The organism is Serratia sp. 2880STDY5682894, from assembly GCF_001537385.1.
Lineage (GTDB): Bacteria > Pseudomonadota > Gammaproteobacteria > Enterobacterales > Enterobacteriaceae > Serratia > Serratia nevei.
The window spans coordinates 1-56,067 of record NZ_FCJA01000002.1 but is presented as its reverse complement, the minus strand read 5'-3'; the positions used below and the strand labels follow the sequence as shown (position 1 = coordinate 56,067).

Here is a 56,067-nt window from a genome sequence, read left to right as displayed (position 1 = left end):
TTACGCAACGCGTGTCGGCGGTTGCCGACGATTGCTCGGAATTGAAAAAAGAGTGGACGACATTGTATCACCACGCGCTAATTCCTCAACGCCGACACGATATTGCACCGGTCGATTTCGCGCGTTTTGCGGCGAGTTTCGCATAGCGTTGCGCAAAGAATCGGCGCCGTTGGCGATAATTATCGCGCCCTGCCTAAATTTGCGGCGAACGATTGAAATCATTTTAAAAACCGTTGACTCACTTTGAACTATCCCTATAATGCGACTCCAACAAGACGGGGCGATTAGCTCAGTTGGTAGAGCATCTCCTTTACACGGAGGGGGTCGGCGGTTCGAGCCCGTCATCGCCCACCATCTTGTTGAGTAAAAATGAGAACGAATGAGGGTGATTAGCTCAGTTGGTAGAGCATCTCCTTTAAACGGAGGGGGTCGGCGGTTCGAGCCCGTCATCACCCACCATCATTCTCTCGTTTAGCAGTACCTGGAAGTCCTGAAGTGGGTGATTAGCTCAGTTGGTAGAGCATCTCCTTTACACGGAGGGGGTCGGCGGTTCGAGCCCGTCATCACCCACCACTTCTGCGGGTCGTTAGCTCAGTTGGTAGAGCAGTTGACTTTTAATCAATTGGTCGCAGGTTCGAATCCTGCACGACCCACCAATTCAGAGAAAAGCGCCTTTTGGCGCTTTTTTCGTTTCTGCGCCACCCACCTCTGACTTCATCTTCACGCAGGCATAGTTTACCGAGTCGTGCAGGATGAAGAACCGTAGAGGTTCGAGCATCGCGCAGCGATACGACAACGCGCAGCGTTGCCCGCAGGGTGAGGCCACAGGCCGAATCAATCCTGCACGCCCCCACATTCAGGAAAAAGCGCCTTTTGGCGCTTTTTTCGTTTCTGTCGCACTCACTTCCCCTTCTTCTTATTCTCTCTATTCACCACACGCTAAGATACGAATGGTTATCATTTTGGCGGCTTGAATGGTAAATTAGCGGGCATCCACCACGCAGCCAATCCGCCGCCGGATTGATACGCCTTAGTTCAAGGAAAGAAAGAGCCCGCTCATGACCCTATCCTTACGCCAGCTGTTCATTGCATTTATCGCCACTTCCAGCCTGCTGCTCAGCGGCTGCGGCCCGGACGACAAGAGCGACGGGCAGAAACCGTCCGCCCCCGCTGCCGACAGCAGTTGGCCGCGCACCATCGACAGCGCCAAAGGGAAGTTCACGCTGGAAAAACCGCCGCAGCGCATCGTGTCCACCAGCGTCACCATCACCGGCACGCTGCTGGCTATCGACGCCCCGGTGGTCGCCAGCGGCGCCACCAGCCCGAACCCTCTGGTGGCCGATAAACAAGGCTTCTTTACCCAGTGGAGCGAGGTAGCCAAACAGCGCCACGTCGAACGATTGTATCAGGTGGAGCCCAATGCCGAAGCCGTCGCCGCCGCCGCGCCGGATTTGATCGTCGTCGCCGCAACCGGCGGGGATTCGGCGTTGAAACTGTATGATCAGCTGTCCGCCATTGCGCCGACGCTGGTGCTCGATTATGGCGACAAAAGCTGGCAACAGCTGGCCAGCGAGCTCGGCGAGATCACCGGCCATGAAGCCGGCGCCAAACAGGCGGAAGATCGTTTCGAACAGCGCGTGGAGCAAGTGAAGCAGGCGATCGCGCTGCCGCCGCAGCCGACCACCCCGCTGGTGTATGCCGACAACGGCCGCGAGGCCATGCTGTGGACGCCGGGGTCAGCCCAGGGCAAACTGCTGACCCAGCTCGGCTTCCAACTGGCCACCCCACCGGAAAGCGCCAAAGGCAATGCCAGCATGGGTAAACGCCATGACATCATCCAGATCTCCGGCGAAAAAATGGCCGAGGGCCTGAACGGCAAGACGCTGATCCTGTTCGCCACCAACGAGCGTAAAGTGCAAGAGGTGCTGACCAACCCGTTCCTCAAACATCTGGAGCCGGTGGAACAGCGGCACGTCTACGCCGTCGGCAACGACACTTTCCGTCTCGATTACTACAGCGCCACCAACATGCTGAACCAAATCGAACGGCTGTTCAAAAAGCCCTGAACCACGCCGTCGGCAGGCCAACCTCCTGCCGACGTTTGCCATAAACAGGGCAACCGTTCACATTCAATCAATTGAAATATCAATAGTTATTAACATCGTCAACGCACCTGCGCCACCAACCGGCGGGTGCATGCGGGCGTAAACTCGTGCTACTATTAGCGCCCGCATGAACGCAAATAACAATGAGAATAAAAATCATACAGGAGTTACCGGTGTGAACGTACCCACTCCGACTGAGCGGACGCTTTCGTCCGCACCGCACGCAGCTTACGCCAGTGGCTTCAAACGCATCGCCGGGTTCGGTATCGGCTTGGCGCTGTTGCTGCTGTGCATCATTGCCAGCCTGATGCTGGGTTCCAAAGCCATCCCCTTCCATACCGTCTGGCTCAGCCTGCAGGGCGCCGCGAGCGGTTCCGACAGCACCATCATTCTCAACGCCCGGGTACCCCGCACGCTGGCGGGCATCTTGGCCGGCATGGCGCTCGGCGCCGCCGGCGCGCTGATTCAGGCGTTGACGCGCAATCCGCTGGCCGATCCCGGCGTGCTCGGCATCAACGCCGGCGCCAGCTTCGCCGTGGTCATCGGCATCATGTTTTTCGGCGCGGCCACCACCGAAAGCTATATGGCCTACGCCTTCGTCGGCGCCGCCCTCACCACCCTGCTGGTCTACCTGATCGGCACGTTGGCGGGCGGGCGCATCAACCCGGTGCGGCTGACGCTGGCCGGCGTGGCGATCGGCGCGGTGTTGCTCGGCATCACCACCGGGCTGTCGCTGATCGATCCGCAAACCTTCGACCAACTGCGCTTCTGGCAGGCCGGCACGCTGGATATCCGCACGCTGTCCACGCTGCCGGTTACCGCCCCCGCCATTTTGCTCGGCTGCCTGCTGACGCTGCTCATCGCCCGGCCGCTGAATACCATCGGCATGGGGGAAGACCTGGCTATCGCGCTCGGCGCGCGCGTGGTGCTGACTCAGGTCGTCGCGGTGATCGCCATCACGCTGCTGTGCGGTGCGGCGACCGCCACCGTCGGCCCAATCAGTTTCATCGGCCTGATGGTGCCGCATATCGCCCGCTGGTGGGTCGGCCCCGACCAGCGCTGGATCCTGCCCTACTCCATGCTGCTGGCGCCGATTTTACTGCTGTGCGCCGACGTGGTCGGCCGTTTGCTGGCGGCCGGTGAGCTGCGGGTTTCCATCGTGGCGGCCTTCATCGGCGCGCCGGTGCTGATCTGGCTGGTGCGCCGCAAGAAAACGCTGGGGGGTCTGTGATGAGTCTGCCCCACACGTTGCATATCGGCCGCCCAGACGGCGTCATCAACTGGCGCATGCCGCTGCGCCTGCTGTTGGTCAATCTTTCGCTGCTGGCGTTGTGTCTGGCAATGGCCGTTGCCGCGCTGTGCTACGGCACGCTGCAGCTTTCGCTGGAACAGGTCTTTGCCGCGCTCAGCGGCGAGGCGCCGAAAAATCTGGTCACCGTGGTTACCCAATGGCGCTTGCCGCGTATCGCCATGGCGCTGCTGTTAGGCGGCGCACTCGGCATGAGCGGCGCCATCTTCCAGTCGATTATCCGCAACCCGCTCGGCAGCCCGGACGTGATTGGCTTTAACATGGGGGCTTACACCGGCGCGCTGATCGCCATCACCCTGTTCAACGGCGGCTATTACTACATCGCCGGCGGTGCGCTGGCCGGCGGCATTCTCTCCGCGCTGGCCATCTACCTGCTGGCCTGGCGCCAGGGCATCGCCGGCTTCCGGCTGATCATCGTCGGCATCGCCATCAGCGCGGTGCTGGTCTCCACCAATACCTGGCTGATCATCACCGCCTCGCTGGAGCGCGCCATGGACGCCGCCATGTGGCAGGCCGGTTCACTCAACGGCATGACCTGGCAGAAAGCCCAGCCCGCTACGGCGTTCATCGTGTTGGCGGCCGCGGCCGCGCTGCTGATGGGCAAACGGCTGCAGCTGCTGGAAATGGGCGACGACACGGCGCGCGCACTGGGCGTGAACGCCGAAGGCAGCCGGCTGTGGCTGATGCTGTTCGGCGTCACCCTCACCGCCGCCGTCACCGCCACCGCCGGGCCGATTTCCTTTATCGCGCTGGCGGCGCCGCAGATCGCCCGCCGCCTGGCCGGACAATCCTCGGTCACCCTGACGTCCTCGGCGCTGATGGGCGCGACGCTGCTGCTCGGCGCCGACGTGGTGTCCCAACATCTTTTTGCGCCGATCCAACTGCCGGTCGGGGTCGTGACCGTCTGCATCGGCGGCCTGTACCTGATTTGGCTGCTCATCCGTGAGGCCCGCAGATAATGAAAAGTGATAACGCCATGAGCCACCGCCTGCACGCCTCGCACCTGAAGCTGGGCTACGACAATAAAATCATCGCTGACGATCTGAGCGTGGCGATCCCCGACGGTGCCTTCACGGTGATCGTCGGGCCGAACGCCTGCGGCAAATCGACGCTGCTGCGCGCCCTGTGCCGTCTGCTGAAACCCAGCGCCGGCGAGGTGATGCTGGACGGCAAAAACATCAGCAGCTTCGCCACCAAGGCGCTGGCGCGCGAGCTTGGGCTGCTGCCGCAAACTTCGATCGCACCGGACAGCATTACCGTGGCGGACCTGGTATCGCGCGGCCGCTATCCGCACCAGAGCCTGCTGAAACAGTGGACGCAGGCCGACAAACAGGCGGTGGAAGCCGCCATGGCGGCCACCAACGTCAGCCAGTTGGCGGACCGCAGCGTCGACGAGCTGTCCGGCGGGCAGCGCCAGCGCGTTTGGGTGGCGATGGCGTTGGCGCAGCAAACACCGCTGCTGCTGCTGGATGAACCGACCACCTATCTGGACATCGCGCACCAAATCGAGCTGCTGGATCTGTTCCGCCAGCTCAACCGCGAGCACGGCCAAACCCTCATCGCGGTGCTGCACGATCTCAACCACGCCTGTCGCTATGCCGATCACATCATCGCCATGCGCGACGGCAAGATCGTAGCGGAGGGGAACCCGGCGGAAATCATCACCGCCGAGCTGGTGGAACGGGTGTTCGGCATGCCGTGCATGATCATCGACGATCCGCTGTCCCACACCCCGCTGGTGATCCCGCGCGGCCGCTACCACTGCGACGCGCCGCAGGCATGAAAAAGGCCGGGTTACCCCGGCCTTTTCGTTACTTCTCCAACGACACCTGCTTGAAGATGTGTTTGCCGAACGGGTCTATCTCGTAGCCTTTCACTTCCTTGCGCACCGGTTCGAAAATGGTCGAGTGCGCGATCATCAGCGCCGGCATCTGATCGTGCATCATCACCTGCGCCTGCTGGTACATCGCCACCCGCTTGGCGTGATCGTTCTCCTCGCGCGCCTGCAGGATCAGCTGGTCGAACGGTTTGTAGCACCATTTCGCCGAGTTGGAGCCGCCGAGCGAAGCGCAGGTGAACAGCGGGCCGAAGAAGTTGTCCGGATCGCCGTTGGCGGTGGTCCAGCCCATCAGCGCCGTCTGGTGTTCGCCGTTTTTAATCCGCTGCAAATATTCGCCCCACTCGAAGGTGACAATCTTGGCGCGCACGCCGATGTTGGCCCAGTCGGCCTGGATCATCTCCGCCATGCGCTTGGCGTTGGGATTGTAGGGCCGCTGCACCGGCATCGCCCACAGATCGATGTCAAACCCCTGCCCCAGCCCGGCTTCCTGCAACAGCTGCTTCGCCCGCTCCGGCGAATACGGGTAGTCTTCAAGCTGCGCGTTGCTGCCCCACTGGGTCGGCGGCAGCAGGTTCTTGGCCGGCTGGCCGGCGCCGTGGAACACCGCCTCGATGATCGCCGGCTTGTTGACCGCCAGCGCCAACGCCTGGCGTACCTTGACGTTATCCAACGGTTTTTTCTGGGTATTAAACGCCAGGAAGCCGATATTCAAGCCGGATTTTTCCATCACCTGAAGGTTGCCGTCCTGCCGCATGCGCGCCAGATCCGCCGGGTTGGGGAACGGCATCACCTGGCACTCGTTCTTTTGCAGCTTGGCGTAACGCACCGTCGCATCCGGCGTGATCGAAAACACCAGCCGATCGATCTTCGGTTTGCCTTCCCAGTAGCGGTCGAACGCCTTGTACAGGATTTTCGCGTCCTTCTGGTACTGCACCAGCTGGAACGGCCCGGTGCCTATCGGATCGTTGTCCACCCGCTGCGGCGTACCGGCCTTCAGCATCGCGTCGGCATATTCCGCCGAAAAAATAGTGGCGAAGTACATGCCCAGATCGGCGACGAACGGCGCCTCGGCGCGGGAGAGCTCAAAGCGCACGGTGTGATCGTCCACCTTGACGATCCGGTCGATCAGCGTGCCGAACTCCATCGACTCGAAGTTGGTGTAGGCGCCGTTGGAGACCTTGTGATACGGGTTGTTGGCGTCCTTTTGTCGCATAAACGAGAAGATGACGTCATCGGCGTTGAAATCGCGGGTAGGCGTGAAATATTTATTGCTCTGGAATGCCACGCCCTTGCGCAGGTGGAAGGTATAGCGCTTGCCGTCCTCGCTCACTTCCCAGCTTTCCGCCAGGCTGGGTTGCAGCTCGACGGTGCCGGGTTTGAAGTCCACCAGCCGGTTGTAGATCGCCGCCGAACTGGCGTCCACCGTGGTGCCGGAGGTGAACAGCTGCGGGTTGAAGCCTTCCGGCGAGCCTTCGGAACAGTAGACCAGCGTATTGGCCCGCGCGCCGCCGGCAATCGCCAACGCCAGCAGCCCGATCGTTATTGCTTTTCTTTTCATTGCGCTATCCCCAGTGGTGAAAAAACAGCCCAACGGATAGCAATAAATCATGCAGTTAGCGAAGTAAAGGACAAATTCCGCGCATAAAAACGGGCAGGCGCGCAAGCGGCCTGCCCCGGTGAAACCGCCCGATGATGATGAAATTAAATCATCTGGCTGAAGTTCATCTGCGCCATCAGCTTATAGTTGTCGGCGTAGTCGACCGGAATGGCCACCACCACCGGCCCCTGGATCGCCATCGCCTTGCGCAGCATCGGCCGCAGATCGTCCACCGACTGCACGGCGAAACCGACCGCGCCGCAGGATTCCGCGTAGGCCTTGAAATCAATCGGCCCGAACTCCACGCCGGATTTGCGCTGGTATTTGTTCACTTCCTGCATCTCCACCATGTTGTAGGCGTTATCGACCCAGATGACATGCACGATGTTGTTTTTCAGCCGCACCGCGGTCTCCAGCTCCATGCTCGACTGCATGAACCCGCCGTCGCCGGAGATAGACACCACTTTATCGCCGGGGCGAACCAGCGCCGCGCCGATGGCCCACGGCAGCGCCACCCCCATGGTTTGCTGGCCGTTGGAGATCAATAGCTGGCGGGCGCGGAAGCTGTACAGGTAGCGGGCGATCCAGATATGGAAACTGCCCATGTCCACACACAGGGTTACGTCGTCGCTGACGATGTCCTGCAGCTCCTTGACGATGCGCAGCGGGTGGATCGGCATGCCGCCGCGGCGGGCGGCGCGCTCCGCCAGTTCAGTACGTTGGCGGCCGAGATCGGTGAGGATCAGCTCCACCTCCGGCGGCACGCAGACCGCCTCAGTGAACGTTTCGGTCATCATGTTCAGCGTGGCGCTGATGTTGCCCACCAGCTCAACGTCCGGCCGATAGCAGGTATCAATATCCGCCGGCAGCACGTCGATGTGCACCAGTTTCAGCCGCCCGTGGCTGTTCCACATGCAGGGATCGTATTCGATCGGATCATAACCGACGCTCACCACCAGATCGGCCTTCTGCAACAGCTGATCGGCCGGCTGGTTGTTGAACAGGCCGACGCGGCCGGCGAAACGGGCGAAGTGGTTGACGTCGATCACCCCCGCCGCCTGATAGGTGCCGACCACCGGCATATGGGTGCGGTACAGCAGATGGCGCACCGCCTCGCTGTTCTCCGGCCGGCTGGCCTGCAGGCCGAGCAGCAATACCGGGCATTTGGCCTGGCGGATCAGTTTCACCGCCGCCTGAATGTCGTCCGCCGCGGCGGCCCCCATGCGCGGCAAGCGGCAGCCGGCCAGCACCGGCGCGCTGACCGGTTCATTGACGATATCCATCGGCAGGCTGACGAACGATGCCCCCGGCCGGCCGAACTCGGCGCGGCGAAAGGCGTTGGCGATCACCTCGGAAATCGCCGAACCGGCATGCACTTCGGCGCAATACTTGGTCACCGGCCGGAACATGCTGACGGTATCCATACTCTGGTGCGTCTGCTTCAGGCTGTCGGCGCGCTTCACCGCCCCGCCGAAGGCCACCACCGCGTCCCCTTCCGAAGTGGCGGTGGCCAGCCCGGTGATCAGGTTGGAGCTGCCCGGCCCGGAGGTGACCAGCGCCACCCCGGCCTTACCGGTCAAGCGGCCGACCGCCGCCGCCATAAAGGCCGCGTTGGCCTCATGCCGCACCACCACCGTTTCAATCGATGGCGCGTCCTCCAGCGAGTCGAACACCCGGTCGATCTTGGCGCCCGGAATGCCGAAAACGTGTTTGACGCCCTGCGCTTCCAGGTTTTTCACCACCAAATCGGCGCCACATTGCCAGTCATTGCCTGTTTTTTCCTGTGCCATGGTTCCACCTCCTAAGAAAACGATCGCCGGGGTTAGCCCTCGGCGGAACGAATCGCGCGATCCAAATCCTCTGGGCAGAGGTTGGCGCGCAAGAAATCCGCATCATGCGGTAACTGAAGATTGAGACGCGTGATGACGCCGAACTGCAGACGGCCATGATCGAGCTGGTAGTCCAGCACGTGGCCGCCGCCGCTACGGTCGTCGGTAACGAAGTGTTCGTGATAGCCGGCCACGCCGATGCCCTGCATGTAATCCGGCGAACGGAAGCCGACCAGCGTGCCGCGCCGCTGATGGAACGAGAAGGTCGGCTGCTCTTCTATCGCCTCCAGCATCGGGCGGTAGGGCCGCTCCTGGCGCGGCACGGTACGGGTTTCCACGTGGCTGAACTCGCCGTCGACCCGCACCGCGCAAAACAGGTTCGGCGAGGCGACCTGCTCGTCGATGCACTGGTGCAGCTGCGCCTTGGTGATTGGCCGGTCGAATTGCTGGCTGACGCTGGGCTGGAAAAAGGTGACGACGGCGAAGGGGGTTTTCTGCTGCAGGCCGGCCGGCCGGGCGCTGCCGTCGGCGCGCAGCTGGTGTATTTCCTGATCGAAGGCGATCAGTTCGCCGTCCAGGTGATTGAAGGTGCCAAGGCCGAAATCGCCGTGCTTGAGCAGCTCGGCAATGGTGGTCTCCCCCTCGTAAACCCCGTCGATGAGCGCGCTCATCAGCGAGATTTGATAGATTTCGCCCTCCCCGGCGTTGATCGACTGCCTGGCAAAACCCTGCGCCAAATGGCGCGCACAGGAACACCCGTGTTTTTCGTTCATGACTGACTCCTCCACCAGCGCGGGATCGCGGTTCCGCGCGTTCAAAAGGCCCACCGACGGTGAGCCAAGATGTCCCCCAAGGCGTGTTCATCAGTTGGAACGATTCAGCCTAAGGCGACAAAAAAACCGGCACGGCTGGCCGGCCGATAACCAGGTATCAGATCAGAATGAGGTAAAGTAAAGGCTTACTAATCATTGAGACTGAACCGGTTATCAAATTGAACGGTTAATCTGGTGTTGGAGCGACAATCAACTCCGCAGGCGGCTCGCGCAGCCTGGGAAAAACATCTGCTATTTAGTGCTAAGCGCCGCGAAGTTTATACGTTTTCTCTCTATACGGCCGGGATGGGACGGCGTTGAAGCCCGTCGTCAACCCGCAGCCAGAGTAGCCGCCGCACCGTCGGCAGAGAAGCGGGTATTCATAAGAAACGCTTTTGCATATAATGCAAAAATGAATGACGCCCGCTATGTAGAACATCTGCCAATTTTTCTCGACGTGGCCCGCCTGGGCAGCTTTTCCGCCGCCGCGCGCCGGCTGGGCATGGTGCCCTCCTCGCTGGTGCGCCACATCGATGCCCTGGAAAGCGCGCTCGGCGCCGCGCTGTTCGTGCGCTCCACCCGCGGCCTGCTGCTGACCGACGCCGGCGAGCTGCTGCTGACGCGCGCCACCGCGCTGATGACGGACATTACCGGCCTTCGCGCCGAGCTGAGCGCGCTGAACGAAACGCCGCAGGGCACGCTGCGCATCAGCTGCCTGCCGACCTTCGGCAAAACCTATGTGCTGCCGCTGCTGCCGACGCTGGCGGAACGCTACCCGCAGCTGTCGGTCGACCTCGATCTGACCGAACGTCTGACCGATCCGACGCAGGAACGGCTCGACGCCGCCATCCGCATCGGCGAACAGAAGGACAGCGCGCTGTATGCCAGCCGCATCGCCACCCAACGCTGGGTGATGTGCGCCAGCCCCGCCTACGTCGCCCGCTATGGCCTGCCGGCCGATCTGGAGGCGCTGCCGCAGCATCGGCTGATCGCCCGCTACCACAAGCAGCAGCCGGCCTGCTGGGCGCAGATCCTCGACGCGGCGCTGATGAGCCGCTGCACCATGGCGCTGCGCTGCGACGACTTCACCGCGCAGCGCCAGGCCGCGCTGCTCGGGCTCGGCATCGCCTTCCTGCCCAACTGGGTGGTGGGGCCGGACGTGCAGCACGGGCAGCTGGTGCAAATGCTGGAAGATCCGCGCCATGAGCAGCAAGGCATCTATCTGCTGCGCCCGATGGCGAAGGTGTCCGCCCGGCTGGCGGCCTTCACCGCCCTGCTGCAGCAAACCATCGGTCAACCGCCCAACTGGGGGTAAAGCGGCGTCACCCGGCCGTGCAAAGCCGGGTTGTCGCTCTCGTCCTTCAGCTCGATGCCGCTCAGCCGCCGCAGGAACGCCTGCTCCAGCAGCCAGGCCAGGCGGAACGCCGCCTGCGGATAATCCAACCCCTCGGGCCGCACGTTGGAGATACAGTTGCGCTCGGCGTCCGTTCTGCGCGCGTTCGGCCCCCAGGTCAAATAGACGCCCAGGCTGTCCGGCGACGACAGCCCCGGCCGTTCGCCGATCAGAACCGCCACCGCCCGGGCCTGCAGGCATTCGCCGATCTCATCCCCCAGCGCCACCCGCGCCTGATGCGCCAGCACCACCGGCGCCACGGTCAGCCCCAGCGTATCGAGATAGGGGCGCAGCGCCTGCAGCAGCGGCAGCGCCTGGCGGTGCACCGCCTTGGAGGAGAGGCCGTCCGCCACTATCAGCAGCAGATCGACGCGGCGCGATGGCGAACCGAGCAGCAGGCTGCGGCTGTCCGACGCCAACCGCCGCCCCAGATCCGGTCGGCGCAGATAGGCGGCGCGGTCGGCGGCCTGGCTGTGCACCTCCAGCGTGGGCCAACCGGCATCGTGCAGATCCGCCGCCAGCCGTTCGCTGTCGAAAGGCTGATGCACCGCGTCGCGCGCCTGGGCGTGAGCCAGGCCGAAGCGCAGCAGTTCGTCGGTCGGCAGGCTGGCGCCGGTGCGCCCCAGCGCGATGCGCGCATCGGTAAAGGCGCGCAGCGCGTCCCAGCTGTTGGCGTGAACCGATTTGCTCATGTGCGTTCTCCCTGCAGCGCCAGCAACAGCGGATGATTGGCGGCGGCGTCGCGCAGCCGTCCGCGTTCGTCGGTAATGTTCATCGCCGCCAGCCAGGCGGCGAACTCCGGCGCGTGCTTCAGCCCCAGCAGCTCGCGGATATAGAGCGCGTCATGGAACGATGTGCTTTGGTAGTTGAGCATGATGTCGTCCGCGCCCGGCACGCCGATCAGGAACGTTAACCCGGCGGCGGCCAACAGCGTCAGCAGCGAGTCCATGTCGTCCTGATCGGCTTCGGCATGGTTGGTGTAGCAGACGTCGCAGCCCAGCGGCAGGCCGAGCAGCTTGCCGCAGAAGTGGTCCTCCAGCCCGGCGCGGATAATTTGCTTGCCGTCATACAGGTATTCGGGGCCGATAAACCCTACCACGGTGTTGATCAGCAGCGGCGAGAAATGGCGCGCCACCGCATAGGCGCGCGCCTCGCAAGTTTGCTGATCGACGCCGTGATGGGCGTTGGCCGACAGGCAGCTGCCCTGCCCGGTTTCGAAATACATCACGTTGTCGCCCAGTGTGCCGCGCCTGAGGCTCAGCGCCGCCTGCTGCGCTTCCGCCAGCAGCGCCAAACTGATGCCGAAGCCGCGATTGGCCGCTTCGGTACCGGCGATCGACTGAAACACCAGATCCACCGGCGCGCCGCGCTCTATCAGCCGCAGCGTGTTGGTCACGTGGGTCAGCACGCAGGATTGGGTGGGAATGGCGAAGCGCTGGATCACGTCGTCCAGCATGTAGTTGAGCTTTTCCAGCAGCGGCAGGCTGTCGCTGGCCGGATTGATGCCGACCACCGCATCGCCGCTGCCGTACAACAGGCCGTCCAGCATGCTGGCGGCGATGCCCTGCAGGCTGTCGGTCGGGTGATTGGGCTGCAGCCGCACGCTGAGGTGGCCCGGCAGGCCGATCGTATTGCGAAAGCGCGTCACCACCCGGCACTTCTTCGCCACCAAGATCAGATCCTGATTGCGCATGAGCTTGCTCACCGCCGCCGCCATCTCCGGCGTGATGCCGGCCGCCACCTGCGCCAGCATGGCGCTGTCCGCCTGCTCGCTCAGCAACCAATCGCGAAAATCACCGACCGTGAGGTGCGAGATGGGCTCAAAGGCGGCGGCATCGTGGCCGTCGATAATCAGGCGCGTCACCTCGTCCTCTTCGTACGGCACCAGCGCCTGCTGCAGGAACGCCTTGAGCGGCAAGTCCGCCAGCGCAATGCGCGCCGCCATACGCTCTTCGGCGCTTTGCGCCGCCACCTCCGCCAGATAATCGCCGGAACGCGCCGGCGAAGCCTTCGCCATCAGCTGACGCAGATCGCCAAAGCGATAGCCGCGTTGGCCCACCGTTGCCTGATACATAGCCCCCTCCCTTGCCCCGAGTGACGAGATAACAGCCCTGCACCAAGTGTAGTCAGTGGGAAAAGAAAATTATTTTGCACGCGATCGCCGCCGTCGCGCTTTCCCCCATTTCACCCGCCGCCGCTTCGGGTTACAGTAGCCGCGAAAAAAGGAGGGGTGATGGATCCGCAACGGCAAATTATCGACTGGCTGCAACAAGATGACGCTCGCATGGCCGCCCTGCGCACCGCGCGCCGGCTCGGCCTGAATGACTGGTGCCTGGGCGCCGGCTTCGTACGCAATCTGGTGTGGGATCGGCGCCACGGCTACCTGGACGCCACGCCGCTCAACGATATCGACGTGATCCACTTCGATGCGGAGCGTGCGGACGCCGAGCGCGATCGCATGCTGGAGACGCGCCTGCACCAATGGCTGCCGCGGCCTTGGTCGGTCAAGAATCAGGCGCGCATGCACCTGCGCGGCGGGCGGGCGCCTTACCGCGACAGCGAAGAGGCCATCAGCTTTTGGACCGAAGTGGAAACGGCGATCGGCGCGCGCCTGAACGCCGACGACAGCATCACGCTGGTGGCCCCCTTCGGGCTCACGGCGCTGTTCGACGACACCATCACCTTCAACGTGAAAAACGGCGATCGCGCGGCCTATGCCCAGCGCGTGCTCAACAAAGGCTGGCTGCAGCGCTGGCCGCACCTGCGGCAGGTAAAGATTTAATCGCCGCTGCCGATACCCTGAACAGCGATAGCCAGACTCAGGGAGAGCACCCATGTCGACCACCATCACCATGATCGTACCGATCAAAAATACCGTTCCCGGCGTCAGCCACGTCTTCAGCGCGCCGGGCCATCAGGGCGAATTGCTGATGGCCAAACCGGTCAACAACCAGCCGGAAGGCGGCAAGGCGAAGAAAAGCGAAGGCGCCAGCGGCAATGACGAACCGGAAAATCTCAACGAAAGCCGCGCCTCGGCACGCATCAAGGCGCTGAACCGGCAGATTCAGGCTCTGCAGCAAAAGCTGGTGGAGCTGAAGGACTCCAGCGCCGATCCCAAAGAGATCGAGAAGCAAAAGCAGCTGATTGAAGCACAGATCAAGATGTTGCAGGCCGAGATCGCGCGCATCCAGAAAGAAGAAATGGAAAAGCAGCAACAGGAGCAAATGGAAAAAGCCGCGGCGCAATCCGGCGACGGCGTAAACCGCCCGACGCCGCTCAACGCGGTGGACGTCTATATCTGAATCAATATTCGGCGTTTTCCTGCCGGCGCTGGTGCAGCAGCGCCGCCTGCTGACGCGCCACCTGCCAGATGGCCTCCGCCGCTGGCGTCAGCGAGCGGTTCTTGCGCCGCACCAGCATCAACGCGCGATTGATCTCCGGCACCAGCCGCCGTACCCGGAGCCGCCCCCCTTCCGGCAGCGGCAGCGCCAACGCAGGGAAGATACTGATGCCAATCCCTTCCGCCACCATCGGGAACAGCGTAGCCGGATGACCGATTTCCTGCACCACCTGCGCCTCGACGCCCTGCTGCCTCAGCGCGCTGTCGATCAACGGCCGGCTGCCCGACGCGTAATCCTGCAACACCAGGCGGCAGCCGTTTAACGCCGACCAACGCACCTCTTGACGCGCAGCAAACGGGTGATCGTCGCGGCACAGCAGCAGGAACGGTTCATGCAGCACCGCTTCGCACTCCAAATCCACCGCCTGCACCGGATCGACCACGATGCCGAAATCCACCTCGGCATTGCGCACGCTGTGCAGCACCTGCTGCTGCGCCTGATCGCGCAGCATGATGCGGATCTCCGGGTATTGGCGCTCGCCGGCGGCGATGCACTGCGGCATCAGATGGGCGGAAATGGTCTGGCTGGTCGCCACCCGCACCGTGCCGCTGCGCTGTACGCCAAAGCTGCGCGCATCCAGCAACGCGGCCTGCAGTTCGTCCAGCAGCCGTTCGACCCGGTTGGCCAGCCGCAGGCCGGCGTCGGTCAACACCACTTCACGCGTGGTGCGATCCAGCAGGCGCACGCCGACCTCCGCCTCCAACTCTTTCACGCTGTGGCTGACCGCCGATTGCGTCAGGCCGATCGCCTCACCGGCGCGGCTGAAGCTGCCGTGGCGGGCGACAGCGACGAACACCCGCAGCTGTTTGAGTGAGTAATTCATGTGTTTTATTCATAGATGAATTAAATAAATCAATTTAATTATTATATACCCACGCGGGAGAATAGCCCCATCGATTTTCTACCCGAGCGCATCGCCATGAGATTCCTACCCGATCGTTTTACCCTGACGCTGATCGCCACCGTGCTGCTGGCTTCTTTCCTGCCGGCGCGCGGCGAGTTCGTCGGCTGGTTCAACGCCCTGACCATCGCCGCCATCGCCCTGCTGTTCTTTATGCACGGCGCCAAGCTGTCGCGCGAGGCCATCCTGGCCGGCAGCAATAACTGGCGGCTGCATCTGTGGGTGATGTTCAGCACCTTCATCATTTTTCCGGCGCTGGGGATGCTGTTCGCCTGGTGGGCGCCGATCGACGTCAGCCCCGAGCTGTACGCCGGTTTCATCTACCTGTGCATCCTGCCCGCCACCGTGCAGTCGGCCATCGCCTTCACCTCGCTGGCGGGCGGTAACGTGGCGGCGGCGGTGTGCAGCGCCTCCGCCTCCAGCCTGCTGGGGATCTTCGTATCGCCGCTGTTGGTCGGCCTGCTGATGAACGTGCACGGCGATACCGGCAGCCTGCGGCAGGTGGGCTCGATCGTGCTGCAGCTGCTGGTGCCGTTCGTCGCCGGCCACCTGCTGCGGCCGCTGATCGGCGGCTGGATCGAGCGCCATCGCCCGCTGATCGGCAAAACCGACCAGACCTCGATTCTGCTGGTGGTGTACGCCGCCTTCAGCGAGGCGGTCACGCACGGCATCTGGCATCAGGTGGGGATCGGTTCGCTGGCGTTTATCGTCGGCGGCAGCATCGTGCTGCTGGCGATCGTGCTGGTGGTGAACACCTACATGGCGCGCTGGCTCGGGTTCAGCAAGGCGGACGAGATCACCATCGTGTTCTGCGGTTCGAAGAAAAGCCTGGCGAACGGCATTCCGATGGCCAATATCCTGTTCCCGGCGGCGACGGTGGGGATCATGGTGCTGCCGCTGATGGTGTTCCATCAGGTGCAGCTGATGACCTGTGCGGTGCTGGCGAAAAGGTATCAGCGCAAGCAGCGGGCGCAACAGGCGGTGCCCAACGCCAACGCGCAGGCATCGCGCGGGTAAAAAAAGACGGGCCGAGGCCCGTCAGTTCAGCTTTTCTTCAGCGGCTTGACCAGGTGGTCAAGCCCTTCGATTTTAATCGCCAGCGTCATCTCCATCAGCATGCCGAGCTTGCCTTTGGGGAATTCGCCCTTGCGGGCGAACCACAGCAGGTACTCTTCGGGCAGGTCGATCAGCACCCGCCCCTGGTACTTGCCGAACGGCATCACGGTATTGGCGATCTCCAGCAGGTTTTCCTTTTCCATCAGTCACCCAGCAGGCGGATCATTTCCGCTTCGTCGATCACGGCGATACCCAGCTCCTGCGCCTTCGCCAGCTTGGAGCCGGCCGCTTCGCCGGCGATCACCAAATCGGTTTTCTTCGACACGCTGCCGCTGACCTTGGCGCCCAGCGCCGTCAGGCGATCTTTGGCCTCGTCGCGCGACAGCTGGCTCAGCGAGCCGGTCAGTACCACGGTTTTGCCGGCGAACGGGCTGTCTATCTCTTCCGCGACCACCACCACCGGCGCCGGCCAGTGGATGCCGATCTCGGCGCCCACCAGCTCGTCGATCACCTGCTGATTGAGCGCTTCATCGAGGAAATTGCGGGTGTGTTTGGCCACCACTTCGCCGACGTCCGGCACCTCTTTCAGCGCCTCGATATCGGCGGCGAACAGCTTCTCGAGCGATCCGAAATGCGCCGCCAGGTTGGCGGCGGTCGCCTCGCCGACCTCGCGAATGCCCAGCGCATACAGGAAGCGAGCGAAGGTGGTCTGTTTGGATTTCTCCAGCGCATTGACCAGGTTCTGCGCCGATTTCGGCCCCATGCGATCCAGGCCGGTCAGAATGCCGGCGGACAGACGGAACAGATCGGCCGGGTTCTTCACGTACTCTTTGTCCACCAGCTGCTCGATGATCTTGTCGCCCATGCCTTCAACGTCCAGCGCGCGGCGGGAAACGAAGTGCTTCAACGCCTCTTTGCGCTGCGCGCCGCAGATAAGACCGCCGGTGCAGCGCGCTACCGCCTCGCCTTCCACGCGCTCAACGTCGGAGCCGCACACCGGGCAGTGCAGCGGGAACACCACTTCGCGCGCATCCTGTGGCCGACGATCTTCCAGCACCCCCACCACCTGCGGGATGACGTCGCCGGCGCGGCGCACGATCACCGTATCGCCGATGCGCAGCCCCAGACGCTCAATTTCATCGGCGTTGTGCAAGGTGGCGTTGCTGACGGTCACCCCGGCTACCAGCACCGGCTCAAGGCGCGCCACCGGCGTAATCGCGCCGGTGCGGCCAACCTGAAACTCCACTTCGCGCACCACGGTGATCTGCTCCTGCGCCGGGAATTTGAACGCCGTCGCCCAGCGCGGCGCACGCGCCACGAAGCCCAGCGTTTCCTGCAGATCGATATCGTCAATCTTGATCACCACGCCGTCGATGTCGAAACCGAGCTGCGCGCGGTCCTGCTCGACCTGGCGATAAAACGCCAGCACTTCCTCGCTGCCGGTGCGGCGTTGGGCGCGATCGCTGACCGGCAGGCCCCAGGCCTTGAACTGCATCAGGCGCTCAAAGTGGCTGCGCGGCAGCTCGCCGCCTTCCAGCAGGCCGACGCCGTAGCAGAAGAAGGTCAGCGGGCGTTTGGCAGTAATGCGCGGATCGAGCTGGCGCAGCGAACCGGCGGCGGCGTTGCGCGGGTTGGCGAACACCTTGCCGTCTTTGCGGCGGGCTTCTTCGTTCATCTGTTCAAAACCGGCCTGCGGCATGAACACCTCGCCGCGCACTTCCAGGCGGCGCGGGATGTTGTCGCCGGTCAGGCGCAGCGGGATGGCGCGAATGGTGCGCACGTTGGTGGTGATGTTCTCGCCGGTGGTGCCGTCGCCGCGCGTCGCCGCGCGCACCAGCTCACCGTCTTCGTACAGCAGGCTGACCGCCAGGCCGTCCAGCTTCAGCTCGCAGCAGAAGGTCAGCGGATCGCTGCTTTTGAGCCTATCCTGCACGCGCTTGTAAAACGCCAGGAAGCTTTCTTCGTCGAACACGTTGTCCAGCGACAGCATCGGCACTTCGTGACGCACCTGGTCGAACGCCGCCAGCGGCGCGGCGCCCACGCGCTGGGTCGGTGAATCGGCGGTGACCCACTCAGGATGCGCGCTCTCCAGTTCGCGCAGTTCGCGCATCAGGCGGTCATATTCCGCATCCGGCACTTCCGGCGCATCCAGCACATGATACTGGTATTCATGATGGCGCAGTGTGGCTCGTAGTTGATTGATTTGTTGGATTATCGATTCCATGGCTCACCATCAAAGATAAAAAACCCCCGGCTAGCGGGGGCTTTGTTGTTACGGATGTTCAGTGCGCGCGGCAACCCGGTCAGGCGTTGTTTTCCAACACTTCACGGATACGCGCTTTGTAGGTTTCCAGCTTCTGCGGCGTCATCATGCGGCGCTCGTCGTCCAGCACCACGCCGCCCACGTCGTCGGCGATGCGCTGTGCCGACTGCAGCATCAGCTTGAAGTTCTGATTGGCGTCGCCGTAAGACGGCACCATCATGAACATCGACACGCCCGGCGTGGAGAAGTCGGACATCATGTCAGGATCGAACGACCCCGGCTTGACCATGTTCGCCAGGCTGAACAGCACCGGGCCGCTGCCGGCCGGGCTGATATGGCGGTGGAAGATGCCCATCTCGCCAAACTGGAAGCCCGCCTGCAACACGCTCTGCAGCAGCACTTCGCCGCCGATTACGCCGCCCTGATGGGCCGCGACGTGCAGCACCAGCACGGTCTCTTTCAGCTTGGCCTGAATGGGCGCAGCCGCCGGCTGTTGTGGCTGTGGCGCAGGCTCCTGCGCCGGCTTCACTTCCGGCGCCTGCTGCACAGGAGCCGGCTCGGCGTGGAATGCCGGTTCCGCCCCCTGCGGCCCCTCATGTTCATGCGGCAGATCGTCGACGCGCGGCTCACGGCGCGCGGCCGGTTGCGGTTGCTGCGGCTCGGCCTGTTCTTCGTCCGGCGCGTAGTTGTTCAGCAGGATGTCATCATACTCCGGCCGCTGAGACAGCGGAGGCGGCGTCTGATGGGCAGCCGGCTGAACGGCGCGGGACGCAGGCGCAGCCGCCGGAGCGGGCTTCGGCGCGGCCACGGGTTCTTCGCGTGCGGCATCGAAATGGCCAAATGACGGCTCGTCTTGCGGGTGAGCGGCGCGTACGCGCACCTCACCGACGCCTTCTTCGAGATCGTCGATCGGAGTTTGTTCACGTTCCTTTTGGGAACGTTTGGCTGGGCGATCGCGGAAGAGCGCTGACCGTTCTTTGCGACTGGTCCACAGACCGTGCAATAACAGCGCTATTATGGCGATCGCGCCAACAACGATTAATATCAGACGCAAATCCTGCATCATTGCTATCTCTGTTGTTCCAATACATTGCCACCGCGGCAAACATTCACTCTTTAACTCTATTTGCCCGCGCACACAAGTGCAAGTCCGTGCTGAACTTTATGCCAATAAAGATGATTATACTGCCTTTTTCTGCTGGTTTTTCAGCCAACCCTACCCTAGCCAGTGGAAAATCATCCCTATATGATAATGATGCCTGTTCAGACAACGAGATAACTTAAGATATGTCCTATACGCAGCCCCCTGCCCGCTCAACCAGCGGCATTCACTATTTCGCCGAAGGCTGGCGCCTGATTTCGCGCCCGGGGATTAAACGCTATGTGGTCCTGCCGTTGCTGGTCAACGTGCTGCTGATGGGCTCCGCTTTCTGGTGGCTGTTCAGCCGGCTCGGCGACTGGATCCCGGCGATGATGAGCCACGTTCCCGACTGGCTGCAATGGTTGAGCTACCTGCTGTGGCCGCTGGCGGTCATTTCGGTGCTGCTGGTGTTCAGCTATCTGTTCAGCACCATCACCAATCTGATTGCGGCGCCGTTCTGCGGCCTGCTGGCCGAGCAGCTCGAAGGCAGCCTGACCGGCAAACCGCTGCCGGACACCGGCCTGCTCGGCATCGCCAAAGATCTGCCACGCATCATGGCGCGCGAATGGCGCAAGCTGATGTATTACCTGCCGCGCGCGCTGCTGCTGCTGGCGTTGTACTTCGTGCCCGGCATCGGCCAGACGGTGGCGCCGGTGCTATGGTTCCTGTTCAGCGCCTGGATGCTGGCGATCCAGTATTGCGACTATCCGTTTGACAACCACAAGGTGAGCTTTGCCGACATGCGCCGCGCCTTACGCCAGCACAAAACCGACAACCTGCAGTTCGGCGCGCTGGTCAGCCTGTTCACCATGATCCCGATCCTCAACCTGGTGATCCTGCCGGTCGCCGTCTGCGGCGCCACCGCGATGTGGGTCGATCGCTACCGCTCGCAATTCGTCCGATAACCGCCGCTTTTTACCGCCGTTAGCGCGGGAATTTTCGACAGGGCGCGCATTTCGCGCCCTTATCATTGTGCTTAAAACTTATTTCCTAATAACATATAGATATACCAATTCTTTACTTCCCTGCCGGTACTGTTAGCGTATGCTTTCGATGTTCCCCACATTTTCATAGAGTTAAAGGACGGGCTATGAGCAAGATATATGAAGACAACTCATTAACAATCGGCCATACGCCGCTGGTTCGTCTGAACCGTATCGGCAACGGACGCATTCTGGCCAAGGTTGAATCACGCAACCCGAGCTTCAGCGTCAAATGCCGCATCGGTGCCAATATGATTTGGGATGCGGAACAACGTGGTGTGCTGACCGCCGGTAAAGAGCTGGTGGAGCCGACCAGCGGCAACACCGGCATCGCGCTGGCCTTCGTGGCCGCCGCGCGCGGTTACAAGCTGACGCTGACCATGCCGGAAACCATGAGCATCGAGCGCCGCAAGCTGCTCAAGGCGCTCGGCGCCAATCTGGTGCTGACCGAAGGGGCGAAAGGCATGAAAGGCGCTATCGCCAAGGCCGAAGAGATCGTCGCCACCGATCCGAACCGTTACCTGATCCTGCAACAGTTCAGCAACCCGGCCAACCCGGCCATCCATGAAAAAACCACCGGCCCGGAAATCTGGGAAGACACCGACGGTGAAGTCGACGTGTTCATCTCCGGCGTCGGCACCGGCGGCACGCTGACCGGCGTCAGCCGCTACATCAAGAACACTAAAGGCAAGGCCATCACTACCGTGGCGGTCGAGCCGACCGACTCGCCGGTCATCAGCCAGGCGCTGGCCGGTGAAGAGCTGAAACCGGGCCCGCACAAGATCCAGGGCATCGGCGCCGGCTTCATTCCAGGCAACCTCGATCTGGACCTGGTGGATCGCGTCGAGAAGGTCTCCAACGACGAAGCCATCAGCATGGCGCGTCGCCTGATGGACGAAGAAGGCATCCTGGCGGGCATCTCCTCCGGCGCAGCGGTCGTGGCGGCGGTGAAACTGGCCGAAGAACCGGCGTTCGCCGACAAGACCATCGTGGTGATCCTGCCCTCTTCCGGCGAACGTTATCTGAGCACCGCGCTGTTTGCCGATCTGTTCACCGAGCAGGAATTGCAGCAGTAATTCCACCACTGCACAAATCGCTAAAAAAGCACCCTGCGGGGTGCTTTTTTGTGGACTGGATCAAACTTTATAGCAGTCCAAGATTGCTTTTGCCCGTCGGCTTTAGTATTTAACGGTGCATTATTTCGATGCGCAAAATTAATCACCCCCCGAGCCCGGTCAAGGCTGAATCGATTTACTCATCTGTCGCCGACGCGTCGAATCGGGCATAATGGGGAGCGGATTGGAACGACGTCTAAAGCCGAGTTTTTTGATCTGAAGTGCCTAACGCGTCGTTTTCTGTTGCATCAACGTTCGCCCCTGTCCATAGTCAGGCGCTATAACCAGACAAGCTAAAGTCAGGCCCCTGGGCTAAACTTTAGCTCCACAACATTAATCCAATAAGTTGGGGAAACATCAATGTTCCAGCAAGAAGTTACTATTACCGCTCCGAATGGTCTGCATACTCGCCCTGCCGCTCAGTTCGTTAAAGAAGCCAAAGGCTTCACGTCTGACATCACCGTGACCTCCAACGGCAAAAGCGCCAGCGCTAAAAGCCTGTTCAAACTGCAAACTCTGGGGCTGACTCAAGGGACCGTAGTGACCATCTCCGCTGAAGGTGAAGACGAGCAGAAAGCCGTTGAGCACTTGGTAAAACTGATGGCAGAGCTTGAGTAATCGGCCCGTCTTTTTAGTTAACACCAGTCAAGAGTAAGGTAGGGTTATGATTTCAGGCATTTTAGTATCACCGGGCATCGCTTTTGGTAAGGCTCTCTTGCTGAAAGAAGACGACATTGTCATCAACCGGAAAAAAATCTCTGCTGATCAAGTAGAGCAGGAAGTCTCGCGTTTTCTGGCCGGCCGCGCGAAAGCGTCCGAACAGCTGGAAGCGATCAAGACCAAAGCTGGCGAAACCTTCGGCGAAGAGAAGGAAGCTATCTTCGAAGGCCACATCATGTTGCTGGAAGACGAAGAGCTTGAGCAGGAAATCATAGCCCTAATCAAAGACGATCTGGCCTCCGCAGACGCCGCCGCCTACACCGTGATCGAAGGTCAGGCGAAAGCGCTGGAAGAGCTGGACGACGAATACCTCAAAGAGCGCGCCGCCGACGTGCGCGACATCGGTAAGCGCCTGCTGCAGAACATTCTGGGCATGCCGATCGTCGATCTGGGCTCCATTCAGGACGAAGTGATCCTGGTGGCCACCGATCTGACCCCGTCAGAGACCGCGCAGCTGAACCTGGACAAAGTGCTGGGCTTCATTACCGATCTCGGCGGCCGGACTTCCCACACCTCTATCATGGCGCGCTCCCTGGAGCTGCCGGCGATCGTCGGTACCAGCGACGTGACCAAGCAGGTGAAAAACGACGACTACCTGATTCTGGATGCGGTTAACAACAAAATTTACGTTAACCCGACCGCTGACGTTATCGATCAGCTGAAAGCCGCCCAGAACCAATACATCACCGAGAAAAACGATCTGGCCAAGCTGAAGGACCTTCCGGCGATTACGCTGGACGGCCATCAGGTTGAAGTCTGCGCCAACATCGGCACCGTGCGCGACGTCGCGGGTGCAGAGCGCAACGGCGCGGAAGGCGTCGGCCTGTATCGTACCGAGTTCCTGTTCATGGACCGCGACTCGCTGCCGACCGAAGACGAGCAGTTCCAGGCTTATAAAGCCGTGGCGGAAGCCATGGGCTCGCAGGCCGTGATCGTCCGTACCATGGACATCGGCGGCGACAAAGACCTGCCGTACATGAACCTGCCGAAGGAAGAGAACCCGTTCCTCGGCTGGCGCGCCATCCGCATCGCGATGGACCGCCGTGAAATCCTGCACGCCCAGCTGCGCGCTATCCTGCGCGCCTCGGCGTTCGGCAAACTGCGCATCATGTTCCCGATGATCATCTCCGTGGAAGAAGTGCGCGATCTGAAAGGCGAAATCGAGACGCTGAAAGCGCAGCTGCGCGAAGAAGGCAAGGCGTTTGACGAGAGCATCGAAGTGGGCGTGATGGTGGAAACACCGGCTGCGGCGGTCATTGCTCACCACCTGGCGAAAGAAGTCGACTTCTTTAGTATTGGGACAAACGATCTAACCCAGTATACTCTGGCGGTAGATCGCGGCAACGAGCTGATTTCTCATCTCTATAACCCGATGTCCCCATCAGTGCTTAGCCTGATCAAACAGGTTATTGATGCATCTCACGCGGAAGGCAAGTGGACCGGCATGTGCGGCGAACTGGCTGGCGATGAGCGTGCTACACTGTTGTTATTGGGCATGGGGCTGGATGAGTTCAGCATGAGTGCGATTTCAATCCCGCGCATCAAGAAAATTATTCGTAACACGAATTTCGAAGATGTGAAGGCGTTGGCAGCGCAGGCCTTGGCACAGCCAACGGCACAAGACCTGATGAATTGCGTCAATAAATTCATCGAAGAAAAAACGCTCTGCTAAACTTCCACGACACTGGAACGCCGCCCAATTTAATGCTTAGGAGAAGATCATGGGTTTGTTCGATAAACTGAAATCTCTGGTTTCTGATGACAAGAAAGACACGGGCACTATCGAGATCGTCGCTCCCCTTTCTGGCGAAATCGTCAATATCGAAGATGTGCCGGACGTAGTGTTCGCTGAAAAAATCGTTGGCGACGGTATCGCCATCAAACCGGCCGGCAACAAAATGGTTGCTCCGGTTGACGGCACCATCGGTAAGATTTTCGAAACCAACCATGCATTCTCTATCGAATCCGACAGCGGCATTGAGCTGTTCGTCCACTTCGGCATCGATACCGTAGAACTGAAAGGCGAAGGCTTCAAACGCATCGCCGAAGAAGGCCAGCGCGTCAAGAAAGGTGACGTGGTTATCGAGTTCAACCTGCCTCTGCTGGAAGAGAAAGCCAAGTCTACCCTGACGCCGGTCGTTATCTCCAACATGGACGAGATCAAAGAGCTGATCAAACTGTCCGGCAGCGTGACCGTTGGCGAAACCCCGATCATCCGCATCAAGAAGTAATCGCGAATGAGCAAGAAAAACGGCGCCCTCGGCGCCGTTTTTTTTATCTCCTTCGTCGTATCCCAATTTCGCTACGTTATGACGGCCAGCGCGGGATACGCAGGGTAATGACCAGCCCCTCTTTATCGCCGTTGCGCGCCTCAACCTGGCCGCCGTGCGCCAGCACCACCTTGCGGGTGATCGCCAGCCCCAGGCCGTATCCCTTGCCCGACAGCGCCGACTTCACGCGCACGAACGGATCGAAAATGCTCGACAGCTTCGCCTCCTCGACTCCCGGCCCCTGATCGCTGACCGCGATCTGGAACTGGTTATCGACGCGCGTCAGCGCCACCGTCACCCGCTGGCCGTGGCTGGAAAAGCGCAGCGCATTACGCACGATGTTATCCACCGCTCGCCGCATCAGTTCCGCATTGCCCTTGACGGTGTACTCCACGTCCGACTCGGCCTGCAGCACGATATCCACGCCGGGCACCTGCGCCTCGTAGCGCGCATCGCTCACCACCGCATCCACCAGGCCGTACAGATCGAAATACTCCTCGTCCGGCAGGCTGCTGTGTTCGGCGCGCGACAGCGCCAGCAGCTCGCCGATCATTTTGTCCAGCCGCCCCGACTCGTGTTCGATGCGCTTGAGCGAAGTTTCGACATTGCCGGCATTCTGCCGCGCCAGGCCGATCGCCAGCTGCAGGCGCGCCAGCGGCGAACGCAGCTCGTGCGAAACGTCATGAAGTAACTGCTCGCGGGCGCTGACCAGCAGCTCCAGCCGCTCAGCCATGGTGTCGAAATCGCGCGCCACGTCGGACAGCTCGTCATGACGGCGGCGCATTTTCGGGAACAGCCGCACCGACAGATCGCCCTGCGCTACCCGATCCAGACCGCCGCGCAGCTGACGCATCGGCCGGGTCAGGTTCCAGGCCAGCACGGCGCTGAACAGCAAACCGCCCAGCCCGCCGACCCACAGCATCGGCGCAGGAATGTTGAAGAAATGGGAACGCCGCTCCGGCCGATACTCTTCCCGCAGCCCGCGCACGTTATAGCTCAGCCAGTATCCCTGCCCTTCCCCGGTCTGCACCCAGGCAGAGATTTCCTTCGGCATCCGCCGCCCTTCAAATACCGGTTCTTCCGGCGCGGGCGGCGGCGGTTGGGTCATCGGCGTCACCGACAGCAAACGCCTGTCGTCCTCGGGCCAATCGCGCATCAGGGCTTCCAGCGCCGGCATGCCGCCGCTGCGCAACTGGGTAGCCGCCGAGGTCAGCTGCAGGCCGATGACCCGCCGCGCCATGGCGTTTTCCGGCGGCACATAGCGATCGCCATACAAAGAAAACGCCACCCACAGGGCCTGCGTCATGATGAGGAAGGTCAGCCAAAAGCCGAGCAAAATTTTCCAGAACAGTCTTCCGCGCATGTCAGGTTACCGAATGCGATAGCCGATGCTGCGCACCGTCTCGATGCTCAGCGTATTGCCGGCCAGCGCGCTCAGCTTCTGGCGGATATTGCTGATATGCACGTCCACGCTGCGATCATAGGCCTCGCGCGGGCGCCCCAGCCCCTTCTCGGACAATTCATCCTTCGACACCACGCGATCCGGCGCGCGCAGCAACAGCTCCAGCAGATTGAATTCCGAAGCGGTCAGATCAAACGCCTTACCGCGCCATTCGCTGCTGCGGGTTGAAGGGTTCAGCGTCAGCTCGCCGAAGCTGATGGCGGCTTCGTCGTCCGCCTCCTGCGGCCGCTCTTCGAAACGCCGCAGCACCGCGCGCAGACGCGCCACCAATTCGCGCGGGTAGCAAGGTTTGGGCATGTAATCGTCGGCGCCCATCTCCAGGCCAATCACCCGATCGATGTTGTCGCCTTTGGCGGTCAGCATGATGATCGGCAGCCGGCTCTTTTTACGCACGTCGCGCAGCACGTCGATGCCGCTCATGTCCGGCAGCATGATATCGAGGATCATCGCGGTATAGTCGCCCGACAGCGCGCCCTCTACCCCCGCCTTGCCGGTCAGCACCAGCGTGGCGTCGAAGCCTTCGCCCGTCAGGTATTCGCTCAGCATGGTGCCAAGCTCCAGGTCATCGTCGACCAGTAAAATTTTCATGCCTTGCTCCTTCACCGATTTTCGTTATTTTCCCGCCAATTCCGCCGGCCCGCAGCCGGTTTTACTCAATCCTTACACATCGCGGTTCGCGTCTCGCCACCGTTATTGTGGCTGCTGTCGCGCGATTTCTCTACTTCTGTCAGGGTATTGGCGTACAGACAGGCTCCGGCCACCGCCCAGGCGGGCCGGCTATGCCGTCGGTCAAAAGGAAAGTGAGAAGGGTTTTCCCGGCGGAACACACCGCCGGGAGGGCACATTCAGTCGAACACGCCGGTGGAGAGGTAACGGTCACCGCGATCGCAGACGATCGCCACCACGACGCTGCCGGGGTGGGCCGCCGCGACGCGCAGGGCGCCGGCTACCGCGCCGCCGGAGCTGACGCCGCAGAAGATGCCTTCACGCTGCGCCAGCTGGCGCATGATCTGCTCGGCATCGCGCTGCTCGATATCCAGCACCTGATCCACCAGCTCCGGGCGGAAAATGCCCGGCAGGTAAGCAGGCGCCCAACGGCGAATGCCGGGGATGCTGCTGCCTTCGGCCGGCTGCAGGCCGATGATCTGCACCTGCGGATTCTGGCTCTTCAGGTAACCGCCCACGCCGGTAATGGTACCAGTGGTGCCCATGCTGGAAACGAAGTGCGTGATGCGTCCTTCGGTCTGGCGCCAAATCTCCGGGCCGGTGGTGGTGAAGTGGGCGTAGGGATTGTCGAGATTGTTGAACTGATCCAGCACCTTTCCCTGCCCCTGGCGCTGCATCTCCAGCGCCAGATCGCGCGCCCCTTCCATCCCCTGCTCACGGCTGACCAGGATCAGCTCGGCGCCGTACGCGCGCATCGCCGCCTGCCGCTCCAGGCTCATGTTCTCCGGCATCAACAGCTTCAGCGTATAGCCTTTGAGCGCGGCGATCATCGCCAGCGCAATGCCGGTATTGCCGCTGGTGGCCTCGATCAGCACGTCGCCGGGCTTGATCTCGCCGCGCAGCTCCGCCTGCTGGATCATCGCCAACGCAGCGCGATCCTTCACCGATCCCGCCGGGTTATTGCCTTCCAGTTTGACCCATACCTCGCTGCCCGCCTGGGCAGCCAGCCGTTGCAGTTGTACCAGCGGGGTGTTCCCGATGCATTGTTCGAGCGTTGTCACGATCTTTGCCTGTGTTGATGTGCGTAAAGTAAAAAGGCAACCCGGGGGTTGCCTTGAAGAAAAGGGCAGCTAAAACCTATCAGGCGCTTTTGGCTAACGCAACAGGTTGCAGCAGTTGATCGCCGGCATACAGCCGCGCATTGAGGCTGCCGACGTAATAACGGCCGCCGCGCACCGGGGTTGGATTGCCCTCCGGCAACACCACGCCGATCGGCTCCTGATGCCAGCCGATCGGCTGCACCGTCAACTGCCAGAAGTGGCCACGCGGGCTGGCTTCCAGCACCTGCACCGGCAGCGGGCAACGCTCGCTGCTTTCGGTCGCCACTTCCATTTCCCACGGACGCAGGAACAGATCGACGCTGCCCTGGTGCATCGGCTGGAACGACAGCGGCCACTGGTGCGCGCCGACGAACAGCTGGGAGCCGCGAATTTCGCCGTTCAGGCGGTTCACTTCCCCCATGAACTCCAGCACGAAGCGGCTGGCCGGTTCGCGCATAATCTCTTCCGGCGAGCCGACCTGTTCGATATTGCCCTGGCTCATCACCACGATGCGGTCGGCCACTTCCATCGCCTCTTCCTGATCGTGGGTGACGAACACGCTGGTGAACTTCAGCTCTTCGTGCAGCTGACGCAGCCAGCGGCGCAGCTCTTTGCGCACCTGCGCATCCAGCGCGCCGAACGGTTCGTCCAGCAGCAGAATTTGCGGTTCCACCGCCAGCGCGCGCGCCAACGCCACGCGCTGTTTCTGGCCGCCGGACAGCTGAGACGGATAGCGGTTGGCCAGGTGGCCCAGCTGCACCATTTCCAGCAGCTGGGTGACTTTCTGTTTGATCGCCGCGGCGTTCGGCCGCTCGCGGCGCGGCAGCACGGTCAGGCCGAAGGCGATGTTGTCGAACACCGTCATGTGGCGGAACAGCGCATAGTGCTGAAACACGAAGCCCACGCGCCTGTCTCGCGCATGCATGTGGCTGACGTCGGTGCCGTGGAAGCCCAGCTTGCCGCCGCTCTGGCTTTCCAGCCCGGCGATGATCCGCAGCAGCGTGGTCTTGCCGGAACCGGACGGCCCGAGCAGCGCCACCATCTCGCCGGAAGCAATATCGAGCGAGATATCGTTCAATACCTTGGTGCGACCGAAGTACTTGTTGATGCCGTTAATCTCAATGCTCATGATTTTCCTCCCGCTCGAGACGCGCGTTTTGACGTTCCAGACGCCACTGCAGCGCACTCTTCAAAAATAGGGTAACGATCGCCATCAGGGTCAACAGGGCGGCGGCGGTAAAGGAGCCGACGGTGTTGTAATCCTGCTGCAACAGCTCGACCTGCAGCGGCAGGCTGTAGGTTTCGCCGCGAATCGAACCGGACACCACCGACACTGCGCCGAACTCGCCGATGGCGCGCGCGTTGGTCAGCACCACGCCGTACAGCAGCGCCCAGCGAATGTTGGGCAGCGTCACGCGGCGGAACATTTGCCAGCCGGACGCCCCCAGCAGAATCGCGGCCTCGTCTTCCTGGCTGCCCTGGCTGAGCATCATCGGCACCAGCTCGCGCACCACGAAGGGGCAGGTAACGAAAATGGTCACCAACACCATGCCCGGCCAGGAGAACATGATCTGGATGTTATGCGCATCCAGCCAGCCGCCCAGCAGGCCGTTGCTGCCGTAAAACAGCAGGTAAATCAGCCCCGCCACCACCGGTGAAACGGCGAACGGGATATCGATCAGCGTCAGCAGCAGCTGGCGGCCGGGGAAGGTGAAGCGCGTCACCAGCCACGCCAGCAACGTGCCGAACACCAGGTTGAACGGCACGGTGATCAGCGCGATCAAGACCGTCAGCCAAATGGCGTGCAGCATGTCCGGATCGAGCAAGTTGCTCCACATCGCGCCGAACCCTTTGGAAAAGGCCTCGGCGAAAATCGACATCATCGGCACCACCAGCAGCAGCACCGAGAACAGCGTGCCGATGGCGATCAGCGTCCACTTGCCCCAGTTGACGCGCGGGCGCTCGGCGCCGTTGAAGGCGGAAACATCGGCCATCAGTGCCCTCCTCCCAAACGTCTGCCGAAGCGGCTTTGCAATACGTTAATGCTGAACAGCAGCAGCAGCGACGCCGCCAGGATCACCGAGGCGATGGCGCTGGCCGCCGGGTAATCGAACTCCTGCAAACGCACGAAAATCATCAGCGAGGTCACTTCCGTCTTCCAGGCGATGTTGCCGGCGATGAAAATCACCGCGCCGAACTCGCCCAGGCTGCGGGTAAAGGAGATGGCGGTGCCGGCCAGCAATGCCGGTGCCACCTCGGGCAACACCACGCGGCGGAAACTCTGCCAGCGCGTAGCGCCCAGCGTCTCGGCCGCCTCTTCGTATTCCGGCCCCAGCTCTTCCAGCACCGGCTGCACGGTGCGCACCACAAACGGCAGGCTGGTGAACGCCATCGCTACCGCGATCCCAAGCCAGGTAAAGGTGACCTTGATGTCGAAGTGCGCCAGCCACTGACCGTACCAGCCAGTGGTGGAAAACAGCCCCGCCAGCGTCAGGCCGGCCACTGCGGTCGGCAGTGCGAACGGCAGATCGATCAGGCCGTCCAGCAGCGAACGGCCGGGAAAACGGTAGCGCGTCAGGATCCAGGCCATCAGCATGCCGAACACCGCGTTAAACAGGCTGGCGACGCCGGCCGCCAGCAGCGTCACTTTATACGCCGCCACCACCTGCGGGTTGGAAATCACTTCCCAGTATTGCGCCAGGCTCATCTGTGCCAGCTGCATCACCAGCGCGGTGAGCGGCAACAGCAGGATCAAACAGGTATAAAACAGGCTGCTGCCGAGGCTGAGGCCAAATCCGGGCAGCACCCGCTTACTGGACGACAACGCCAACATTTACTTGCGCCCTGCCGCTAACAGCTGATCCAGCTCGCCGCCGGTGGCGAAGTGGGTTTTCATCACCTGCGGCCAGCCGCCGAACTGGTCTTCCACGCGGAACAGTTGGGTGTCCGGGAATTGCCCCTTCGCCGCCGCCATCGCTTTCTGGTCATACACGCGGTAGTAGAAGCTGGTGATCACCTGCTGCGCCGCCGGGCTGTAGAGATAGTTCAGATAGGCTTTGGCCGCCTGTTCGGTACCGTTGCGCTCGACGTTTTTGTCGACCCAGGCCACCGGGAACTCCGCCAGAATATCGACCGGCGGCACGATCACTTCGTACTTGTCCTCACCGTACTGCTTGCGGATGTTGTTCACTTCGGACTCGAAGCTGATCAGCACGTCGCCCAAGCCGCGCTCGACGAAGGTGGTGGTCGCGCCGCGGCCGCCGGTATCAAACACCAGCACGTTCTTCAGGAAGCGGGTCATGAAGGCGCGGGTCTTGGCCGGATCGTTGCCGTCGGCCTGATTGGCAGCGCCCCAGGCGGCCAGATAGGTGTAACGGCCGTTACCGGAGGTTTTCGGGTTCGGGAACACCAGCTTCACGTCGTCGCGCACCAGATCGTTCCAGGTGTGGATCCCCTTCGGGTTGTCCTTGCGCACCAGAAACGCCATGGTGGAGTAGAACGGCGAACTGTTGTTCGGCAGGCGCGCCTGCCAGTCCGCCGGGATCAGCTGCCCGCGATCGTGCAGGATCTGCACGTCGGTCACCTGGTTGTACGTCACCACGTCGGCGCGCAGGCCCTGCAGGATCGCCAGCGCCTGCTTGGAGGAACCGGCGTGCGATTGTTTGATGGTCAGCTTGTCGTTCGGATGCTGTTGATTCCACTGCTGTTCAAAGCCGGGATTCAGCGCGACGAACAATTCACGGGAAACGTCATAAGAGCTGTTCAGCAATTCCGCCGCCGACGCGGCGCCGCTCGCCAACAGCGCAGCCGCCAGCCAACCTTTCAGCACGAGATTTTTAACCCGGTTTTGTTTCATTCTGCACCTTATCACTGAGTCATTCCTTCAGGCTTTCGCCTTATTGACGACCAGTGTATTTATAACTCGGTGCGGAGCTGTAACGCTTTTATATACCGTTTAGTGATTTACAAGCATCAAACGCTATAAGGCAGGGAATGCGAGGCGTTTTCGGGGCGGGAAAACGGGCCGAAGCCGGGCGCGCCGGCTTCGGCAACGGCGTCAAAGTGACAGCAGGCGCGTCAGCGATGGCGCAAAGTAGTAGCTGCCGGTAACCGCACGGCTGAAACGCAGCATCGCGTCGCGTTTGCCGTCCAGATCGCCGAACATGCTCAGCAGCTGCTGCTCGATATTGTGCAGGCGTGCGCAATAGGCGATGAAGAACAGGCCATGCTTGCCGCTGGCGGTGCCATAAGGCAGGCTCTGGCGCAGAATTTTCAGGCCCTTGCCGTTCTCTTTCAGATCGACGCGGCTGACGTGCGAGGTATCCGGGCGCTGATCGGCCGGCAGCTCTTCGCTGTCTTGCTTGGTGCGACCGATGATCTGCTCCTGCTGCTCGGTGGTAAAACGCTGCCACTGGCGCAGGTTGTGCTCGTAACGTTGCACCAGCACGTAGCTGCCACCTGCGTCCTCTTCGCCTTCGGCAATCGTCGCCACTGCCGGGCGCTGCTCGCCCTGCGGGTTTTCGGTACCGTCGATGAAACCGCTCAGATCGCGCTCTTCCACCCAGCGGAAACCGTGGGTTTCTTCTTCAATCTTGATGGCGTTGCCGAACGCCGCCAGTGCCGCCTGCGCCAGCGTGAAGTTGACGTCGTGACGCAGCGACTGAATGTGGATCAGCATATCGCGCTGGGTGGCCGGTGCCAGCCCTTTGCCGAGCGGCGTGAACGGCTTCAGCTCTTTCGCGCCCTGGCCGTTGGAAAGATCGTGCCAAACGTCATAGCCGAAGGCGATCACCGCGCCGAGGCGCGCATCGGGAAACTGCTGCTGCAGCTCGCTCAGCGTCTGACAAAACTGTTTGCAGCCCTGGCGCAAGTCGGCGAATTCGCCCTGTACGGTGGCTTCCATAAAAATGGCGAAACGGCAGTGCTCCAGCAGAATGCCGCTCTGAACCTGTGTCATGTTGTTATCCTCAATACCAGAATCCGGCAACAGGTAAGGTATGGCGGTTGACGCGCGGGTTCCCTGTTACAAACGCGCGCTATCATACCGCAAGCACGGGCGATTGCCTTGCAGCAGCGCAAAGAAAATAGGGGTAATGGCTTGAAAAGGCAGGCACCGTGAACCGGCGCCCGTTGAACATATTACTGCTGCGGCTTGGCGTGCCAGATGATTTTGCTGACCGTCCAGCTTTTCAGGGTGTCGTCCGGCGGGATGATGTCCTGCGCCCCGGCCCACTTGCCGCTGAAGATATAGGTAACGTACTTGCTCTGCTCCGCCACGCACTCCACTTTGCCGGCGTCTTCGCCGCTGCCCGGTTTACAGGAGCCGAACGCCTTGCTGTACATATCGCCGAACGGCGTGCCGAGCTTGTTGCCCCACTCCGTCGCCACTTTCTGATCCATTACGTCTACCCGCTGCACGTGCCCTTTCGGCTCGCCGGTGATCACCAGCTTCACTTCGTCGCCGGACAGCGCCTGGTAATAAGAGACGATCTGACCGTTGCTGGTCGCCATGCCGCCGCGCAGGCGGTAGTTGCCGTCCAACCCGTCGTTGATGGCGCTTTCCGACATCGGCGTGCCGGCGTTGAGCTTGCCGACGCCCTTGGCGCCGACCTCCAAGCTGCTGCCGAACCAGTTGAACGGCGACAGGCTAGACCAGGAGAAATTGGACATGCTCGAACAGCCGGTCAGTAACAGCGGAAGCCCTAACAACAGGGGGCGAATATTCATCTCTAGCTCCTTAAACATCAATGGCACGGGGCGGTGACCCGCCCCTGCCGCACTCGGCGTTTTGCTGCGTGCCAGCCTCTCACAACGGCCCGCACTACGCCAACGGTTGCCAGCTTGGAGTGCGGAAAATGCGAAAAGTGCCGCACTTCTCGGCAATTAGTCGGCGTGCTCCACCGGCGCAAAACAGGCTTTCAGGCGCGCATTCAACAGCAGATAGCTCAGCGCCAGCGCATCGAGCAGCGCCAACGCCAGCTCCAGCCCCGGCGCATCGCCGTCCTGGCGCCACAGGCTGAACAGCGAGCCGCCGAGCGACGCCAGCACGGAGATAATCAGCCCCCAACGCCAGCCGCGCCACAGCCGCGGCCATTGGTGGCGGCGGCCGCTCAGCAAAAACGCCAGCGCCGCCGGCAGGCCGAGCAGCATGCCGTACCAAAAGCGTTGGGTATCCGGATAAAACAGCGCCAGCAAGCTTTCACCCTGCTCACGCGAAGCGCCGGCCATCACGAACAGCAGCCAGGTGCGCGCCTGCAAAATCAGCACGGCCCAAAATCCCAGCGGCAGCCGCAGCGCGCCATGCTGGTCGTAATCGTCCGGGGAAAACCGGGGTGAGAATGGCTTCAACGATCGTTCCTTGCCAACAGAATAAAGACTATGGCTACAGATGGGCGCCGGCGATGGGAATTTCAATGCGTCGGCTTAAGAAGCTCTTAAGATCGGCGTGTTTTAATCCTTATCACTGAACAAGCAACCCGATATCAGCGGGATGTGATTTTCGATAACGATAAGGAAGCGCAACATGAAAAAACTGACTCTGGCCGCTCTGATCGCGCTGTGCAGCGCACCGGTACTGGCGCAACAAGGCGGGTTCCTCGATCCGGCCGCGCCGCAGGCCCAAACGCAAACCACCGCACAAGGCGGTTTCTCCGGCCCCAGCGCGGCGCTGACCACCGTGGACAAGGTGAAATCGATGAGCGACGACACCTGGGTGATGCTGCAGGGCAACATCGAGCAGCGCATCGGCGACGAAACCTATACCTTCCGCGACGCCACCGGCACCCTGACGGTCGATATCGACCGCAAACGCTGGAACGGCCAAACCGTTACGCCGAAAGACAAGGTGCAGTTGGAAGGCAAAGTGGATAAAGACTGGAGCAGCGTCGAAGTGGACGTGAAAACCGTCAAAAAGCTGCCGTAATGCACTGTGGCGGGCGGTGCAACGCCGCCGCCCGCCGCTCGATCAATATTCCTGATCTTCGATCAGCCGCTTGCCCAGGCTGGTGATACCCTGGATCTCGTAGCCGAGCTTCTCGTACATCTCGACCACCGTGTCGTTGTCTTCGCGCACCATAATCTGGATCTTCGGGCAGCCGCGGGCGATCAACTTCTTCTCCAGACGATTGATCAACGCATTGGCGATGCCGCGCCCGCGATAGTCGGGATGCACCCCGAGGTAATACGCCGAGCCGCGGTGGCCGTCATAACCGCCCATCACCGAACCGACCACTTCGCCGCCGACTTCCGCCACCAGGAACAGCTCCGGATCGTGGTTCAGCTTGCGTTCGATGTCCATTTCCGGATCGTTCCAGGGCCGCAACAAATCGCAGCGCTCCCACAGGGTAATGACCTCTTCAAAGTCGTCTTGTCGAAATACGCGAATTTCCATCGATGTTGGCCGCTGTTAATTAAGGTGTTTATCTGATTATCGCGTGATTATTCACTTACGCAATATCAAACTGCGATTTACCGCGCTATTTGCCCAGAAATCGCCGGTAACAGGCGTAATAAATGGAAATAGTTATCGGGTCGATTAATGATTATCAATACGATATAACGTCGCAAAATAGAAACGTCGATGGAGCGTTGCGTAATGAAAAAGCAGGGTAAACAATTCCTCAATTTTAAGCCGCTTGCCGTTTCCCCGACGCGACGCCAACTTTTGCTTTCCGGCCTGGCGGTAGCGCTGTTCGGCGTGAAAAACCGCAGCGCCAGGGCGGAAGGCTTACTGCGCAATCAGCACAGCAAACCGGCGGCGAAACCGGCCGGCGGCAAAAAACTGGTGATGATCGATCCCGGCCACGGCGGCATCGACTCCGGCGCGGTCGGCCATGAAGGCTCACAGGAAAAACACATCGTGCTGGAAATCGCCAACCACGTGCGCCGTTTTCTGCATGAGCATGACCACGTCGAGGCGCGCCTGACGCGCGAAGAAGACGAATTCATTCCGCTGTTCCAGCGGGTGGAGATCGCCCACCAGCACCAGGCCGACCTGTTCATTTCGATTCACGCCGACGGCTTTACCAGCCCATCGGCCTCCGGCGCTTCGGTGTTCGCCCTCTCCAACCGCGGCGCCAGCAGCGCCATGGCGCGCTACCTGTCCAACCGCGAAAACGCCGCCGACGACGTGGCGGGCGGCAAGTACAAGGATCAGGACAACTACCTGCAACAGGTGCTGTTCGATCTGGTGCAAACCGACACCATCAACAACAGCCTGACGCTCGGCCGCCACGTGCTCGGCCAGATCCGCCCGGTACACCACCTGCACAGCGACAGCACCGAACAGGCGGCGTTCGCGGTGTTAAAATCCCCGTCCATTCCCTCGGTGCTGGTGGAAACCTCGTTCATCACCAACCCGAACGAAGAGCGGCTGCTGGGCACCACCGCGTTTCGCGAGAAAATAGCCCGCGCCATCGCGGACGGCATCGTCAACTTCTTCGACTACTTCGACGCCCACCAGCGCAAACCCCGCTGATGCCGCGGGCGGCGAATAAGAGTATACTCAGCGCCTTGTTCAGCCAGACGCTATAAAGACCCCGCATGAGTTTACCTAACATCGCTGAAGTAAAATCCTTCCTGCTGGCGCTGCAGGATCATATCTGCGCGCAGCTCGCCCAGGCCGACGGCGGCGCCGTGTTCACCGAAGACCAATGGACGCGTGAAGAAGGCGGCGGTGGCCGCAGCCGCGTGCTGACCAACGGCGCGGTGTTCGAACAGGCGGGGGTCAACTTCTCGCACGTCTCCGGCGCCACCCTGCCGGCCTCGGCCACCGCGCACCGTCCGGAACTGGCCGGGCGCAGCTTCCAGGCGATGGGCGTCTCGTTGGTTATCCATCCGCTCAGCCCTTATGTGCCCACCAGCCACGCCAACGTGCGTTTCTTCATCGCCGAAAAGCCGGGCGAAGCGCCGGTGTGGTGGTTCGGCGGCGGCTTTGATCTGACGCCGTTCTACGGCTTCGAAGAGGATGCCGTGCACTGGCACCGCACCGCGGCCGAACTGTGTGCGCCGTTCGGCGACGAGGTCTACCCGAAATACAAGCAATGGTGCGACGATTACTTCTTCATCAAGCATCGCAACGAAGCACGCGGCATCGGCGGCCTGTTCTACGACGATCTGAACACCCCGGACTTCGACCACTGCTTCGCCTTCACCCGCGCGGTGGGCCAGGGCTTCCTCGACGCCTATCTGCCGATCGTCGAAAAACGCAAGGCCTTGAGCTGGGGCGAGCGCGAGCGCCAGTTCCAGCTGTACCGTCGCGGCCGCTACGTGGAGTTCAACCTGGTGTGGGATCGCGGCACGCTGTTCGGGCTGCAAACCGGCGGGCGCACCGAGTCCATTCTGATGTCGATGCCGCCGCTGGTGCGTTGGGAATATAACTACCAGCCGGAAGGCGACAGCCCGGAAGCGGCGCTGGCGCGCGATTTCCTGCCGGTGCGCGACTGGCTGCAGGAGCCGAAATGATGCAGATTTGGGTCGATGCGGACGCCTGTCCGAACGTGATCAAAGAGGTGCTGTTCCGCGCCGCCGATCGTACCGCCATCACCGTGACGCTGGTGGCGAACCAGCCATTGCGCACACCGCCGTCGAAGTACATTCGTTCACTGCAGGTGGCGGCCGGCTTCGACGTGGCCGACAACGAGATCGTGCGCCGCTGCGAAGCGGGCGATCTGGTGATCACCGCCGATATCCCGCTGGCGGCGGAGGTGATAGAGAAAGGCGCGGTGGCGCTGAACCCGCGCGGCGAACGCTATACGCCGGACACCATCCGCGAGCGCCTCAACATGCGCGATTTTATGGATACCCTGCGCGCCAGCGGCATTCAGACCGGCGGCCCGAACGCCCTGAACCAGCGCGACCGCCAACAGTTCGCCAACGAGCTGGACAAATGGCTGCTGCAGGCGAAACGGGCGCAGTGACTGCGCCCTGCTCCGCTGCGGTTTAGAAGCGCACCTCCCCGCCGAAGATATAGGTACGTCCACGGGCAGTGTTGGTCGGCGTCTCATACTGCGACTGCGACGGCAGCGAGTTCATCTTGTTCAGCGCGTCCGAGTAGTCTTTGTCCATCAGGTTTTGCACGCTGAGCTTCAGCAGCAGATTGCGATTCACCTGATAGGTGCCGTACAGATCGATAATGGTCGGAATATGCGGCGCCGGCTCTTTCAGCAACTGCTCATTCTCATCGTAATCAGAGTCCGGCGACAGGCGCACCGATTTGCCGGTGTATTTCACTACCCCGCCCAGCGTCAGTTTCTCGTCCAGCAAGCGTACCCCGCTGTCCAGCGTGAAGTAGAATTCCGGCAGTTCGCTGACATCGCCCGCGCCGAACACGTTGCTAGCCTGGTTGGTCGGCTGGGAGGTATGCTCCTTGCTTAACGACAGCTTGGTGAAGGCGAAACCGGCGTCGTACAGCGCTTCGAGCTCCACCCCGCGCATTTTGACCGGTTCGGGGGCGTTACTGTACATGGTCATGCTTACGTTGACGTCCGCGTTATCCCACTCTTCCTGCGTCGCCTGCGAGCGGTTGCACTTCTGGCGGTTTTTACACACCAGGTAGGTTTGGCTGGATATGTAGTTTTTGATTCTGGTTTCGAAATAGACCGCTTTCAGCTGGAAACTGTCCTGCTTGAACAACAGATCGTGGGCATTGGCATTGAAACCGCCCTGCCAGGTCTCCGCTTTTTCGCCCTTCAGGAACGGGTTCATCGACTGGCCGCCGCTGTTGGCGAAGAACACCTCCTGGATATTCGGCCCGCGCATCGACTTGCTGTAGCTGACGAACGGTTGCAGCCACGGCGTTACCTGCGCCGACAGCATGACCGACGGGTTGAAGCCGTGTTCGTTGCGGTTGATATTGCCGGCGCCCTGCGGGAAGCACTCCACGCGCTCGTCACATGCCGGCTTATAGCCGGAGAGGCGATAGGCGGTGTAGTTCAGATCGAAATTCCCCTGCCAGATGCCGTAGTTGGCCTGCAACCCGCTATACAGGCTGGAAATATCTTGCTTGCCCGACATTCCCACCGGCATGCTTTCCGCCTGATTGTCATCCGTCACCAAGCCGGAGGCCTTTTTCTTATACTCGTTGCGCACCAGCTTGCCGCCGTAGCTGAAGGCGAAATCGACGTCCTGCAGGCTGAAACGGCTGGTGTTGTTGATATCCAGCGCATCAGAGATGTTTTTCGCCGTGCTGTCGCTAAAGCCCGCCATGTTGTTGGACATGAATTTCTGCTCACCCCGGCTGGTGCTGGCGGTCAGGTTGAAATCGATCAGTTCCGAGAACGGCGCGTAGTGATACTTAAGGTAAAAATCGTCGCTGTCGATGTGGCGGCGGGTGATTTTATTCTGGTAGCTGCGCGCCGACAGTTCGATGCTGTTAAAGGCATCCGGCTTGATGTCCACCTTAAACAGCTGGGATTTCGGGTTCTGGCGGTAGGTTTTATCAACGTTGAACACCTCGCTGTCGAAACCGGCGCCGTTTTTGTAGTTGGAGGTGATGGAACTGCCGCTGATCGCTGCCATCGCTCCCAGGCTGCCGCCGTCGGCAAAGGCGGCGGTTTTGGCACCCACGGCGATCATGCCGCTGCGGCCGATGCCGTTATTGCCCACCGAGAATTTGGTGCGCACGCCGAACGGGTTATCGGAAAACACCACGTCGTCCACGCCGATAGTGCGGAAGTTGGCGCTGCCCGCCAGGGCGTTCACCCCAGCGGAGCCGGTGGCATTGCCGCGCGCCACGTCGACGCCGACGATAAAGTTAGGATCGATCAGCGCCCCGAACTGGCTGGTGGGCAATCCCCCGTGCGCTGCGTCGCTCGGCGAGTTGCCGTAGTAGTTTTGCGTGATGCCGTCGACCATGGTGTTGACCCGGCCAAAGCCGCTCAGGCCGCGAATATTGACGCTGACCGATCCCTGGCCGGGATCGATCTGGGTATAGGTGCCCGGCATGCTGCGCAGAATGCTGTCCACCGACTCCAGATTCTTGTTTTCATCGCGCGAGCTGAACGCGCCCGGCCTCGCCAACGCGTCTTTTTCGCTGCTTTTGCCGCTGTCGGCGGCCGAGACGTTGAGCGGGCTGAACGCCACGCTGCCTTTATTATTTTCCGCCTGTTCCTGCGCGGCCGCAGCCGGCCCGTACAGCGCCAGTCCCGCGCCGATCAGGCTCGCTATCATTTTGATTTTCATATATCCCCAGAAATAGCCAATAAGGTTTGATGGCCGACAATGCCCAGCAAAAAGCCCGCCGAAAGCGCGGTAAAAGTTGTTATTGTTTTATTGCGCCGCAGCGTGCCGCGGCGCTGAAGGTTATTTCTGCGCCTGCCGATCCGCCGCCAGAATAAAGGCGTACTCCAGCGCGCCGTTTTCCAGCCGCGCCAGGCGGCCCGACTTGCCGCCGTGGCCGGCGGTCATGTCGGTGGAGAGCAGCAGCAGCGAATCGCCCTGCTTGAAGCGCCGCAGCTTCGCCACCCATTTGGCCGGCTCCCAATACTGCACCTGGGAGTCGTACAAGCCGCTGGTAACCAGCAGGTTCGGGTAACGCTGCTTGCGCACGTTGTCGTACGGGCTGTAGGACTTCATCAGCGCATAGGCGGCCGGCTGGTGCGGGTTGCCCCACTCCTCGTATTCCCCGGTGGTCAGCGGAATGCTGTCGTCCAGCATGGTGGTCACCACGTCGACGAACGGCACCTGCGCCACCACCGCGTTGTACAGCTGCGGCGCCTGATTGATCACCGCCCCCATCAGCAAGCCGCCGGCGCTGCCGCCCATGGCGTAGATGCGCCCCGGCTGGCCGTAGCCGTCTTTGATCAGCGCCTGGGTGGCATCGATGAAGTCGTTGAAGCTGTTCGGTTTATGCGTCAGCTTGCCCTGTTTGTACCAGCTCTGCCCCAGCTCGCCGCCGCCGCGCACGTGGATCAGCGCATAGACGAAGCCGCGATCCAGCAGGCTGATGCGGTTGGCGCTGAACGCCGGATCCATGCTCATGCCATAAGCGCCGTAGCCGTACACCAGCAGCGGGTTATGCCCGTTTTTGAACAGCGATGTGCGGTACACCAGCGAGACCGGCACCTTCACGCCGTCGCGCGCCGTGACCCAGATGCGCTCGCTGTGATACAGGCTCGGATCGACGCCTTTCACCTCCTGCTGCTTCAGCAGGGTGCGCTCGCCCTTGTTCAGATCCCACTCATAGGTGCGGGTCGGCGTGGTCATCGCCGAATAGCCGTAGCGCAACCGATCGCTGTCCGGCTCCGGGTTATAGCCCAGCCAGGCCATGTAGCTGGCGTCATCGAACGGGATGGCGCGCTCGGTTTTGCCGTCCCAGCTGATTTGCCGCAGCTGCACCAGCCCGTTGGCGCGCTCCTGCACCACCAGCCAGTCGCGGAACAGGCTGAAGTTCTCCACCTCGTGCTGCGCCTGCGGCGCGATCAGCGTCTGCCAGGGTTTGCCCGCCGCCGCCGTGCGGTACAGGCCAAAGTTCGGATCCTGATGGTTGGAACGCAGGTAGAACTCGCCGCGGTAGTGATCGAGGTAATACTCGCGGCCGTTCTGCCGGGCGGCGAACAGCTGCGGCTCGCGCTGCGGCTGGTTGGCGTCGATCAGGCGCACCTCGGAAGTGGTGTTACCGCTGATGGTCAGAATCAGGTAATCGCGCGAGGACGAGCGGCCGAGGCTGAGGTAGAACGCCGGATCGTTTTCCTGGTACACCAGCTTATCTTCCGCCGTCGGCGTACCGTACTGATGGCGATAAACCTGGTATGGCAACAGCGTTTGCGGGTGGTTGCGCACGTAGAACAGGGTTTGGTTGTCGTTGGCCCACACCATGTTGCCGGAGGTGTTTTCCAGCGTTTCCGGCGACCAGCGTTCGCTGCCTATCTCACGCAGGGAGATGCGGTATTGGCGGCGGCCCTGCAGATCTTCGGCCACCGCCAGCCGGCGGTTGTCCTGGCTGACGTCCATCGCCCCCAGGCGATAGTAGGCGTGGCCGGCCGCGCGCTGATTGGCGTCCAGCAAGGTTTGCCACGGCGCGTCGGCGGTGAGCGCCTGGCGCTGATACAGCGCGAAATCTTTACCGGCGGCGTAGCTTTCCTGATAGCGATAGCCGTTGAGCTGATACGGCACCGAACGATCGTCAGGGTTCATGCGGCCCAGCATCTCCTGATACAGCGTGGCGCGCAGCTTCTGGTACGGCGCCATCATCTGCTCGGTGTAGCGGTTCTCCGCCTTCAGGTAGTCCAGCACCTTCGGCTCTTTTCGGCTGTCGTCGCGCAGCCAGTAGTAATCGTCGATGCGCGTCTCGCCGTGCGCCGTCAGCGCTTTCGGCGCGCGTTCCGCTAACGGCGGCTGCGGTTGCGCCAGCGCGGCGCCGGCGATGCCTAAAGAAAGCCAGAGCGCGGCCGCGATGCGACGGCGCGGGGTGAATAACAGCGGATTCATAATCCCTCACGAAGTTTGAAGAGGCGCACGACGGCGATGCGGCGCCTGCGGGCATTAACGGCGGGCATTCAGCTCCGCCAGATTGAAATCGATCGGCATCGTCACCTTGACGGCTCCCTGCTGCAGCATCTCCGGCGGCGGCGGCGGCAACGGCTGGGCGCGTGACACCACCGCCACCGCTTCCCGATCCAGCGACGCGGTGCCGGAACGCACCTGCAGCATGACGTTCGAGACCCGCCCCTGCGCGTCGACGTTGAAGCTGACCTGCGGCATGCCGCTGCGCCGGCGGCTGCGGGCATCCAAAGGATAATCCTTGATGCGGTTCAGTTTGCCTTTCACCAGGCTCTCCCACGACAGTTTGGCCTGCGCGTTGCTGTTGGCGTCGCTGTTGATCGGTGCGGCGGTCTGATGGGAAAGCGTCTGCGCCTGCGGCGCGGCGGCGCTGGACGCGGCGGCATTGCGCGTCTCTTTGGCCTGTTCCTGCGGCTTCGGCTGCGATTTTTGCGGGGGGCGGTGTTCGGCGCGCTTCTTCTGCGCCGTCACGATTTTCGCATTCTCGGCGCGCGCCAGCTTGGGCAGATCCGGCTGTTGCTGCTGCTCCGCAGGCTGCGCCGCGGCGGATTCCGCCTGCTGCACGCCCAGCGGCAGCGGCTTGCTTTCCGGCGCTTCAATCTGCGCCGCCCAGCTCATCATCACCGCCGGCGGTGGCAGTACCACCGGCTCCAGCGCCGTCTGCGGCCAGTAAAACAGCAGCACCAACGCCGCGTGCGCCGCCAGGGCGAGCAGCAGGCCGCGCGCCCAGCGCGGCTGCGGCAGTTCAAAGGCCGGGAGGGAGTAAGACTGACTTAACATAGGGGCATTAGCTTGCTTAATTGCGAATGATTGCAGATCACATTTACTAATGATAATCATTTGCAAATATAATTAACACCCCTTTTCACTGTCTTAACGTATTCATTTCACTGATGGTGTGATCCACAGGTAGTCTGCGGTGTTCGCATCGACCTGTACGCCCAGCTCCGCCAACATCAGCACCGTCGGCGCCGCCGCCGGTTGCAAATCCCGCACGTGCAGCGGCACCCCCACCGATTTGGCGGCGTGATAGCCACCGGCGATCAGCAGCGCGGGCGTCGGCGCCGCCAGCAGACGTTCCGCCATGCGCCGGTCGCGCTGCTGCTGGATCGCCAACATCGCCTGCAGCTGGTCGGCCTCAATCTTGCCGCCGTGCGAAGTGCGGATGGTCTCTTCCAGCGCCTTGCGCACCGCCGGCTGCGCCGATAGCTGCCCCGCCGGGAACTGTGGCTGCTGATAGAACGCCGTAATCTCGCTGCGATCCAGATTGGCCGACCACAGCGGGTAAGGCGCGCGCATCGCCGCCATCGTCACCCCGCCATACAGCTCCCACTTCCAGCCCGGCTGCCAGGCGATCAGCTCCGCTACGCGGCCATCACGCACCGTGGGATCGCTCTGCAACCACTGCTTGACCTTGTCGACCTGCGCCTGTTGGTTCGGGTTGATCATCTCCATCAGCACGCTGCCCTGCGGCCGCCGCAGCGGCAGCTGCTGCACCAGCCATTGCTCAATCTGATGGTGGTAAGGATTATCATGCTTCTCCCCCAGGATCACCCGCGGCTGCTGCGCCAGCCGCGTCAACAGCTGCTCAGGCGTCAGGGTCGCGCCGCTGTGCAGATCGGTGATGCTCCCCAAACTCGCGACGTCGTTGGCCGGCGCCTTCACCGGCGCCTGGCTGCAGGCGCCGAGCGCCAACGCCGCCAATAAAATCAGGTATCTCATCATGTTGCCCCATTATCGAAAATGGCGACATTATAGATAATAATTATCATTTGCATATAGATCCGACTTAACGATTTTTTTACGCGCCGATCGCCGGCTGCGCATTGCGTTGAAAAAGCATTGCGGGTATAACCAATAGCCATTCAGATATTTAGACGTCTATACGGATAGATTATTATGCAACCATCGGCACCCGCCGCAGGACAGTTCAAACGCAGCATGAAGGCCCGGCACCTGGTGATGCTGTCGCTGGGCGGCGTGATCGGCACCGGGCTGTTTTTCAACACCGGCTACATCATCTCCACCACCGGGGCGCTCGGCACGCTGCTGGCCTACCTGATCGGCGCGTTGGTGGTGTATCTGGTGATGCTGTGCCTGGGCGAGCTGTCGGTGGCGATGCCGGAAACCGGCGCTTTTCACGTCTATGCTTCGCGCTATCTGGGGCCGGCCACCGGCTATGCCGTCGCCTGGCTGTATTGGCTCACCTGGACGGTGGCGCTCGGCTCCAGCCTGACCGCCGCCGGATTCTGCATGCAGTACTGGTTCCCGCAGTCGCCGGTGTGGCTGTGGTGCCTGATCTTCTGCGCGGCCATTTTCCTGCTCAACGTGGTGACCACCCGCTTTTTCGCCGAAAGCGAATTCTGGTTTTCGCTGATCAAAGTGGTGACCATTCTGGCGTTTATCATTCTGGGCGGCGCCGCCATGTTCGGCCTGCTGCCGATGAAAGACGGCACGCCGGCGCCGTTCCTGCATAACCTGACCGCTTCCGGCTGGCTGCCGCACGGCACGCTGCCGATCCTGATGACCATGGTGGCGGTGAACTTCGCCTTCTCCGGTACGGAGCTGATCGGCATCGCCGCCGGTGAAACCGAGAACCCGGAAAAAGTCGTGCCGCTGGCGATCCGCACTACGGTGATCCGCCTGATGCTGTTCTTTATCGGTACGGTCTTCGTGCTGGCAGCGTTGATCCCGATGGATCAGGCGGGGATCGTCAAAAGCCCGTTCGTGCTGGTGTTTGAACGCATCGGCGTGCCTTACGCCGCCGATATCTTCAACTTCGTGATCCTGACCGCCATCCTGTCGGCGGCCAACTCCGGCCTGTACGCCTCGGGGCGCATGCTGTGGTCGCTGGCCCACCAGCGCACCCTGCCGGCCTACTTTGCGCGCGTCAATGCGCGCGGCATTCCGATCAACGCCCTGACCTTCAGCATGCTCGGTGGCGTGCTGGCGCTGCTGACCAGCGTGATCGCGCCGGACACGGTGTTCGTCGCCCTGTCGGCGATCTCCGGTTTTGCGGTAGTAGCGGTGTGGCTGAGCATCTGCGCGGCCCACTTTGCTTTCCGCCGCGCCTACCTGCGCAGCGGCCAGCCGATAAGCGGCCTGAAATACCGCGCGCCCGGCTACCCGCTGACGCCGATCCTCGGCTTTGCGCTGTGCCTGCTGGCCTGCATCGGGCTGGCGTTCGATCCGGAGCAGCGCATTGCGCTCTACTGCGGGCTGCCGTTCGTCGCCTTGTGCTACCTCACCTATTTCCTGACCCGGCGCGCCGGGCAAAAAACCGCTTTGGGAGAACAACATGTCGGTTAATAACCCCGTCGCCCGCCTGCTGGCCGAACACCCCACGCTGATCCTGGACGGCGCGCTGGCCACCGAGCTGGAAGCGCGCGGCTGCGATCTGACCGATCCGCTGTGGTCGGCCAAGGTGCTGATTGAAAATCCCGAGCTTATCTATCAGGTGCATCTCGATTATTTCAACGCCGGCGCCCACTGCGCCATCACCGCCAGCTATCAGGCCACGCCGCAGGGCTTCTTGCGCCGCGGCCTGGATCAGGAGCAATCGCTGGGGCTGATCGCCAAAAGCGTGCAGCTGGCGCAACGCGCGCGCCGCGATTATCTGGCCGCGCACCCGCAGGCCGCGCCGCTGCTGATCGCCGGTTCGGTGGGCCCGTACGGCGCCTATCTGGCCGACGGCTCGGAATACCGCGGCGACTACCGGCTGGCGCAGGATGACATGATCGCCTTCCACCGCCCGCGCCTCGCCGCGCTGGCCGCCGCCGGCGTCGATCTGCTGGCCTGCGAAACGCTGCCGTCGTTCGCCGAACTGCAGGCGCTGCTGACGCTGCTGCAGGAATTCCCGACGCTCGGCGCCTGGTTCGCCTTCACCCTGCGCGACAGCCAACACCTCAGCGACGGCACGCCGCTGACGGAGGTCCTGTCCGCGCTGCGCGGCAACCCGCAGGTGCTGGCCATCGGCATCAACTGCATCGCGCTGGACAAGGTCGCCCCGGCGCTGCGCCAACTGGGCGCGCTGGCCGACAAACCGCTGCTGGTCTACCCCAACTCCGGCGAGCACTACGATGCGGTGAGCAAAACCTGGCACGCCTGCGGCGGCGAGCACGGCAGCCTGGCCGATCAGGCGACGGAGTGGCGCACGCTCGGCGCGCAATTGATCGGCGGCTGTTGCCGCACCACCCCGCAGGATATCCGCGCCATCGCCGCACGCTGCAAGGCATAAAAAAAAGGCCCCCGGCGCCAACGGCGCAGGGGGCCAGTCACTCAACCCGGACTTACAGCGGTTCGGTCTGGGCTTCTACCACCGCCAGCGCCACCATGTTGACGATGCGGCGCACCGAGGCGATCGGCGTCAGGATGTGCACCGGCTTGGCGACCCCCATCAGCACCGGCCCGACGGTCACCCCTTCCGAGCAGGAGACGCGCAGCAGGTTGTAGCTGATGCGCGCCGCTTCCATGTTCGGCATGATCAGCAGGTTGGCCGAGCCTTTCAGCGGGCTGTCCGGCATCAGATCGTGACGGATGCTTTCCACCAATGCGGCGTCACCGTGCATTTCGCCGTCGATCTCCAGCTCCGGCGCCAGCTCGTTCACCAGCTCCAGCGTTTTGCGCATCTTGCGCGCCGCCGGGCAGTCGGAAGAGCCGAAGCTGGAGTGAGACAGCAGCGCCACCTTCGGCTCGATGCCGAAGCGGCGCACGGTTTCCGCCGCCATCAGGGTGATCTCCGCCAGCTGCTCCGGCGTCGGATCGTCGTTGACGTAGGTGTCGGCGATAAAGGTGTTGCCGCTCGGCAGCAGCAGCGCGTTCATCGCGCCGGCGACGTGCGCGCCTTCACGGAAGCCGAACACGTTCTTCACCACGTCGTAATGCTCGTGATAGCTGCCGATGGTGCCGCAGATCATCGCATCCGCTTCGCCGCGGTGCAGCATGATGGCGGCGATCAGCGTCGGGTTACCGATCACCGCACGGCGCGCCTGTTCCTGCGAGACGCCGCGACGCTTCATAATCTGGTAGTACTCGCCCCAGTATTCGTTAAAGCGCGGATCTGACTCGTTGTTCACCACTTCGAAATCTTTGCCCGGCGTCAGCTGCAGGCCCAATTTTTTCAGGCGCATCTCGATCACGCTCGGGCGGCCGACCAGGATCGGGAAGGCCAGCCCCTGCGACACCAGCTCCTGCGTGGCGTGCAGCACGCGCTCTTCCTCGCCTTCCGCCAGCACCACCCGCTTAACCTCTTTGCGCGCCTGCGAGAAAATCGGCTTCATAAACAGGTTGGTTTTGTAGACGAACTCCGCCAGCTTCTCGACGTAGGCATCGAAGTCTTCGATCGGGCGCGTCGCCACGCCGGACTCCATCGCCGCCTTGGCTACCGCCGGCGCAATCTTGACGATCAGGCGCGGATCGAACGGTTTCGGAATGATGTATTCCGGCCCGAAGGAGAGATCCTGGTCGTCATAGGCGGAAGCCACCACGTCGCTCTGCTCCGCCAGCGCCAGATCGGCGATGGCATGCACGCAGGCCAGCTTCATCTCTTCGTTGATGGTGGTGGCGCCCACGTCCAGCGCGCCGCGGAAAATGAACGGGAAGCACAGGACGTTGTTCACCTGGTTCGGGTAATCGGAGCGGCCGGTGCAGATGATGGCGTCCGGGCGCACCGCTTTGGCCAGCGGCGGTAAAATTTCCGGTTCCGGGTTGGCCAGCGCCATGATCAGCGGATCGCGCGCCATGGTTTTCACCATATCCTGCGTCAGAACGCCCGGGCCGGAGCAGCCGAGGAAGATGTCGGCATTCGGGATGGCGTCGCCCAGCGTGCGCTGGCCGTTATCCTCGATGGCGTAGGCGGCTTTGGTCTGCTCCATATTGGCGTCGCGGCCTTTATAGATGACGCCCTTGGAGTCACAAACGGTGATGTTCTGTTGCCGCAGCCCCAGCGCCACCAGCAGGTTCAGGCAGGCGATGGAGGCCGCGCCGGCGCCGGACACCACCAGGCGTACGTCGGAGATATTCTTCTTCACCACGCGCAGGCCGTTGAGCACCGCCGCAGTGGTGATGATCGCCGTGCCGTGCTGGTCGTCGTGGAACACCGGGATCTTCATGCGCTCGCGCAGTTTCTGTTCGATGTAGAAACACTCCGGCGCCTTGATGTCTTCCAGGTTGATGCCGCCGAAGGTCGGTTCCAGCGCGGCGATAATGTCGATTAACTTGTCAGGGTTATGCTCATCCACTTCGATATCAAACACGTCGATACCGGAAAACTTCTTGAACAAAACGCCCTTGCCTTCCATCACCGGCTTACCGGCCAACGCGCCGATATTGCCCAGACCCAGTACCGCCGTGCCGTTGGAAATCACCGCCACCAGGTTGCCGCGCGCGGTGTATTTGTAGGCCGCCAGCGGATCTTCGGCGATCTCGAGGCAAGGCGCGGCGACGCCCGGCGAATAGGCCAGCGCCAGATCGCGCTGGGTCGCCAACGGTTTGGTGGGGGAAACCTGGATCTTCCCTGGGACAGGAAACTGATGGAAATCAAGGGCACTCTGTTTGAGCTGTTCGTCCATTATGGATTCCTTTGTTTTTTGCTTTTATGTTGAGGTAAGGCTTTGAGGCTGCGCCCTGCCGTGGGCCGTGGCGCCCAAGTACAATGACAGGGCGCAGCCTTGAAGTATAGTGAGAGAAACATCACAAACTTTGAAGCGGGCCATAACCTTGGCCGAAAGACCGTTTTAAAAGTAAAAAAAGAAGGTCTGCGGGACGCGCACAGAAACGCCGCCGTCAGCGTGGCGGCAGCGTGGTGCGCCAGGCGTTGAGCGTCTCCACCTGGCCGGCGCAAATGTGTAACGAGGTTTGTAACGCCAGGGTATAGCTTACCGCGTCGCCCCAGGTCTCCCCTTGCAGCTGCGGTTGCTCACAGGGCGCGAATACCGACTCAGGGGGCAACAGCGGCACGGCCTGCGGCGCCGGCGGCCGGGCGCAGGAGCTCAAGCACAGCGCCAGGCAGAGGCTGAGCGGCACAGGGATCGTTTTTAATCGCTTCACGGTATTTCCTCTGATAAGCCTCGTGTTGTTGGCGCAGCTGCCGTTCCTGCCGCTGCTGCGCCGCCATCAGCGCACGGTTTTGCGCATCCTGAGTCTGCAGGGTGGCGATTAGCCCGGCCTGCTGCGCCAGGCTTTTCTGCAGCTCTGCCGCCTGTTGCCGCGCAGACGCCAACTGGTGCGACAGCAGCGAGCTGTAGCCACCCAGGCAGATAGCCGCCAGCAACAGCAGCAGCAAGCCGCCCTGCATCAGTTTTTGCAGCCAACCGCTCATGCCGGATAGTCCCGGAAAGGCAGTTGGAAGTGCGGGCCATCCTTGAGGGTTTTCCACTCGCCGCCCCATTCAACGTTGATGCCGCATTCACGCGCCGCGCGCCGCACCGCCACCGCAATCTGCGCGTAGTAATCCCACTCCCAGGAGACCACGCCCGCCGGCATCGCCACCACGTCCACCGCGTGGCCGGTCAGATGGCGGCTGCGTAATGTCTGGCTGCTGCCGGCGCGCACCATTTCCCGCTGGCGCGCCATGCTGCGCAGCCCCTCACTGACGGAGAACGGCACCAGCGAATAACGCAGCGCCAAACGAATAACGCGCACCAGATCCGGGTGTACGCCGCGCAGGTTCTCTTCGCTGCGGGCGGTAAAACGAATATCTTCGATGTCATTTAACATTTTTAAACCCCGTTTTTTTGCCAATGAATTTCTTAATTAAGGCATTGATGTAATCCGCCCCCATAAAGCCAATCAGCACGCTGGCTAAATTCGCCCACTTTAATTCCAGGCCCATCAGCGCCAGCGCATCGCGCACCGTCCAGGCCAATAACGCGCACATCGCCGCATTCAATAAACGCCGCCGAATACCCACGTTGCGATAGGCGCCGTGCAATAACGCCATTACGCCGGCCAAAATGGCGTTTAATACCGGCTGAAGATATTCACATACTCGCTGGACTATTAAGCCAACAGCGTCAGGCTCTATGCTGGACATAGCTCATCTCCTTTTTTATTTTTAATTAAATGCCAATCACGGCCGGTGGGACATCGGATAATCAGAATCTAGTTAAGGATGCTATGACAAAGCAAATGAATAAATACAGACCCTATGGTCGAATTCATTCATGCTGAGCGCTGGCACAACGCATAACCGCCAATGTGTACGGCAGTGAATAAAAATTCATTGTTATCGTGATTTATTTCGACTTTTGTTTTCACCAAAAATAAACATTAATGGCTACGGGAAATAGTTCCCCATCATAAAAACATCCGCTCAGGAGAAATACCATGTCCACACGCAAAGCCGTTATTGGGTATTATTTTATTCCAACCAGCCAAATCAATAATTACACCGAGTCCGATACGTCCGTCGTGCCGTTCCCGGTTTCCAACATCACGCCGGCCAAAGCCAAACAGCTGACGCACATCAACTTCTCGTTCCTGGATATCAACAGCAATCTGGAATGCGCCTGGGATCCGGCCACCAACGACGCCAAGGCGCGTGATGTGGTCAATCGCCTGACCGCGCTCAAGGCGCACAACCCCAGCCTGCGCATCATGTTCTCCATCGGCGGCTGGTACTACTCCAACGATCTGGGCGTGTCGCACGCCAACTACGTCAACGCGGTGAAAACCCCGGCGTCGCGCACCAAGTTTGCCCAATCCTGCGTGCGCATCATGAAGGATTACGGTTTCGACGGCGTGGACATCGACTGGGAGTACCCGCAGGCCTCAGAAGTGGAGGGTTTCATCGCCGCGCTGCAAGAGATCCGCACCCTGCTGAATCAGCAAACCGTCGCCGACGGCCGCCAGGCGCTGCCGTACCAGTTGACCATCGCCGGCGCCGGCGGCGCCTTCTTCCTGTCGCGCTATTACAGCAAGCTGGCGCAGATCGTCGCGCCGCTCGATTACATCAACCTGATGACCTACGATCTGGCCGGCCCCTGGGAGAAGATCACCAACCACCAGGCGGCGCTGTTCGGCGACGCGGCCGGGCCGACCTTCTACAACGCGCTGCGCGAAGCCAATCTGGGCTGGAGCTGGGAAGAGCTGACCCGCGCCTTCCCCAGCCCGTTCAGCCTGACGGTCGACGCCGCGGTGCAGCAACACCTGATGATGGAAGGCGTGCCGAGCGCCAAGATCGTGATGGGCGTCCCCTTCTACGGCCGCGCCTTCAAAGGCGTCAGCGGCAGCAACGGCGGCCAGTACAGCAGCCACAGCACGCCGGGCGAAGATCCGTATCCGAGCACCGACTACTGGCTGGTGGGCTGCGAAGAGTGCGTGCGCGACAAAGATCCGCGCATCGCCTCCTATCGCCAGCTGGAGCAGATGCTGCAGGGCAACTACGGCTATCAGCGGTTGTGGAACGACAAGACCAAAACCCCTTACCTGTATCATGCGCAGAACGGGCTGTTCGTCACCTATGACGATGCCGAAAGCTTCAAATACAAAGCGAAGTACATCAAGCAGCAGCAGCTGGGCGGCGTGATGTTCTGGCATCTGGGGCAGGACAACCGCAACGGCGATCTGCTGGCCGCGCTGGATCGCTATTTCAACGCCGCGGACTACGACGACAGCCAGCTGGATATGGGCACCGGTCTGCGCTACACCGGCGTCGGCCCCGGCAACCTGCCGATCATGACGGCACCGGCCTACGTGCCGGGTACCATTTACGCGCAGGGCGCGCTGGTGTCCTATCAGGGTTACGTCTGGCAGACCAAGTGGGGCTATATCACCTCGGCGCCCGGCTCCGACAGCGCCTGGCTGAAGGTAGGCCGCGTGGCGTAAGCCATAAAAAAACCCCGTAGCCGAACGCTGCGGGGTTTTCATTGAGTTAACCGTTTGATTTTCGCGTCCCTTCGTCTCTATTCCTTCAGTTGTGGCACCAAGGATAGCCGCCATCCCGCACCACTTCCCGGCCCATCAGGCTGTAAACATCGCTTTTGCGTGTCAGCCGCTCATGCCACCAGCTAAACCCGGCGCCCTTGCTGGCCGGATGCCACGCCAGCCAAATCATTTCGTCGCCCTTTTGCATCTCCACCGGCACCGTCACCAGTTCGCCGCTGGCCAATTCCTTTTCGATCAGCGCAGGCGGCAGAAAAGCGTGGCCGATGCCGCGTTTGAGCAGCGCCAGGTTGCTTTCCACGTCGCACACCACCAGCTGGCGCTGCAGAGGCAGCGTGCCGTGATTGCGTTTTGGCAGCTCATGGCTGCTGTCGGCGATCACCACCACGATGTCGTTCAAGCGCTGCTTCTTGCACACCGGCTTTCTCTGCGCCGCGAACGGGTGCGAAGGCGACACACACAGCACGAAGTTGAGCTTGCCGAGCATCAGGGTTTTGGCCTGTACGCTGTCGGGAATTTGGCCGATGGCAATGATCAGGTCCGCCCGGTTGTTCTTCAGCGCATCCCAGGTGCCGTTCAGCGCTTCCCGCTGCACCGAGATATTGGCGTTCGGGCAATGCTGAATATAGTCGCGGATATCCTGCGTCAGGGTCTCCAGCGGGAAGAAGGTGTCCACCGCCAGGCGGATATTATTGTCCAGCTTGGGGATGTTTCTTACCCGACTTTCCAAATCCTGCACCGCATTTAATATCCAGCTGCCCTCCTGCAGGAGAAATTCCCCTTCATCCGTCAGGGTAATCATGGGGCCATTGCGATGAAAAAGTTTCACGCAGAGTTTGCTTTCAATATTGGAAACCCGATAAGAGATCGCCGAAGGCGTTTTATGCAGCGCCTCCGCCGCCATAGAGAAAGAGCCGGTGCTCTTGATGGTGCTGATTATTTTAATCGCGTCCAGGGATAATCTAGTCATACAAATTCCTCTTTAAAATAAAATAAGAAAAATGACACTAAATTCCCGAGGTGGTGGCGCACAAAAATCGATCAAGTCGAACAAGGGTACTCAAGGCAACAAGCAATATACTTCATAAATGAGAGCGCTATCTTAAATACTATTCATCACTACATGATATAAATTTCATCATAGCGCCGTGCTTTTACACTGTGACAGTTAAATAAATTCAGCCTAACGATCAAAGATCGTCATCATAATAATTTTCGTTAATAGCCGCTAAAACATTCCGCTCTGCTGCACAACCAGAATGATAAAAATAAAACAAGCCGACAAACAGGGTTATTTCTAATTGCGTTATTAGCCTCTCATTTTGTCGGTGAAATACGCTCAACTTACAACATAATTTCAGTCAGGAGTGACTTATGAACAAAACTTCCCGTACCCTGCTTTCTCTGGGCCTGCTGAGCGCGGCCATGTTCGGCGTTTCGCAACAGGCGAATGCCCACGGTTACGTCGAATCGCCGGCCAGCCGTGCCTATCAGTGCAAACTGCAGCTCAACACCCAGTGCGGCAGCGTGCAGTATGAACCGCAGAGCGTCGAAGGCCTGAAAGGCTTCCCGCAGGCCGGCCCGGCTGACGGCCATATCGCCAGCGCCGACAAGTCCACCTTCTTCGAACTGGATCAGCAAACGCCGACGCGCTGGAACAAGCTCAACCTGAAAACCGGCCCAAACTCCTTTACCTGGAAGCTGACCGCGCGTCACAGCACCACCAGCTGGCGCTATTTCATCACCAAACCGAACTGGGACGCTTCCCAGCCGCTGACCCGCGCCTCCTTTGACCTGACGCCGTTCTGCCAGTTCAACGACGGCGGCGCCATCCCAGCCGCACAGGTGACCCACCAGTGCAATATACCGGCAGACCGCAGCGGCTCGCACGTGATCCTTGCCGTGTGGGATATAGCCGACACCGCCAACGCCTTCTACCAGGCGATCGATGTCAACCTGAGCAAATAATCGGCCAAATGAGACGATCTTTGAGGGTTCAGCCTGGCGCTGAACCCTTCTTTTTTTGGCTCTTGCGCTACCGCCCCCTTCGCCTGCCACCGCCGCAAGCCGCGCCCCGCCTGGGTTTATTCGGCATTCATTGTTATTATCCATCGCAACAATCAGAAAAAGCGCATTTTCATTCCCGACCCGATGATGCAGTGTGTTCCCCCTATGATGAAAAAGGTTCTCATTTCCCTACGTTGAGCTTGGTCAAGGAGCTTATTAATGAATCAATTAGACGCACTCAAGCAGCTGACCACGGTGGTCGCCGACAGCGGCGATATCGAATCCATCCGCCAGTTCGAACCCCAGGACGCCACCACCAACCCTTCGCTGATCCTGAAAGCCGCCGCGCTGCCGCAGTACAAGGCGCTGATCGCCGAAGCGCTGGATTACGCCCGTCGTCAGGGCGGCAGCAAGGAAACCCAGCTGATCAACGCCAGCGATAAGCTGGCGGTCAATATCGGCGTCGAGATCCTCAAAAGCGTGCCGGGCCGCATCTCCACCGAAGTGGACGCCCGCCTGTCGTTCGATCGCGGCATGTGCGTCGCCAAAGCGCGCAAGCTGATCGCCATGTATCAGGAACAGGGCATCGACAAATCGCGCATCCTGATCAAACTGGCTTCCACCTGGGAAGGCATCAAAGCCGCCGAAGAGCTGGAAAAAGAAGGCATCAACACCAACCTGACGCTGCTGTTCTCCTTCGCCCAGGCCCGCGCCTGCGCCGAAGCCGGCGTGTATCTGATCTCGCCGTTCGTCGGCCGCATCTATGACTGGTACCAGGCCAAACAGCCTGCCGCCGACTACGATGCCGATCAGGATCCGGGCGTGAAGTCGGTGCGTACCATCTATGAATACTACAAGCGTCATCGTTACCAGACGGTGATCATGGGCGCCAGCTTCCGTAAGGTTGAGCAGATTTTGGCGCTGGCCGGCTGCGATCGCCTGACCATCGCACCAAACCTTTTGGAACAGCTGAAAAACAGCGACCAGCCGGTCGAGCGCAAGCTGACCCCGTCTACCGAGGGCTTCCATCAACCTGCCCCGCTGGCTGAAGCGGAGTTCCGCTGGCTGCACAACCAGGACGCCATGGCGGTGGAAAAACTCGCCGAAGGCATTCGCCTGTTCGCCGTCGACCAGCAGAAGCTGGAAGACATGTTGGTCGCTCAACTGTAACCGTACTGGAGTTTCGTTATGTCTTCTCGTAAAGAGCTTGCCAACGCCATCCGCGCACTCAGCATGGACGCCGTACAAAAAGCAAATTCCGGCCACCCGGGTGCCCCTATGGGCATGGCGGACATCGCCGAAGTCCTGTGGCGTGACTACCTCAACCACAACCCGACTAACCCGCACTGGGCTGACCGCGACCGTTTCGTGCTCTCCAACGGCCACGGCTCCATGTTGATTTACAGCCTCCTGCACCTCACCGGCTATGACCTGCCGATGCACGAGCTGGAAAACTTCCGTCAGCTGCACTCCAAAACCCCAGGGCACCCGGAGTACGGCTACACCCCAGGCGTTGAAACCACCACCGGCCCGCTGGGCCAGGGTATCGCCAACGCCGTCGGCTTCGCCATCGCCGAACGCACCCTGGCGGCGCAGTTCAACCGCCCGGGTCACGACATCGTTGACCACCACACCTACGCCTTCATGGGCGACGGCTGCATGATGGAAGGCATCTCGCACGAAGTCTGCTCTCTGGCCGGTACCCTCAAGCTCGGC

At 61.3% G+C, this 56,067-nt stretch carries 52 protein-coding genes, 4 tRNA genes, 1 other RNA gene and 1 pseudogene; 28 read left to right on the top strand and 30 right to left on the bottom strand.

Annotated features, from left to right (window positions below):
• Window positions 1–278 precede the first annotated feature (278 nt).
• The 9 genes from AWX27_RS05055 (at window position 279) to AWX27_RS05015 (ending at window position 5,197) form a co-directional block, all read left to right on the top strand.
• Window positions 279–354 (top strand) — tRNA-Val (locus tag AWX27_RS05055).
• Window positions 355–383: 29 nt separating this feature from the next.
• Window positions 384–459: transfer RNA gene (locus AWX27_RS05050), tRNA-Leu, on the top strand.
• 38 nt (window positions 460–497) lie between these two features.
• Window positions 498–573: transfer RNA gene (locus AWX27_RS05045), tRNA-Val, on the top strand.
• Window positions 574–580: 7 nt separating this feature from the next.
• Window positions 581–656 (top strand) — tRNA-Lys (locus tag AWX27_RS05040).
• Between the two features lie 75 nt (window positions 657–731).
• A non-coding RNA gene (locus AWX27_RS05035) (RtT sRNA) lies at window positions 732–855 on the top strand.
• Between the two features lie 203 nt (window positions 856–1,058).
• Entirely contained in the window at window positions 1,059–2,066 is a 1,008-nt protein-coding gene (gene fepB / locus AWX27_RS05030; protein ID WP_060419877.1) for a Fe2+-enterobactin ABC transporter substrate-binding protein, read from the top strand.
• Window positions 2,067–2,280: 214 nt separating this feature from the next.
• Window positions 2,281–3,336, top strand: coding sequence for a Fe(3+)-siderophore ABC transporter permease (gene fepD / locus AWX27_RS05025; RefSeq protein ID WP_060419872.1), 1,056 nt, complete (start codon window positions 2,281–2,283; stop codon window positions 3,334–3,336).
• Window positions 3,336–4,373, top strand: a complete 1,038-nt coding sequence (gene fepG, locus AWX27_RS05020) for an iron-enterobactin ABC transporter permease (protein WP_060419869.1) — start codon at window positions 3,336–3,338, stop codon at window positions 4,371–4,373. The genes fepD and fepG overlap by 1 nt, the downstream gene beginning before the upstream one ends.
• Before the next feature lie 17 nt (window positions 4,374–4,390).
• Complete coding sequence (locus tag AWX27_RS05015) at window positions 4,391–5,197, top strand: ABC transporter ATP-binding protein (protein ID WP_049272132.1); 807 nt, start codon at window positions 4,391–4,393, stop codon at window positions 5,195–5,197.
• A gap of 28 nt (window positions 5,198–5,225) precedes the next feature.
• On the opposite strand, the gene AWX27_RS05010 is transcribed toward AWX27_RS05015, so the two are convergent.
• The 3 genes from AWX27_RS05010 to budA form a co-directional block, all read right to left on the bottom strand.
• Window positions 5,226–6,812 carry an ABC transporter substrate-binding protein gene (locus AWX27_RS05010; protein ID WP_060419867.1) on the bottom strand — a complete coding sequence of 529 codons (1,587 nt, stop codon included), beginning with the start codon at window positions 6,810–6,812 and terminating at the stop codon, window positions 5,226–5,228.
• Between the two features lie 143 nt (window positions 6,813–6,955).
• Window positions 6,956–8,641 (bottom strand): acetolactate synthase AlsS, encoded by a 1,686-nt coding sequence (gene alsS / locus AWX27_RS05005; RefSeq protein ID WP_033635442.1) that lies wholly within the window; start codon window positions 8,639–8,641, stop codon window positions 6,956–6,958.
• 32 nt (window positions 8,642–8,673) lie between these two features.
• Window positions 8,674–9,453: an acetolactate decarboxylase gene (budA, locus tag AWX27_RS05000; protein ID WP_033643951.1), complete on the bottom strand. Its 780-nt coding sequence runs from the start codon at window positions 9,451–9,453 to the stop codon at window positions 8,674–8,676.
• 451 nt (window positions 9,454–9,904) lie between these two features.
• Between budA and AWX27_RS04995 the strand changes: the two genes are divergently transcribed.
• On the top strand, window positions 9,905–10,807 hold the full coding sequence (locus tag AWX27_RS04995; protein WP_060419863.1) for a LysR family transcriptional regulator: 903 nt from the start codon (window positions 9,905–9,907) through the stop codon (window positions 10,805–10,807).
• Here the strand turns inward: AWX27_RS04995 and eutC are convergent.
• Both eutC and AWX27_RS04985 read right to left on the bottom strand, forming a co-directional pair.
• Entirely contained in the window at window positions 10,786–11,577 is a 792-nt protein-coding gene (eutC, locus tag AWX27_RS04990) for an ethanolamine ammonia-lyase subunit EutC (RefSeq protein ID WP_060419860.1), read from the bottom strand. The genes AWX27_RS04995 and eutC overlap by 22 nt on opposite strands.
• Window positions 11,574–12,959: an ethanolamine ammonia-lyase subunit EutB gene (locus AWX27_RS04985; protein WP_060419857.1), complete on the bottom strand. Its 1,386-nt coding sequence runs from the start codon at window positions 12,957–12,959 to the stop codon at window positions 11,574–11,576. The genes eutC and AWX27_RS04985 overlap by 4 nt, the downstream gene beginning before the upstream one ends.
• 159 nt (window positions 12,960–13,118) lie before the next feature.
• Here AWX27_RS04985 and AWX27_RS04980 point away from each other — a divergent pair, with 159 nt between their 5' ends.
• Window positions 13,119–13,667, top strand: a complete 549-nt coding sequence (locus AWX27_RS04980) for a nucleotidyltransferase family protein (RefSeq protein ID WP_060419854.1) — start codon at window positions 13,119–13,121, stop codon at window positions 13,665–13,667.
• A 52-nt stretch (window positions 13,668–13,719) separates the two neighbouring features.
• Entirely contained in the window at window positions 13,720–14,187 is a 468-nt protein-coding gene (locus AWX27_RS04975; protein ID WP_060419851.1) for a FlxA-like family protein, read from the top strand.
• A 1-nt stretch (window position 14,188) separates the two neighbouring features.
• On the opposite strand, the gene AWX27_RS04970 is transcribed toward AWX27_RS04975, so the two are convergent.
• The gene (locus AWX27_RS04970) at window positions 14,189–15,109 is read right to left on the bottom strand and encodes a LysR family transcriptional regulator (RefSeq protein WP_060419848.1); all 921 of its coding nucleotides are present in this window, start codon (window positions 15,107–15,109) and stop codon (window positions 14,189–14,191) included.
• 96 nt (window positions 15,110–15,205) lie between these two features.
• Between AWX27_RS04970 and AWX27_RS04965 the strand changes: the two genes are divergently transcribed.
• Entirely contained in the window at window positions 15,206–16,204 is a 999-nt protein-coding gene (locus AWX27_RS04965; protein ID WP_060419845.1) for a bile acid:sodium symporter family protein, read from the top strand.
• A 26-nt stretch (window positions 16,205–16,230) separates the two neighbouring features.
• On the opposite strand, the gene AWX27_RS04960 is transcribed toward AWX27_RS04965, so the two are convergent.
• The 3 genes from AWX27_RS04960 to zipA form a co-directional block, all read right to left on the bottom strand.
• Window positions 16,231–16,446: a DUF3820 family protein gene (locus AWX27_RS04960; protein ID WP_004936441.1), complete on the bottom strand. Its 216-nt coding sequence runs from the start codon at window positions 16,444–16,446 to the stop codon at window positions 16,231–16,233.
• Window positions 16,446–18,467 (bottom strand): NAD-dependent DNA ligase LigA, encoded by a 2,022-nt coding sequence (ligA, locus tag AWX27_RS04955; protein WP_060419842.1) that lies wholly within the window; start codon window positions 18,465–18,467, stop codon window positions 16,446–16,448. Before ligA ends, AWX27_RS04960 begins: the two co-directional genes overlap by 1 nt.
• Window positions 18,468–18,546: 79 nt before the next feature.
• On the bottom strand, window positions 18,547–19,572 hold the full coding sequence (zipA, locus tag AWX27_RS04950) for a cell division protein ZipA (RefSeq protein WP_060419838.1): 1,026 nt from the start codon (window positions 19,570–19,572) through the stop codon (window positions 18,547–18,549).
• Window positions 19,573–19,793: 221 nt separating this feature from the next.
• Between zipA and cysZ the strand changes: the two genes are divergently transcribed.
• The 5 genes from cysZ (at window position 19,794) to crr (ending at window position 24,696) form a co-directional block, all read left to right on the top strand.
• Window positions 19,794–20,552: a sulfate transporter CysZ gene (gene cysZ / locus AWX27_RS04945; protein ID WP_049198406.1), complete on the top strand. Its 759-nt coding sequence runs from the start codon at window positions 19,794–19,796 to the stop codon at window positions 20,550–20,552.
• 185 nt (window positions 20,553–20,737) lie between these two features.
• Complete coding sequence (gene cysK / locus AWX27_RS04940) at window positions 20,738–21,706, top strand: cysteine synthase A (RefSeq protein ID WP_038881303.1); 969 nt, start codon at window positions 20,738–20,740, stop codon at window positions 21,704–21,706.
• A 399-nt stretch (window positions 21,707–22,105) separates the two neighbouring features.
• On the top strand, window positions 22,106–22,363 hold the full coding sequence (ptsH, locus tag AWX27_RS04935) for a phosphocarrier protein Hpr (protein ID WP_004936458.1): 258 nt from the start codon (window positions 22,106–22,108) through the stop codon (window positions 22,361–22,363).
• 46 nt (window positions 22,364–22,409) lie between these two features.
• Window positions 22,410–24,137, top strand: coding sequence for a phosphoenolpyruvate-protein phosphotransferase PtsI (gene ptsI / locus AWX27_RS04930; protein WP_025303782.1), 1,728 nt, complete (start codon window positions 22,410–22,412; stop codon window positions 24,135–24,137).
• A 49-nt stretch (window positions 24,138–24,186) separates the two neighbouring features.
• Complete coding sequence (gene crr / locus AWX27_RS04925; RefSeq protein ID WP_004936467.1) at window positions 24,187–24,696, top strand: PTS glucose transporter subunit IIA; 510 nt, start codon at window positions 24,187–24,189, stop codon at window positions 24,694–24,696.
• A 76-nt stretch (window positions 24,697–24,772) separates the two neighbouring features.
• Here crr and AWX27_RS04920 read toward each other — a convergent pair whose 3' ends face one another.
• The 10 genes from AWX27_RS04920 to AWX27_RS04875 all read right to left on the bottom strand — a co-directional run bounded on the left by AWX27_RS04920 (window position 24,773) and on the right by AWX27_RS04875 (window position 34,311).
• Entirely contained in the window at window positions 24,773–26,098 is a 1,326-nt protein-coding gene (locus AWX27_RS04920; RefSeq protein ID WP_060419835.1) for an ATP-binding protein, read from the bottom strand.
• A gap of 6 nt (window positions 26,099–26,104) precedes the next feature.
• A complete protein-coding gene (locus AWX27_RS04915; protein ID WP_038881296.1) occupies window positions 26,105–26,785 on the bottom strand; it encodes a response regulator transcription factor in 681 nt (226 codons plus the stop codon).
• Between the two features lie 257 nt (window positions 26,786–27,042).
• Window positions 27,043–27,924, bottom strand: a complete 882-nt coding sequence (cysM, locus tag AWX27_RS04910) for a cysteine synthase CysM (RefSeq protein ID WP_060419832.1) — start codon at window positions 27,922–27,924, stop codon at window positions 27,043–27,045.
• Between the two features lie 79 nt (window positions 27,925–28,003).
• A complete protein-coding gene (cysA, locus tag AWX27_RS04905) occupies window positions 28,004–29,092 on the bottom strand; it encodes a sulfate/thiosulfate ABC transporter ATP-binding protein CysA (protein ID WP_060419829.1) in 1,089 nt (362 codons plus the stop codon).
• Window positions 29,082–29,957, bottom strand: a complete 876-nt coding sequence (gene cysW, locus AWX27_RS04900; RefSeq protein ID WP_025303787.1) for a sulfate/thiosulfate ABC transporter permease CysW — start codon at window positions 29,955–29,957, stop codon at window positions 29,082–29,084. The genes cysA and cysW overlap by 11 nt, the downstream gene beginning before the upstream one ends.
• The gene (gene cysT / locus AWX27_RS04895) at window positions 29,957–30,796 is read right to left on the bottom strand and encodes a sulfate/thiosulfate ABC transporter permease CysT (RefSeq protein WP_019453852.1); all 840 of its coding nucleotides are present in this window, start codon (window positions 30,794–30,796) and stop codon (window positions 29,957–29,959) included. Before cysT ends, cysW begins: the two co-directional genes overlap by 1 nt.
• Window positions 30,797–31,819 carry a sulfate ABC transporter substrate-binding protein gene (locus tag AWX27_RS04890; protein ID WP_047730138.1) on the bottom strand — a complete coding sequence of 341 codons (1,023 nt, stop codon included), beginning with the start codon at window positions 31,817–31,819 and terminating at the stop codon, window positions 30,797–30,799. It lies immediately after the preceding gene.
• 201 nt (window positions 31,820–32,020) lie between these two features.
• On the bottom strand, window positions 32,021–32,920 hold the full coding sequence (locus AWX27_RS04885; protein WP_060419825.1) for a Dyp-type peroxidase: 900 nt from the start codon (window positions 32,918–32,920) through the stop codon (window positions 32,021–32,023).
• A 182-nt stretch (window positions 32,921–33,102) separates the two neighbouring features.
• On the bottom strand, window positions 33,103–33,690 hold the full coding sequence (locus AWX27_RS04880) for an RpoE-regulated lipoprotein (RefSeq protein WP_038881279.1): 588 nt from the start codon (window positions 33,688–33,690) through the stop codon (window positions 33,103–33,105).
• Window positions 33,691–33,846: 156 nt separating this feature from the next.
• Window positions 33,847–34,311 carry a DUF2919 domain-containing protein gene (locus AWX27_RS04875; RefSeq protein WP_060419823.1) on the bottom strand — a complete coding sequence of 155 codons (465 nt, stop codon included), beginning with the start codon at window positions 34,309–34,311 and terminating at the stop codon, window positions 33,847–33,849.
• A 175-nt stretch (window positions 34,312–34,486) separates the two neighbouring features.
• Between AWX27_RS04875 and AWX27_RS04870 the strand changes: the two genes are divergently transcribed.
• Window positions 34,487–34,885: a YgiW/YdeI family stress tolerance OB fold protein gene (locus tag AWX27_RS04870; RefSeq protein WP_049198414.1), complete on the top strand. Its 399-nt coding sequence runs from the start codon at window positions 34,487–34,489 to the stop codon at window positions 34,883–34,885.
• Between the two features lie 42 nt (window positions 34,886–34,927).
• Here AWX27_RS04870 and AWX27_RS04865 read toward each other — a convergent pair whose 3' ends face one another.
• Window positions 34,928–35,353, bottom strand: a complete 426-nt coding sequence (locus AWX27_RS04865; protein ID WP_004936504.1) for a GNAT family acetyltransferase — start codon at window positions 35,351–35,353, stop codon at window positions 34,928–34,930.
• A gap of 204 nt (window positions 35,354–35,557) precedes the next feature.
• Between AWX27_RS04865 and amiA the strand changes: the two genes are divergently transcribed.
• The 3 genes from amiA to AWX27_RS04850 all read left to right on the top strand — a co-directional run bounded on the left by amiA (window position 35,558) and on the right by AWX27_RS04850 (window position 37,880).
• Window positions 35,558–36,439 carry an N-acetylmuramoyl-L-alanine amidase AmiA gene (amiA, locus tag AWX27_RS04860; RefSeq protein WP_047730137.1) on the top strand — a complete coding sequence of 294 codons (882 nt, stop codon included), beginning with the start codon at window positions 35,558–35,560 and terminating at the stop codon, window positions 36,437–36,439.
• Window positions 36,440–36,504: 65 nt separating this feature from the next.
• Entirely contained in the window at window positions 36,505–37,425 is a 921-nt protein-coding gene (gene hemF, locus AWX27_RS04855) for an oxygen-dependent coproporphyrinogen oxidase (RefSeq protein WP_060419818.1), read from the top strand.
• Window positions 37,425–37,880, top strand: a complete 456-nt coding sequence (locus tag AWX27_RS04850; protein WP_004936514.1) for a YaiI/YqxD family protein — start codon at window positions 37,425–37,427, stop codon at window positions 37,878–37,880. The genes hemF and AWX27_RS04850 overlap by 1 nt, the downstream gene beginning before the upstream one ends.
• 22 nt (window positions 37,881–37,902) lie before the next feature.
• Here AWX27_RS04850 and AWX27_RS04845 read toward each other — a convergent pair whose 3' ends face one another.
• The 4 genes from AWX27_RS04845 to AWX27_RS04830 form a co-directional block, all read right to left on the bottom strand.
• The gene (locus tag AWX27_RS04845) at window positions 37,903–40,143 is read right to left on the bottom strand and encodes a TonB-dependent receptor domain-containing protein (RefSeq protein ID WP_060419815.1); all 2,241 of its coding nucleotides are present in this window, start codon (window positions 40,141–40,143) and stop codon (window positions 37,903–37,905) included.
• Window positions 40,144–40,263: 120 nt separating this feature from the next.
• Window positions 40,264–42,390, bottom strand: a complete 2,127-nt coding sequence (locus tag AWX27_RS04840) for a S9 family peptidase (protein WP_080432916.1) — start codon at window positions 42,388–42,390, stop codon at window positions 40,264–40,266.
• A gap of 54 nt (window positions 42,391–42,444) precedes the next feature.
• Window positions 42,445–43,242 (bottom strand): energy transducer TonB family protein, encoded by a 798-nt coding sequence (locus AWX27_RS04835; protein WP_060419812.1) that lies wholly within the window; start codon window positions 43,240–43,242, stop codon window positions 42,445–42,447.
• Window positions 43,243–43,344: 102 nt separating this feature from the next.
• The gene (locus AWX27_RS04830; protein WP_060419810.1) at window positions 43,345–44,184 is read right to left on the bottom strand and encodes a ChaN family lipoprotein; all 840 of its coding nucleotides are present in this window, start codon (window positions 44,182–44,184) and stop codon (window positions 43,345–43,347) included.
• 177 nt (window positions 44,185–44,361) lie between these two features.
• Here AWX27_RS04830 and mmuP point away from each other — a divergent pair, with 177 nt between their 5' ends.
• Both mmuP and mmuM read left to right on the top strand, forming a co-directional pair.
• Entirely contained in the window at window positions 44,362–45,771 is a 1,410-nt protein-coding gene (mmuP, locus tag AWX27_RS04825) for an S-methylmethionine permease (protein WP_047730133.1), read from the top strand.
• Window positions 45,761–46,699, top strand: a complete 939-nt coding sequence (gene mmuM, locus AWX27_RS04820; protein WP_060419807.1) for a homocysteine S-methyltransferase — start codon at window positions 45,761–45,763, stop codon at window positions 46,697–46,699. Before mmuP ends, mmuM begins: the two co-directional genes overlap by 11 nt.
• Before the next feature lie 52 nt (window positions 46,700–46,751).
• Here mmuM and maeB read toward each other — a convergent pair whose 3' ends face one another.
• From maeB to AWX27_RS04800, 5 genes are all read right to left on the bottom strand, one after another.
• Window positions 46,752–49,031, bottom strand: a complete 2,280-nt coding sequence (gene maeB / locus AWX27_RS04815; protein WP_038881248.1) for an NADP-dependent oxaloacetate-decarboxylating malate dehydrogenase — start codon at window positions 49,029–49,031, stop codon at window positions 46,752–46,754.
• A 214-nt stretch (window positions 49,032–49,245) separates the two neighbouring features.
• Window positions 49,246–49,419: an Rz1-like lysis system protein LysC gene (locus tag AWX27_RS25270; protein ID WP_038881246.1), complete on the bottom strand. Its 174-nt coding sequence runs from the start codon at window positions 49,417–49,419 to the stop codon at window positions 49,246–49,248.
• Window positions 49,400–49,780, bottom strand: coding sequence for a DUF2570 family protein (locus AWX27_RS04810; protein ID WP_033635477.1), 381 nt, complete (start codon window positions 49,778–49,780; stop codon window positions 49,400–49,402). The genes AWX27_RS25270 and AWX27_RS04810 overlap by 20 nt, the downstream gene beginning before the upstream one ends.
• Window positions 49,777–50,178 (bottom strand): L-Ala D-Glu endopeptidase ChiX, encoded by a 402-nt coding sequence (locus tag AWX27_RS04805; RefSeq protein WP_019453868.1) that lies wholly within the window; start codon window positions 50,176–50,178, stop codon window positions 49,777–49,779. The genes AWX27_RS04810 and AWX27_RS04805 overlap by 4 nt, the downstream gene beginning before the upstream one ends.
• A complete protein-coding gene (locus AWX27_RS04800) occupies window positions 50,168–50,494 on the bottom strand; it encodes a phage holin, lambda family (protein ID WP_004936551.1) in 327 nt (108 codons plus the stop codon). Before AWX27_RS04800 ends, AWX27_RS04805 begins: the two co-directional genes overlap by 11 nt.
• A gap of 293 nt (window positions 50,495–50,787) precedes the next feature.
• Here AWX27_RS04800 and AWX27_RS04795 point away from each other — a divergent pair, with 293 nt between their 5' ends.
• Window positions 50,788–52,287 carry a chitinase ChiB gene (locus AWX27_RS04795; RefSeq protein WP_060419803.1) on the top strand — a complete coding sequence of 500 codons (1,500 nt, stop codon included), beginning with the start codon at window positions 50,788–50,790 and terminating at the stop codon, window positions 52,285–52,287.
• A gap of 85 nt (window positions 52,288–52,372) precedes the next feature.
• On the opposite strand, the gene AWX27_RS04790 is transcribed toward AWX27_RS04795, so the two are convergent.
• Window positions 52,373–53,314, bottom strand: coding sequence for a LysR family transcriptional regulator (locus AWX27_RS04790; protein ID WP_038881234.1), 942 nt, complete (start codon window positions 53,312–53,314; stop codon window positions 52,373–52,375).
• 404 nt (window positions 53,315–53,718) lie between these two features.
• Between AWX27_RS04790 and AWX27_RS04785 the strand changes: the two genes are divergently transcribed.
• From AWX27_RS04785 to AWX27_RS04775, 3 genes and pseudogenes are all read left to right on the top strand, one after another.
• The gene (locus AWX27_RS04785) at window positions 53,719–54,312 is read left to right on the top strand and encodes a chitin-binding protein/chitosanase CBP21 (protein ID WP_004936574.1); all 594 of its coding nucleotides are present in this window, start codon (window positions 53,719–53,721) and stop codon (window positions 54,310–54,312) included.
• Between the two features lie 258 nt (window positions 54,313–54,570).
• On the top strand, window positions 54,571–55,521 hold the full coding sequence (tal, locus tag AWX27_RS04780) for a transaldolase (protein ID WP_060419797.1): 951 nt from the start codon (window positions 54,571–54,573) through the stop codon (window positions 55,519–55,521).
• 18 nt (window positions 55,522–55,539) lie between these two features.
• A pseudogene (locus AWX27_RS04775) lies at window positions 55,540–56,067 on the top strand (transketolase); the annotation flags it as partial.

Excerpts from the sequence above, each read along its gene's own strand:
- fepB (WP_060419877.1), top strand. The coding sequence starts at position 1,059 with ATGACCCTATCCTTACGCCAGCTGTTCATTGCATTTATCGCCACTTCC.
- fepG (WP_060419869.1), top strand. The coding sequence starts at position 3,336 with ATGAGTCTGCCCCACACGTTGCATATCGGCCGCCCAGACGGCGTCATC.
- AWX27_RS05015 (WP_049272132.1), top strand. The coding sequence starts at position 4,391 with ATGAGCCACCGCCTGCACGCCTCGCACCTGAAGCTGGGCTACGACAAT.
- AWX27_RS05010 (WP_060419867.1), bottom strand. The coding sequence starts at position 6,812 with ATGAAAAGAAAAGCAATAACGATCGGGCTGCTGGCGTTGGCGATTGCC.
- alsS (WP_033635442.1), bottom strand. The coding sequence starts at position 8,641 with ATGGCACAGGAAAAAACAGGCAATGACTGGCAATGTGGCGCCGATTTG.
- budA (WP_033643951.1), bottom strand. The coding sequence starts at position 9,453 with ATGAACGAAAAACACGGGTGTTCCTGTGCGCGCCATTTGGCGCAGGGT.
- AWX27_RS04995 (WP_060419863.1), top strand. The coding sequence starts at position 9,905 with ATGAATGACGCCCGCTATGTAGAACATCTGCCAATTTTTCTCGACGTG.
- eutC (WP_060419860.1), bottom strand. The coding sequence starts at position 11,577 with ATGAGCAAATCGGTTCACGCCAACAGCTGGGACGCGCTGCGCGCCTTT.
- AWX27_RS04985 (WP_060419857.1), bottom strand. The coding sequence starts at position 12,959 with ATGTATCAGGCAACGGTGGGCCAACGCGGCTATCGCTTTGGCGATCTG.
- AWX27_RS04980 (WP_060419854.1), top strand. The coding sequence starts at position 13,119 with ATGGATCCGCAACGGCAAATTATCGACTGGCTGCAACAAGATGACGCT.
- AWX27_RS04975 (WP_060419851.1), top strand. The coding sequence starts at position 13,720 with ATGTCGACCACCATCACCATGATCGTACCGATCAAAAATACCGTTCCC.
- AWX27_RS04970 (WP_060419848.1), bottom strand. The coding sequence starts at position 15,109 with ATGAATTACTCACTCAAACAGCTGCGGGTGTTCGTCGCTGTCGCCCGC.
- AWX27_RS04965 (WP_060419845.1), top strand. The coding sequence starts at position 15,206 with ATGAGATTCCTACCCGATCGTTTTACCCTGACGCTGATCGCCACCGTG.
- AWX27_RS04960 (WP_004936441.1), bottom strand. The coding sequence starts at position 16,446 with ATGGAAAAGGAAAACCTGCTGGAGATCGCCAATACCGTGATGCCGTTC.
- ligA (WP_060419842.1), bottom strand. The coding sequence starts at position 18,467 with ATGGAATCGATAATCCAACAAATCAATCAACTACGAGCCACACTGCGC.
- zipA (WP_060419838.1), bottom strand. The coding sequence starts at position 19,572 with ATGATGCAGGATTTGCGTCTGATATTAATCGTTGTTGGCGCGATCGCC.
- cysZ (WP_049198406.1), top strand. The coding sequence starts at position 19,794 with ATGTCCTATACGCAGCCCCCTGCCCGCTCAACCAGCGGCATTCACTAT.
- cysK (WP_038881303.1), top strand. The coding sequence starts at position 20,738 with ATGAGCAAGATATATGAAGACAACTCATTAACAATCGGCCATACGCCG.
- ptsH (WP_004936458.1), top strand. The coding sequence starts at position 22,106 with ATGTTCCAGCAAGAAGTTACTATTACCGCTCCGAATGGTCTGCATACT.
- ptsI (WP_025303782.1), top strand. The coding sequence starts at position 22,410 with ATGATTTCAGGCATTTTAGTATCACCGGGCATCGCTTTTGGTAAGGCT.
- crr (WP_004936467.1), top strand. The coding sequence starts at position 24,187 with ATGGGTTTGTTCGATAAACTGAAATCTCTGGTTTCTGATGACAAGAAA.
- AWX27_RS04920 (WP_060419835.1), bottom strand. The coding sequence starts at position 26,098 with ATGCGCGGAAGACTGTTCTGGAAAATTTTGCTCGGCTTTTGGCTGACC.
- AWX27_RS04915 (WP_038881296.1), bottom strand. The coding sequence starts at position 26,785 with ATGAAAATTTTACTGGTCGACGATGACCTGGAGCTTGGCACCATGCTG.
- cysA (WP_060419829.1), bottom strand. The coding sequence starts at position 29,092 with ATGAGCATTGAGATTAACGGCATCAACAAGTACTTCGGTCGCACCAAG.
- cysW (WP_025303787.1), bottom strand. The coding sequence starts at position 29,957 with ATGGCCGATGTTTCCGCCTTCAACGGCGCCGAGCGCCCGCGCGTCAAC.
- cysT (WP_019453852.1), bottom strand. The coding sequence starts at position 30,796 with ATGTTGGCGTTGTCGTCCAGTAAGCGGGTGCTGCCCGGATTTGGCCTC.
- AWX27_RS04890 (WP_047730138.1), bottom strand. The coding sequence starts at position 31,819 with ATGAAACAAAACCGGGTTAAAAATCTCGTGCTGAAAGGTTGGCTGGCG.
- AWX27_RS04885 (WP_060419825.1), bottom strand. The coding sequence starts at position 32,920 with ATGACACAGGTTCAGAGCGGCATTCTGCTGGAGCACTGCCGTTTCGCC.
- AWX27_RS04880 (WP_038881279.1), bottom strand. The coding sequence starts at position 33,690 with ATGAATATTCGCCCCCTGTTGTTAGGGCTTCCGCTGTTACTGACCGGC.
- AWX27_RS04870 (WP_049198414.1), top strand. The coding sequence starts at position 34,487 with ATGAAAAAACTGACTCTGGCCGCTCTGATCGCGCTGTGCAGCGCACCG.
- AWX27_RS04865 (WP_004936504.1), bottom strand. The coding sequence starts at position 35,353 with ATGGAAATTCGCGTATTTCGACAAGACGACTTTGAAGAGGTCATTACC.
- amiA (WP_047730137.1), top strand. The coding sequence starts at position 35,558 with ATGAAAAAGCAGGGTAAACAATTCCTCAATTTTAAGCCGCTTGCCGTT.
- hemF (WP_060419818.1), top strand. The coding sequence starts at position 36,505 with ATGAGTTTACCTAACATCGCTGAAGTAAAATCCTTCCTGCTGGCGCTG.
- AWX27_RS04850 (WP_004936514.1), top strand. The coding sequence starts at position 37,425 with ATGCAGATTTGGGTCGATGCGGACGCCTGTCCGAACGTGATCAAAGAG.
- AWX27_RS04845 (WP_060419815.1), bottom strand. The coding sequence starts at position 40,143 with ATGAAAATCAAAATGATAGCGAGCCTGATCGGCGCGGGACTGGCGCTG.
- AWX27_RS04840 (WP_080432916.1), bottom strand. The coding sequence starts at position 42,390 with ATGAATCCGCTGTTATTCACCCCGCGCCGTCGCATCGCGGCCGCGCTC.
- AWX27_RS04835 (WP_060419812.1), bottom strand. The coding sequence starts at position 43,242 with ATGTTAAGTCAGTCTTACTCCCTCCCGGCCTTTGAACTGCCGCAGCCG.
- AWX27_RS04830 (WP_060419810.1), bottom strand. The coding sequence starts at position 44,184 with ATGAGATACCTGATTTTATTGGCGGCGTTGGCGCTCGGCGCCTGCAGC.
- mmuP (WP_047730133.1), top strand. The coding sequence starts at position 44,362 with ATGCAACCATCGGCACCCGCCGCAGGACAGTTCAAACGCAGCATGAAG.
- mmuM (WP_060419807.1), top strand. The coding sequence starts at position 45,761 with ATGTCGGTTAATAACCCCGTCGCCCGCCTGCTGGCCGAACACCCCACG.
- maeB (WP_038881248.1), bottom strand. The coding sequence starts at position 49,031 with ATGGACGAACAGCTCAAACAGAGTGCCCTTGATTTCCATCAGTTTCCT.
- AWX27_RS04810 (WP_033635477.1), bottom strand. The coding sequence starts at position 49,780 with ATGAGCGGTTGGCTGCAAAAACTGATGCAGGGCGGCTTGCTGCTGCTG.
- AWX27_RS04805 (WP_019453868.1), bottom strand. The coding sequence starts at position 50,178 with ATGTTAAATGACATCGAAGATATTCGTTTTACCGCCCGCAGCGAAGAG.
- AWX27_RS04800 (WP_004936551.1), bottom strand. The coding sequence starts at position 50,494 with ATGTCCAGCATAGAGCCTGACGCTGTTGGCTTAATAGTCCAGCGAGTA.
- AWX27_RS04795 (WP_060419803.1), top strand. The coding sequence starts at position 50,788 with ATGTCCACACGCAAAGCCGTTATTGGGTATTATTTTATTCCAACCAGC.
- AWX27_RS04790 (WP_038881234.1), bottom strand. The coding sequence starts at position 53,314 with ATGACTAGATTATCCCTGGACGCGATTAAAATAATCAGCACCATCAAG.
- AWX27_RS04785 (WP_004936574.1), top strand. The coding sequence starts at position 53,719 with ATGAACAAAACTTCCCGTACCCTGCTTTCTCTGGGCCTGCTGAGCGCG.
- tal (WP_060419797.1), top strand. The coding sequence starts at position 54,571 with ATGAATCAATTAGACGCACTCAAGCAGCTGACCACGGTGGTCGCCGAC.